The organism is Hydrogenophaga sp. GW823-FHT04C09, assembly GCF_058796355.1.
In genome coordinates this window covers 219,838-275,081 of record NZ_JBXAIO010000005.1, presented here as the reverse complement: position 1 = coordinate 275,081, position 55,244 = coordinate 219,838, and the positions used below count along the sequence as shown (strand labels likewise).

Annotated in this window: 53 protein-coding genes, 1 pseudogene and 1 riboswitch (2 of these 55 only partly in view); of the genes and pseudogenes, 29 read left to right on the top strand and 25 right to left on the bottom strand. The window is 66.1% G+C overall.

What is annotated here, in order from left to right; genetic code table 11:
- Together AC1Q9M_RS16140 and AC1Q9M_RS16135 are read left to right on the top strand one after the other, a co-directional pair.
- Positions 1-2,392: the 3' portion of an efflux RND transporter permease subunit gene (locus tag AC1Q9M_RS16140; RefSeq protein WP_492434598.1), read on the top strand. 806 nt of this gene lie to the left of the window's left edge; only the last 2,392 of its 3,198 coding nucleotides appear in the window; its start codon lies beyond the left edge, outside the window; the stop codon is at positions 2,390-2,392.
- A gap of 240 nt (positions 2,393-2,632) precedes the next feature.
- On the top strand, positions 2,633-3,313 hold the full coding sequence (locus AC1Q9M_RS16135) for a heavy metal response regulator transcription factor (protein ID WP_492434597.1): 681 nt from the start codon (positions 2,633-2,635) through the stop codon (positions 3,311-3,313).
- Between the two features lie 162 nt (positions 3,314-3,475).
- Here AC1Q9M_RS16135 and AC1Q9M_RS16130 read toward each other — a convergent pair whose 3' ends face one another.
- The gene (locus AC1Q9M_RS16130; protein ID WP_492434596.1) at positions 3,476-3,943 is read right to left on the bottom strand and encodes a helix-turn-helix domain-containing protein; all 468 of its coding nucleotides are present in this window, start codon (positions 3,941-3,943) and stop codon (positions 3,476-3,478) included.
- Positions 3,944-4,369: 426 nt separating this feature from the next.
- On the opposite strand from AC1Q9M_RS16130, the gene AC1Q9M_RS16125 reads away from it, so the two are divergent.
- Together AC1Q9M_RS16125 and AC1Q9M_RS16120 are read left to right on the top strand one after the other, a co-directional pair.
- Positions 4,370-5,197 (top strand): Hachiman antiphage defense system protein HamA, encoded by an 828-nt coding sequence (locus tag AC1Q9M_RS16125; protein WP_492434595.1) that lies wholly within the window; start codon positions 4,370-4,372, stop codon positions 5,195-5,197.
- A 46-nt stretch (positions 5,198-5,243) separates the two neighbouring features.
- Positions 5,244-8,342, top strand: a complete 3,099-nt coding sequence (locus AC1Q9M_RS16120) for a DEAD/DEAH box helicase (RefSeq protein WP_492434594.1) — start codon at positions 5,244-5,246, stop codon at positions 8,340-8,342.
- Positions 8,343-8,443: 101 nt separating this feature from the next.
- On the opposite strand, the gene AC1Q9M_RS16115 is transcribed toward AC1Q9M_RS16120, so the two are convergent.
- The 3 genes from AC1Q9M_RS16115 to AC1Q9M_RS16105 all read right to left on the bottom strand — a co-directional run bounded on the left by AC1Q9M_RS16115 (position 8,444) and on the right by AC1Q9M_RS16105 (position 9,787).
- On the bottom strand, positions 8,444-8,854 hold the full coding sequence (locus AC1Q9M_RS16115; RefSeq protein WP_492434593.1) for a DUF7673 family protein: 411 nt from the start codon (positions 8,852-8,854) through the stop codon (positions 8,444-8,446).
- A 118-nt stretch (positions 8,855-8,972) separates the two neighbouring features.
- Complete coding sequence (locus AC1Q9M_RS16110) at positions 8,973-9,239, bottom strand: BPSL0761 family protein (RefSeq protein ID WP_492434592.1); 267 nt, start codon at positions 9,237-9,239, stop codon at positions 8,973-8,975.
- 128 nt (positions 9,240-9,367) lie between these two features.
- A complete protein-coding gene (locus AC1Q9M_RS16105; protein ID WP_492434591.1) occupies positions 9,368-9,787 on the bottom strand; it encodes a hypothetical protein in 420 nt (139 codons plus the stop codon).
- An 855-nt stretch (positions 9,788-10,642) separates the two neighbouring features.
- Between AC1Q9M_RS16105 and AC1Q9M_RS16100 the strand changes: the two genes are divergently transcribed.
- From AC1Q9M_RS16100 to AC1Q9M_RS16085, 4 genes and pseudogenes are all read left to right on the top strand, one after another.
- Positions 10,643-10,861, top strand: coding sequence for a helix-turn-helix domain-containing protein (locus AC1Q9M_RS16100; RefSeq protein WP_492434590.1), 219 nt, complete (start codon positions 10,643-10,645; stop codon positions 10,859-10,861).
- Positions 10,862-11,263: 402 nt separating this feature from the next.
- Positions 11,264-12,598, top strand: a pseudogene (locus tag AC1Q9M_RS16095) (YifB family Mg chelatase-like AAA ATPase); the annotation flags it as partial.
- A gap of 63 nt (positions 12,599-12,661) precedes the next feature.
- A complete protein-coding gene (locus AC1Q9M_RS16090; protein WP_444687866.1) occupies positions 12,662-14,263 on the top strand; it encodes a hypothetical protein in 1,602 nt (533 codons plus the stop codon).
- A 14-nt stretch (positions 14,264-14,277) separates the two neighbouring features.
- Positions 14,278-14,850, top strand: coding sequence for a hypothetical protein (locus tag AC1Q9M_RS16085; protein ID WP_382327719.1), 573 nt, complete (start codon positions 14,278-14,280; stop codon positions 14,848-14,850).
- Positions 14,851-14,910: 60 nt separating this feature from the next.
- Here AC1Q9M_RS16085 and AC1Q9M_RS16080 read toward each other — a convergent pair whose 3' ends face one another.
- The 3 genes from AC1Q9M_RS16080 to AC1Q9M_RS16070 form a co-directional block, all read right to left on the bottom strand.
- Positions 14,911-15,888, bottom strand: a complete 978-nt coding sequence (locus AC1Q9M_RS16080) for a Bug family tripartite tricarboxylate transporter substrate binding protein (RefSeq protein ID WP_382163370.1) — start codon at positions 15,886-15,888, stop codon at positions 14,911-14,913.
- Positions 15,889-15,904: 16 nt separating this feature from the next.
- Positions 15,905-16,909: a dihydrodipicolinate synthase family protein gene (locus AC1Q9M_RS16075; protein ID WP_382163372.1), complete on the bottom strand. Its 1,005-nt coding sequence runs from the start codon at positions 16,907-16,909 to the stop codon at positions 15,905-15,907.
- Between the two features lie 137 nt (positions 16,910-17,046).
- Positions 17,047-17,349 (bottom strand): hypothetical protein, encoded by a 303-nt coding sequence (locus AC1Q9M_RS16070; protein WP_382163373.1) that lies wholly within the window; start codon positions 17,347-17,349, stop codon positions 17,047-17,049.
- Positions 17,350-17,484: 135 nt separating this feature from the next.
- On the opposite strand from AC1Q9M_RS16070, the gene pobA reads away from it, so the two are divergent.
- The 6 genes from pobA (at position 17,485) to AC1Q9M_RS16040 (ending at position 25,357) form a co-directional block, all read left to right on the top strand.
- A complete protein-coding gene (pobA, locus tag AC1Q9M_RS16065) occupies positions 17,485-18,663 on the top strand; it encodes a 4-hydroxybenzoate 3-monooxygenase (protein WP_382322736.1) in 1,179 nt (392 codons plus the stop codon).
- A complete protein-coding gene (ligA, locus tag AC1Q9M_RS16060; protein WP_492434589.1) occupies positions 18,663-19,076 on the top strand; it encodes a protocatechuate 4,5-dioxygenase subunit alpha in 414 nt (137 codons plus the stop codon). Before pobA ends, ligA begins: the two co-directional genes overlap by 1 nt.
- Entirely contained in the window at positions 19,069-19,932 is an 864-nt protein-coding gene (locus tag AC1Q9M_RS16055; protein WP_382322735.1) for a class III extradiol dioxygenase subunit beta, read from the top strand. The genes ligA and AC1Q9M_RS16055 overlap by 8 nt, the downstream gene beginning before the upstream one ends.
- 50 nt (positions 19,933-19,982) lie before the next feature.
- A complete protein-coding gene (locus AC1Q9M_RS16050; protein WP_382322734.1) occupies positions 19,983-20,993 on the top strand; it encodes a Bug family tripartite tricarboxylate transporter substrate binding protein in 1,011 nt (336 codons plus the stop codon).
- A gap of 6 nt (positions 20,994-20,999) precedes the next feature.
- Positions 21,000-24,215, top strand: a complete 3,216-nt coding sequence (locus AC1Q9M_RS16045) for a 4Fe-4S dicluster domain-containing protein (RefSeq protein ID WP_492434588.1) — start codon at positions 21,000-21,002, stop codon at positions 24,213-24,215.
- Positions 24,216-24,280: 65 nt separating this feature from the next.
- Positions 24,281-25,357 (top strand): porin, encoded by a 1,077-nt coding sequence (locus AC1Q9M_RS16040; RefSeq protein ID WP_492434587.1) that lies wholly within the window; start codon positions 24,281-24,283, stop codon positions 25,355-25,357.
- 15 nt (positions 25,358-25,372) lie between these two features.
- Here AC1Q9M_RS16040 and AC1Q9M_RS16035 read toward each other — a convergent pair whose 3' ends face one another.
- On the bottom strand, positions 25,373-26,284 hold the full coding sequence (locus tag AC1Q9M_RS16035; protein ID WP_382322731.1) for a LysR family transcriptional regulator: 912 nt from the start codon (positions 26,282-26,284) through the stop codon (positions 25,373-25,375).
- Positions 26,285-26,442: 158 nt separating this feature from the next.
- Between AC1Q9M_RS16035 and AC1Q9M_RS16030 the strand changes: the two genes are divergently transcribed.
- On the top strand, positions 26,443-27,882 hold the full coding sequence (locus AC1Q9M_RS16030; RefSeq protein ID WP_492434586.1) for an NAD-dependent succinate-semialdehyde dehydrogenase: 1,440 nt from the start codon (positions 26,443-26,445) through the stop codon (positions 27,880-27,882).
- A gap of 17 nt (positions 27,883-27,899) precedes the next feature.
- On the opposite strand, the gene AC1Q9M_RS16025 is transcribed toward AC1Q9M_RS16030, so the two are convergent.
- Positions 27,900-28,103, bottom strand: a complete 204-nt coding sequence (locus AC1Q9M_RS16025) for a helix-turn-helix transcriptional regulator (RefSeq protein ID WP_492434585.1) — start codon at positions 28,101-28,103, stop codon at positions 27,900-27,902.
- A gap of 195 nt (positions 28,104-28,298) precedes the next feature.
- Here AC1Q9M_RS16025 and AC1Q9M_RS16020 point away from each other — a divergent pair, with 195 nt between their 5' ends.
- Positions 28,299-28,706: a hypothetical protein gene (locus AC1Q9M_RS16020; protein ID WP_492434584.1), complete on the top strand. Its 408-nt coding sequence runs from the start codon at positions 28,299-28,301 to the stop codon at positions 28,704-28,706.
- Between the two features lie 23 nt (positions 28,707-28,729).
- Here the strand turns inward: AC1Q9M_RS16020 and AC1Q9M_RS16015 are convergent, their stop codons facing one another.
- The 3 genes from AC1Q9M_RS16015 to metH form a co-directional block, all read right to left on the bottom strand.
- Complete coding sequence (locus AC1Q9M_RS16015) at positions 28,730-29,128, bottom strand: DoxX family protein (RefSeq protein ID WP_291120091.1); 399 nt, start codon at positions 29,126-29,128, stop codon at positions 28,730-28,732.
- A gap of 116 nt (positions 29,129-29,244) precedes the next feature.
- The gene (locus tag AC1Q9M_RS16010) at positions 29,245-29,469 is read right to left on the bottom strand and encodes a hypothetical protein (protein ID WP_492434583.1); all 225 of its coding nucleotides are present in this window, start codon (positions 29,467-29,469) and stop codon (positions 29,245-29,247) included.
- A gap of 12 nt (positions 29,470-29,481) precedes the next feature.
- On the bottom strand, positions 29,482-32,229 hold the full coding sequence (gene metH, locus AC1Q9M_RS16005; RefSeq protein WP_444687857.1) for a methionine synthase: 2,748 nt from the start codon (positions 32,227-32,229) through the stop codon (positions 29,482-29,484).
- 30 nt (positions 32,230-32,259) lie between these two features.
- Positions 32,260-32,356, bottom strand: a riboswitch (S-adenosyl-L-homocysteine riboswitch).
- 67 nt (positions 32,357-32,423) lie between these two features.
- On the opposite strand from metH, the gene AC1Q9M_RS16000 reads away from it, so the two are divergent.
- The 5 genes from AC1Q9M_RS16000 (at position 32,424) to AC1Q9M_RS15980 (ending at position 38,190) form a co-directional block, all read left to right on the top strand.
- A complete protein-coding gene (locus tag AC1Q9M_RS16000) occupies positions 32,424-34,034 on the top strand; it encodes a sigma-54 interaction domain-containing protein (protein ID WP_444687856.1) in 1,611 nt (536 codons plus the stop codon).
- A gap of 201 nt (positions 34,035-34,235) precedes the next feature.
- On the top strand, positions 34,236-35,126 hold the full coding sequence (locus AC1Q9M_RS15995) for a sulfurtransferase (RefSeq protein ID WP_492434582.1): 891 nt from the start codon (positions 34,236-34,238) through the stop codon (positions 35,124-35,126).
- Positions 35,127-35,162: 36 nt separating this feature from the next.
- A complete protein-coding gene (locus AC1Q9M_RS15990) occupies positions 35,163-35,735 on the top strand; it encodes an OsmC family protein (RefSeq protein ID WP_492434581.1) in 573 nt (190 codons plus the stop codon).
- A 41-nt stretch (positions 35,736-35,776) separates the two neighbouring features.
- Positions 35,777-36,928 (top strand): acyl-CoA dehydrogenase family protein, encoded by a 1,152-nt coding sequence (locus AC1Q9M_RS15985; RefSeq protein WP_492434580.1) that lies wholly within the window; start codon positions 35,777-35,779, stop codon positions 36,926-36,928.
- A complete protein-coding gene (locus AC1Q9M_RS15980; RefSeq protein WP_492434579.1) occupies positions 36,925-38,190 on the top strand; it encodes an FAD-dependent oxidoreductase in 1,266 nt (421 codons plus the stop codon). The genes AC1Q9M_RS15985 and AC1Q9M_RS15980 overlap by 4 nt, the downstream gene beginning before the upstream one ends.
- Positions 38,191-38,210: 20 nt before the next feature.
- Here the strand turns inward: AC1Q9M_RS15980 and AC1Q9M_RS15975 are convergent, their stop codons facing one another.
- Positions 38,211-38,612: a transcriptional regulator gene (locus AC1Q9M_RS15975; protein ID WP_291115161.1), complete on the bottom strand. Its 402-nt coding sequence runs from the start codon at positions 38,610-38,612 to the stop codon at positions 38,211-38,213.
- Between the two features lie 102 nt (positions 38,613-38,714).
- On the opposite strand from AC1Q9M_RS15975, the gene AC1Q9M_RS15970 reads away from it, so the two are divergent.
- Complete coding sequence (locus tag AC1Q9M_RS15970; RefSeq protein ID WP_444687851.1) at positions 38,715-39,485, top strand: hypothetical protein; 771 nt, start codon at positions 38,715-38,717, stop codon at positions 39,483-39,485.
- A 6-nt stretch (positions 39,486-39,491) separates the two neighbouring features.
- On the opposite strand, the gene AC1Q9M_RS15965 is transcribed toward AC1Q9M_RS15970, so the two are convergent.
- Positions 39,492-40,538 carry an RNA methyltransferase gene (locus AC1Q9M_RS15965; RefSeq protein WP_492434578.1) on the bottom strand — a complete coding sequence of 349 codons (1,047 nt, stop codon included), beginning with the start codon at positions 40,536-40,538 and terminating at the stop codon, positions 39,492-39,494.
- Between the two features lie 24 nt (positions 40,539-40,562).
- Positions 40,563-41,468: a LysR family transcriptional regulator gene (locus AC1Q9M_RS15960; protein ID WP_492434577.1), complete on the bottom strand. Its 906-nt coding sequence runs from the start codon at positions 41,466-41,468 to the stop codon at positions 40,563-40,565.
- 87 nt (positions 41,469-41,555) lie between these two features.
- Here AC1Q9M_RS15960 and AC1Q9M_RS15955 point away from each other — a divergent pair, with 87 nt between their 5' ends.
- The 4 genes from AC1Q9M_RS15955 to AC1Q9M_RS15940 all read left to right on the top strand — a co-directional run bounded on the left by AC1Q9M_RS15955 (position 41,556) and on the right by AC1Q9M_RS15940 (position 43,997).
- On the top strand, positions 41,556-42,431 hold the full coding sequence (locus AC1Q9M_RS15955) for a pirin family protein (RefSeq protein ID WP_382322722.1): 876 nt from the start codon (positions 41,556-41,558) through the stop codon (positions 42,429-42,431).
- A gap of 19 nt (positions 42,432-42,450) precedes the next feature.
- Positions 42,451-43,320 carry a pirin family protein gene (locus AC1Q9M_RS15950; RefSeq protein ID WP_382322721.1) on the top strand — a complete coding sequence of 290 codons (870 nt, stop codon included), beginning with the start codon at positions 42,451-42,453 and terminating at the stop codon, positions 43,318-43,320.
- 69 nt (positions 43,321-43,389) lie between these two features.
- Entirely contained in the window at positions 43,390-43,602 is a 213-nt protein-coding gene (locus tag AC1Q9M_RS15945; RefSeq protein ID WP_382322720.1) for an AbrB/MazE/SpoVT family DNA-binding domain-containing protein, read from the top strand.
- On the top strand, positions 43,602-43,997 hold the full coding sequence (locus AC1Q9M_RS15940; RefSeq protein ID WP_492434576.1) for a type II toxin-antitoxin system VapC family toxin: 396 nt from the start codon (positions 43,602-43,604) through the stop codon (positions 43,995-43,997). Before AC1Q9M_RS15945 ends, AC1Q9M_RS15940 begins: the two co-directional genes overlap by 1 nt.
- 10 nt (positions 43,998-44,007) lie before the next feature.
- On the opposite strand, the gene bla is transcribed toward AC1Q9M_RS15940, so the two are convergent.
- Positions 44,008-44,874 carry a class A beta-lactamase gene (gene bla, locus AC1Q9M_RS15935; RefSeq protein ID WP_492434575.1) on the bottom strand — a complete coding sequence of 289 codons (867 nt, stop codon included), beginning with the start codon at positions 44,872-44,874 and terminating at the stop codon, positions 44,008-44,010.
- A 103-nt stretch (positions 44,875-44,977) separates the two neighbouring features.
- On the opposite strand from bla, the gene AC1Q9M_RS15930 reads away from it, so the two are divergent.
- Positions 44,978-45,850 (top strand): LysR family transcriptional regulator, encoded by an 873-nt coding sequence (locus AC1Q9M_RS15930; RefSeq protein WP_492434574.1) that lies wholly within the window; start codon positions 44,978-44,980, stop codon positions 45,848-45,850.
- 9 nt (positions 45,851-45,859) lie between these two features.
- On the opposite strand, the gene AC1Q9M_RS15925 is transcribed toward AC1Q9M_RS15930, so the two are convergent.
- The 7 genes from AC1Q9M_RS15925 to AC1Q9M_RS15895 form a co-directional block, all read right to left on the bottom strand.
- Positions 45,860-46,327 carry a nuclear transport factor 2 family protein gene (locus tag AC1Q9M_RS15925; protein ID WP_492434573.1) on the bottom strand — a complete coding sequence of 156 codons (468 nt, stop codon included), beginning with the start codon at positions 46,325-46,327 and terminating at the stop codon, positions 45,860-45,862.
- The gene (cynS, locus tag AC1Q9M_RS15920) at positions 46,327-46,770 is read right to left on the bottom strand and encodes a cyanase (protein WP_492434572.1); all 444 of its coding nucleotides are present in this window, start codon (positions 46,768-46,770) and stop codon (positions 46,327-46,329) included. Before cynS ends, AC1Q9M_RS15925 begins: the two co-directional genes overlap by 1 nt.
- Positions 46,771-46,899: 129 nt before the next feature.
- Entirely contained in the window at positions 46,900-47,772 is an 873-nt protein-coding gene (locus AC1Q9M_RS15915; protein ID WP_492434571.1) for an ABC transporter ATP-binding protein, read from the bottom strand.
- A complete protein-coding gene (gene ntrB, locus AC1Q9M_RS15910; RefSeq protein WP_382163424.1) occupies positions 47,762-48,625 on the bottom strand; it encodes a nitrate ABC transporter permease in 864 nt (287 codons plus the stop codon). Before ntrB ends, AC1Q9M_RS15915 begins: the two co-directional genes overlap by 11 nt.
- 2 nt (positions 48,626-48,627) lie before the next feature.
- Positions 48,628-50,046 carry a CmpA/NrtA family ABC transporter substrate-binding protein gene (locus AC1Q9M_RS15905; protein WP_444687847.1) on the bottom strand — a complete coding sequence of 473 codons (1,419 nt, stop codon included), beginning with the start codon at positions 50,044-50,046 and terminating at the stop codon, positions 48,628-48,630.
- A gap of 145 nt (positions 50,047-50,191) precedes the next feature.
- Positions 50,192-50,875: a response regulator gene (locus tag AC1Q9M_RS15900; RefSeq protein ID WP_382163426.1), complete on the bottom strand. Its 684-nt coding sequence runs from the start codon at positions 50,873-50,875 to the stop codon at positions 50,192-50,194.
- Between the two features lie 2 nt (positions 50,876-50,877).
- Positions 50,878-52,089, bottom strand: coding sequence for a sensor histidine kinase (locus AC1Q9M_RS15895; RefSeq protein WP_492434570.1), 1,212 nt, complete (start codon positions 52,087-52,089; stop codon positions 50,878-50,880).
- Positions 52,090-52,186: 97 nt separating this feature from the next.
- Between AC1Q9M_RS15895 and AC1Q9M_RS15890 the strand changes: the two genes are divergently transcribed.
- Positions 52,187-52,783, top strand: a complete 597-nt coding sequence (locus AC1Q9M_RS15890; RefSeq protein ID WP_492434569.1) for a cyclic nucleotide-binding domain-containing protein — start codon at positions 52,187-52,189, stop codon at positions 52,781-52,783.
- Between the two features lie 4 nt (positions 52,784-52,787).
- Here AC1Q9M_RS15890 and AC1Q9M_RS15885 read toward each other — a convergent pair whose 3' ends face one another.
- Both AC1Q9M_RS15885 and AC1Q9M_RS15880 read right to left on the bottom strand, forming a co-directional pair.
- Complete coding sequence (locus tag AC1Q9M_RS15885; RefSeq protein WP_492434568.1) at positions 52,788-53,735, bottom strand: TerC family protein; 948 nt, start codon at positions 53,733-53,735, stop codon at positions 52,788-52,790.
- A gap of 216 nt (positions 53,736-53,951) precedes the next feature.
- Complete coding sequence (locus AC1Q9M_RS15880) at positions 53,952-54,998, bottom strand: homocysteine S-methyltransferase family protein (protein WP_382322711.1); 1,047 nt, start codon at positions 54,996-54,998, stop codon at positions 53,952-53,954.
- A gap of 81 nt (positions 54,999-55,079) precedes the next feature.
- On the opposite strand from AC1Q9M_RS15880, the gene AC1Q9M_RS15875 reads away from it, so the two are divergent.
- Positions 55,080-55,244, top strand: partial view of a rhodanese-like domain-containing protein gene (locus AC1Q9M_RS15875; RefSeq protein ID WP_382163436.1) — the beginning only. Its footprint extends 255 nt past the window's final position; the window shows 165 of its 420 coding nt (coding positions 1-165); it begins with the start codon at positions 55,080-55,082; its stop codon lies off the right edge, out of view.

Genomic DNA, 55,244 nt, shown 5'->3' with positions numbered 1-55,244 from the left:
TGAGGTCGAAATTGGCCAGGACTTGAGAACTGGTGCGGCCACGGACAACGGTCGCGAAGTCGTGCTGGGCACGGTGTTCATGCTATTGGGCGAGAACAGCCGAACTGTCGCCCAAGCTGTTGCGAAGAAGATGGAGGAGATTAATCAGAATCTTCCAGAGGGCGTACACGCAATTACTGTCTATGACCGAACAGTTCTTGTGGACAAGGCAATCTCTACGGTCAAGAAGAATCTGTTTGAGGGTGCCGTGCTCGTCATCGCGGTGTTGTTCCTTTTCTTGGGCAACATTCGAGCTGCGTTGCTGACTGCGCTGGTCATTCCGCTCTCGATGCTCTTCACCTTCACCGGAATGGTGAATCAGAAGGTGAGCGCCAACCTGATGAGTCTGGGGGCGCTTGACTTCGGCATCATCGTCGATGGCGCCGTGGTGATTGTGGAAAACTGCATTCGTCGCCTGGCGCATGCGCAAGAGCGCTATGGACGTCCGCTGACAAAGGCGGAGCGATTCCATGAAGTGTTTGCCGCATCTCAGGAGGCTCGCAGGCCACTGCTCTACGGCCAGCTCATCATCATGGTCGTCTATCTACCCATCTTCGCCCTTACCGGCGTGGAAGGGAAGATGTTCCATCCGATGGCTCTGACAGTCGTAATCGCGCTGCTGGGTGCCATGATTCTCTCAATCACCTTTATCCCCGCAGCTGTCGCCATGTTCATCGGCAACAACGTTGGCGAAAAGGAAAATCGTCTCATGGGTTGGGCTCGTCGCGCCTACCACCCACTGCTCAAACGTGCCATGGGCGCAAGGGCCGTTGTTCTGACCGCTGCTGCTGTGGCCGTTGTGTTGTCGGGACTTTTGGCAACTCGCTTGGGCAGTGAGTTCATACCTAGCCTCAACGAGGGTGACTTTGCTATCCAGGCGCTGAGAATTCCAGGTACAAGTTTGTCTCAGTCCGTCCAAATGCAGCAGCAACTTGAGCGCACATTGGTGGCGGAGTTTCCTGAGATTGAGCGCGTGTTCGCCCGCACAGGTACAGCCGAGATTGCGTCAGACCTCATGCCTCCGAACATCTCGGACGCCTATGTGATGCTGAAGCCTCAAGACCAATGGCCAAGCCCTATGCGGACACGCCAGGAGCTCGTTGAAGCTGTTCAAGAGAGGGTGAGCAAACTCCCGGGCAACAACTACGAGTTCTCGCAGCCGATTCAACTTCGCTTCAACGAGCTGATTTCGGGTGTGCGTGCGGACGTGGCAGTCAAGGTGTTCGGCGACGACATGGATGTGCTGAACAAAACGGCTCAGGAAATCGCAGAGGTCCTTGGTTCTATCAATGGGGCGAGCGAGGTGAACGTAGAGCAAACCACCGGTCTGCCTATGCTTTCCATCAACATTGACAGAAGCAAGGCGGCACGTTATGGCGTCAATGTGGGAGACATCCAAGACACCATTGCTACTGCCATTGGTGGTCGTAATGCTGGAACCCTCTTTGAGGGAGATCGCCGATTTGACATCGTCGTACGACTGCCTGAGAGGATGCGAGGGGACCTGGAATCGATCCGTCGTCTCCCGGTAACGCTCCCGGCAGCCACACAGGCAGACGGAAGCACTCGTGTGAGCTTTATCCCCCTTTCAGAGTTGGCGACACTTGATTTGGCGCCCGGCCCAAACCAGGTCAGCCGAGAGGACGGAAAGCGAAGAATCGTCGTGAGCACCAATGTACGTGGACGCGACCTGGGCTCGTTCGTGGAGGAGGCCGGGGCCGCCCTGAAGGAGAAGGTGGTCATTCCCACTGGATACTGGACCACGTGGGGTGGACAGTTTGAGAATCTTCAGTCCGCGACGAAGCGCTTGCAAATCGTGGTCCCAGTAGCACTTCTCCTGGTGTTCGTTTTGCTGTTCGCCATGTTCGGCAACGTGCGAGACGGGCTCATCGTGTTTACCGGAATTCCCTTTGCGCTTACGGGCGGCATCCTCGCGCTTTGGCTGCGGGATATTCCCCTCTCTATCTCAGCCGCAGTCGGGTTTATCGCGTTGTCCGGTGTGGCCGTGCTGAACGGGCTGGTGATGATTTCGTTTATCCGAAACCTCCGGGAGGGTGGCGCGAGACTGGATGACGCTATTTTCGAAGGCGCTTTGACGCGACTTCGTCCAGTGCTGATGACAGCCTTGGTGGCTTCGCTTGGCTTCGTCCCCATGGCCATTGCAACCGGCACCGGTGCAGAGGTGCAGCGCCCTCTGGCAACAGTTGTGATTGGAGGCATCTTGTCATCAACTGCACTGACGTTGCTGGTGTTGCCGGTCCTATATCGGCTGGTGTATCGGCGAGAAGAAGATGAAGCTGAAGATGAGTTGGCTTCTCCCGTTTTGCCTCCCTCTTCGCACCAACCGACATAACGTGTCGCTCATGGTCTTGGCACTTGCCAAGGCCATGAGTCGTAGCAATGGAGGCCGTACATCAACAGCAGCAGCTCGTCTGAGCGGCTGGCCTTAGTGCGAACCTCTCGCTCTCCGGACTGTGAGAGCAACTGCATCGTCGTCATTACCTGGCGTAGTGTCAGCTGAATTACATGTTCGTCATCTCTGAGATTGGCGTCCTTCAACTGCCAAACTGTCGCCCTTGGAGACAGTTGCAATATGAAGATACTCATAGTGGAAGATGAAGTCCAATCGGGCGAGTACTTAAAGCAGGGTTTGAGAGAGGCCGGCTACTACACTGAATTGGTGCGTGATGGCATCGATGGTTTGATTGAGGCTACTGAGGGTGACTACGATCTCGTGCTGTTGGATGTGAACTTGCCCGGAATCGATGGCTGGTCGGTCCTTCGCTCTTTGAGGCGAAAGAAGCCTCACCTGCCCGTGCTGTACCTGACTGCCAGGGACAGTATTGAGGACCGCGTAAAAGGCCTTGAATTGGGCGCTGATGACTACCTGGCGAAGCCGTTTTCGTTTTCGGAGCTCTTGGCACGCATCAAGACTGTTCTCCGCAGAGGTGCCCAGTCCCAGGAGTCCACCACACTTCAAGTGGCCGACTTGCAGTTGGACCTAGTACGCAGAAAGGCATCGAGGTCCGGTCGTTTGCTGGACCTGACCACTAAAGAGTTCGGGCTTCTCGAGCTGTTTATGAGACGTCGTGGGGAAGTGTTGCCTCGGTCCTTGATTGCTTCGCTCATGTGGGACATCAACTTCGACTGCGAAAGCAACGTGATAGTGGTGGCAGTGGGCCGGTTAAGGTCAAAAATCGACGATGAATTCGACGCGAAGCTGTTGAGAACAGTCCGTGGCATGGGGTACGTGCTTGATGAGCCCGAGCCTTGACGCCGGAGCCGCCTGACGAGAGACCAAACCGCTATTCTTTGCAGAGATGTGTGGGGCAGGACTAGCAGCGCGGTTGCTGTTTGCCGGCGCGTCGGCAAGCGTCGTGGGGACGGCGCTGAATCTCTTGTCGCGGGGGAAGCAGGTGGACTCGGATGCCAAGCCCTAAAGGGCGGGCCTTGCTTTCGCCAGAGCGGCTCGCTTGCCGAGCTTCATCGCAGCTTGAATTCTTGAGAGGGCGGCAGCGCGAGGTTGCGCCTTTGCCGTCTCCCACTTCCACACCGAAAGCGATGAGGCGTTGACGAGGCGCCCCATTTCCACCTGAGTAATTCCCAGACGTTCGCGAAACTCTGAGAATGCTCGATGGTTGAAGGAGCCCAGTCGACCTACAGGTGAACGCGAAGCAGGTTGTGTTGGAGGTTCAGCGACCGGCAACACCACTGCCGCCGTTTTCTTCGCCACCCGTTCTGCCACTAGAAGACGAGACTGAAGTGCTCTTACGTCGCGCTTGAGCGCGGCTATGTCAGAGCGCTGGCTTGCATTGGTCTTGCGAAGTGCGTCTAACTCTGCCTTCAGCTCCTTGCGAGCCACGCGAGCAATCTCAGCTTTGAGGGAGTTCGCAAAAGTGTTCATGCCGCATAGTACGACATGTATTGCTCTTAGTGGCCTCGCTCCAGTTGGCCAAGGCTCTCACTGAATCTGCTTCGACGCATGCAGATTGTGATGGAGACAGACTTCGGCCTCGGTGTTTTGGGGGGTCGCGCGATGTGACAGCTGTGTAGATTGAAACCGCCTTCTGAGCACTGATACGCAACTCATGCCGCTAAGGGGGTGAGGAATACCAGCGGGCCCTAAGCGGTGTTGCATGCAAGAAGTACTCCCCGAGCGAGGTCTCCTATGGAGAAATCCATCACGCTCGGAGCCAGTCTGAACGTCTCATGGCGAAAAGGTGCTTTCGGGCGAGTTAGAAAGGCATGCTGTGTGCTCGCCTAGGTTTATGGCAGTGAAGCACACGTCGCGTTTGCATTAGTTCGAAAACAATAACAGTGTCAAGGGCGTATGGCATCGACAAAACATGCTCATCTCGACTTGCTTGTAAAGAGCGACAAGGTCTACAAAACGAAAGATGGCCTCGACGTCGAGGTGTATCAGCTAAATCTCGAGGGTGCTACTGAAGAAATGGTGTCGAATTGGGCGAAGCACTTTCGCCAGCAATACTGCTTAGATGAAAAGATTGACGAGTTAATTGCCGGTACCGGGATGACTCGCAAGAAATTCTTGCAAGAAATTGTCTTCCCTTCCGGAACCACAAAGCTCGGCCCTGCAGTGCGCTCGGGAGACTTTGCCGAGATTCTGCTGGCCGATGTCCTGGAGCATGTCGAGAGCTACTGGACTCCTAGAACACGATACTCTTCGAAGGCTGTCGCAGACGAATCCACCAAGGGTTCTGATGTGTTGGGTTTGAGGCTCGTCAATTCGCCGGAGCAGTGGGAGCCAAATGACGTGCTTTTCATTGGCGAGTCAAAGGCTCAGATGAGCGGGAACAAGCCGAAAGCGCGACTACAAGATTCCGTCAACGACTCATCAAAAGACTCGCTGCGGAAAAGTCAGTCACTGCATGCAGCGAAACGCAAACTTCTCGAAGAGGGCCGAAACAACGACGCACTCCGCGTCCAAAGATTTCAAGACCCTCTTAGCAGGCCGCACGCTGAACAGTACGGCGCTGTGGCCGTTCTGAGCTCCGAGTATTTGAGCGAGGATGTGATTGCTGAAACTACCTGTGAGCTCCACGCAAACAGGGGGCAGTTAAGGCTTTTGGTGCTTCACGCAAAAGACCTTATGACGTTTGTCCATTCTCTCTACGAGAGGGCCGCACATGAGGCCTAGTGAGCAGGCACGTCACGCTGCATCGGTGACGCTTTCGAAGGGGAAGATGTATGAGTACAAGATACCGGATGAGTATCACTTGGCCATTCCGGAAGGTTTGCATCTAGAAGACCAATTCCCACTTGCTGTGGGAACTATTGGTGACGCGGCAGCCGAGGTAGTTATCGCCGCTCTTTCGAACGGAGCTGGTGGTGACGAGGTTGAGGTCGAAGATTTGACCTTTGCGGCACGTGTGCTTCAAGCGTTTGTGCACTCACGCCAGAACTTGGAGGTGACTGCAGATCTTCTGCTTCTGAGTGCCTCCGGACACTATCTTGCAAGCCGACCAGGCGATTCGGTCGTAGTTTCACGCGAGGTAAATCTTGCAGCCATCAGCGAACAGAGCATCGTGTCACAAGCTCTCTTGTGGGCGTTGCGACGTCCGTGGGAACCGGGGTCATATACACCCGTTGAATTCAGCCCTGTGGATGACCTCGTTGCCGCTTTGGGTCAGCACTTTGGAGAGGGGGAGGTTTCCAATGTGCTGCACTGTGTCGAAGCATTGCGCCGCTGGGCGTATGAACTCGGGTCTGCGACGGATTTGCTCTTCAGCGACCTCCTGGCGGCTATCGCCATCCGACGAGTGTCTCGTTCAGCGTGGACGCTCCTTCCGCACTTCAGTGGATTGAGCAAGGAGCCTTGGAAGGAGTACCTCCAGCGGGAGAACTCCATCCGCGAAATTTGGCCTTCACAGCGGATGCTCGGAGAAGCGGGCGTCTACGCTGGGGGGTCGGCCGTAGTGCAGATGCCGACGAGTGCAGGCAAATCGAAAGCAACGGAACTCGTTATCCGTGCGGCATTTCTAGCATCGCGTACAAATGTGGCGGTTGTTGTTGCACCGTTTCGAGCGCTGTGCCAGGAAATCGCCGACTCGCTAAAAGATGCTTTCTCCAAAGACAAGGTCCAGGTCAATCAGCTGACTGACGCTTTGCAGCAGGACTTTCAGTTCGACTTTTCAACTGATGTGAATGGGGCCGTTGAGCCTACTTCGAGAGTTCTCGTGGTGACGCCAGAGAAGCTGCTCTATGTGCTCAGGCAGGATGCCGAACTCATTCAAAAAATCGGTCTGATTGTCTACGACGAAGGGCATCAATTCGACACTGGAACACGAGGGGTAAGTTACGAACTGCTCCTGACTTCGCTAAAGCGTCTTCTGCCACAAAACTCCCAGGTGGTACTAATCTCAGCGGTTGTTCAGAACGCGGCCGCACTTTCTTCATGGCTGCTCAATTCGCCCGACAAGGCAGTGGCGAACTCGCAAGCGCAAACTGACCGAATGGTAGCTTTTACGAGCTGGCCAGTTCCGCACCTCAAAGCTGGTCAGCTTCAGTTCATAAAGAGAACGGCTGATGCGCAAGGCTTCTATGTTCCTAGAGTGATAACCGGCGAAGAGCTGAAGTTGTTCGGACGGGAGCGTGCGAAGCGAATATTCCCGACATCTGATACTGGCCCAATCGCGCTGTACCTAGCCTTGAAGGTTCTCGAGAATGGAGCGGCAGCGATCTACTGTGGGACAAAGCTATCGGCAGCAAAGCTCGTTAGAGACGCCGCTGAGGAGTTCTTCCCTAGGGGTGTTTCACTAGACCCTCCGGCGGTCGTTTCAGACGGAGAAGAAATTCAGCGTATGTACAAGTTGTACGCTCAAAGTTTCGGTGAGAACTCGTATCACGCAAAGGCTGCCAAGCTTGGAATATTTGCGCATCATGGCAGCACGCCCCACGGAATCCGGCTAGCAGTCGAGCACGGCATGAGACGTGGGCTGCTGAAGTTGGTTGTCTGTACTTCGACGTTGGCCCAAGGGGTCAACCTGCCCATTCGATACCTCTTTGTCACTACCACGATGCAGGGGGGTGATGAGCTACCCGCTCGCGACCTGCACAATCTGATGGGGCGCGCCGGCAGAGCAGGAATGCACGGTGAAGGAACAGTGATGTTCACCAACCCGGGGTTTTATGACGAGCGGAACGACCGCAAGACGGGTGGCAATCACCGATGGCGAGAGGTCAATGAGCTCCTAGACCCAGCCCATGCTCAGCCCACGGGTAGTTCGCTACTCGACCTGGCGAGAGGGTGGAGTGAGTTTGACGATGTCGACTTGGGACTTGGCGCAACCCCGACGCAAATCCTCAATCAACTGACATCGGGTGCCACATTCGAGGAGTTCTTCCAGTCGGGCGTTGAAGTGCGGTTGGAACCTGAGCGACGGAGAGATTTGGCCGAACAGTTTGAGCACAAGAAATCCATCATGAACGCTGTAGAGAGCTTCTTGATGGCGCATCGAGAAGGCCTAAGCGAGGAGGAATTTCTGTCCACAGCCAAAGAGCTGGCAACTTCGACGTTCGCGTACTCCATTGCAACAGCGGAAGAGCAGCAAGCGCTCGTAGCGGCCTTCGGCTTGGTCGCGAAGAGAGTCGAGAAGATGGTTCCCGACATCGGCGTCCAGGCCAGGTATGGACGCAGTCTTGTTGGCATTGAGAAAGCGCTTCGCATAGACAGTTGGCTCGCTGCAAGCGTCTTCGAACTTGAACTCGTCACAGATGAGAACGAGCTGTTTGATCTGCTGTGGCCGTTGCTTGTTGAGCTGGTCCCAGAAAAGAGACTCCACGATACGCAGCCCGCTGCGGCGATTCGACATGTCGCGAATGCTTGGCTCCAGGGAGCACCGTACCATCAGCTGCACAACGTTATGTCTGAAGCGGAGTTTCCACATGGTAAGTACATGCGGAAATTCTCAGTGGATATGGTCGTGGAGTTGTGTGAGCAGACCATTGGATATGAGTTTGCCTTTCTAGTGGCTACCATACGGGAAGCTGTGCAACACACGGCGGTGAGCGAGAAGCAGCGTGAGGACCTGAAGGTGTTCGCAGAGCGCCTTCAGAAGCGTCTGAAATATGGTCTCCCGACGCAAGGTGCGATTGCGTTTTATGAAGTTGGTTTCACAGAGCGGACGGTGGCTCAGATGCTCCAGGAACTGCTTGTCGACCATGAGGTGACTACCGCTTACATCGCACGAGCTGCACTTAAAACAAAGAGTGCGCAAGTAGCTGAGTCGTTGAAGGAACTTCCTTCGTTCTTTCAATCGGTACACCAGACCGTTCAGCTATAGAGCGAAGTCGACGAGCGATGTCGTTTTCCCCGAAGGGTGGTCACACTCTCGCCTTGTAGGCGCAAGCGCCAATAGTTTGATTGCAGCAGCCTAGCTCTCACTCAAATCTGCTCATCCGATGACGTGGGCTGTGGAGCCACGGCAGCCCCGCCTAGTATCTGACGCAGCAGCTCAGCATCATCGCTACTGAGAAGCCCGTGAGCTTTGGCGGCCTCGATGCATCGGAGGAGGCCACCAGGTACCGTGTAGACAATAAGACCATAGCAGGCTGCCTCGATGCAGAGGAGCACATCGCGCCTAACTGGACCGTTCAGGCTTTTGAGTTCCGCCAGATTGAAGGTGCCATAGCCGGGAATGGACAAAAGTAAGCTTGCCACTGTTTTGGCCTGGCGTGCATCTGATGTTTCCGCAAAAGAAATCAGTCGCTCTAGCGCTACTTTCACTTTTGGACGCATCTTTTGGAAGCGCACGTAAGTCTGCACACTATCGTCTTTGGCGTTCTCGTACCTCATGTGGCTCCTTTGTGTTGCCTTTCACTGAGAAAACGGGGTCTTACTACGCTGCAAGACCCTGGATAACGGCACATGCTAGAAACATTGAAGAGACGCGGGGTTGAAAGCAGTTCAACCATCACGTACCGTCGTTGGTGCCGTCAATGACGCTCCGCACTGTTGAAGAGCCACTTAACCGATTGAAAGGTGGAACCGGCCCAAAGATCTGTGGGAGTGCTATGTGTGCGAGTTCGATATGAGATAAAGATGGGTAGTGGCGCAGGAGCGCTGCTGCTTCTTCGCGCAGTGGGGCCGAAGCGTGTTGCGTGTCCTGGGCTTCGACTAGCCGCTGAAGGAAATCCTTTGTAAGCACAAGGGCTCGGGTCCTCTCGTACGGAATCGTCATCTGAACTCCTTGGAACTCGGCCCCGTAAGGATGTTGGCCCTGGGTTTATGGAGAGACTCGCGTGTGTTCAACCACTCAACAGTGGCGGCTCACTATGCGATTCGGAACTTGATGCTTCTTCCAATTTGTCACGATGCACCGCCTAGTTCCTCGTGGCCATCCTGGTTCCCGGGCTGCACTGGCGTGGAGTCCTCTTCGGAGTCATAAAGAATGTGTTGTCGAAGATGCAGAGCTATCCAGCTCACCTCGGGCACTGAAAGTTGCCAATGGAATCGCCTCTCATTGACCTTGGCAATTACTCCATCGAGCAGAACGGACTTGTCAGCGCAGCTTTTTGAAGCAAGCTTGTTCTTGGTGTACTTGATGAGTTGACGAAGCAGGTCGTCACAAATCTCATGTCGTTCGAGAAGCCTGTGACGAGCGTCATCCAAGTATTGCCCTGCACACTCTTCGACCAACACCTTCGCATGCGACCCTGCCACACAGGCAGCGGGAGCGGGTATGGGGAAGTCGTGCGCAACTTGATCAGCTTTGGTATCCGTGCTCAATCAAGGCTCCTTCCGAACCCGTCCAAAAGAGGCCCTTGAAGGCACTGAGTGCTCAAGCACGCGAGCTACCACTCGAAAGCGCCTTTGCTGCATGGCGTCTACAGCGGCCTGTATTGAAGAGGGTCTGCAGCGGCGCCTCACGCCCGTTCGTGTCTTGAGACGTGACTGCACTGAGCGCAGCACCTTGTATGACATGAGGCCGGAGCTATTTAGCCCTCGCGCGATGGAAAGTACTTCGAGAATCAATCGCTTCTCCTCACTGGAAGCGAGACCCGTCAGCATGCGCAACCTGCGAGTCATGCGGCTTCGCCTATGTTGTTCATACGCACACGCAGTCGCGAGCATGTGAACAAACTTCTCGCTCCTGCCTAGAGCGCAAGGTGCAAGCAGCGTTATTGGTATGCATGAACTACGCGCCTTAGTCTTGGAATGGCTATTTGTATTGCGAGTCGTCTGGCAGCGCCCAGATGTTTGGTAGCTGAGCGGACGACAGGGCGATGTCTCCTGCCCTAGGAAAGTGTTCAAGGATGACTTTGGCCTCACGGCGCAGCAGTTGCAAATTCAGTTCTTCATCCTCGGGGACTGCGACGACCGCGCAGAGGAATAGCTCTGCCCTCAATACAGCATGGGTCCTGTGCCTCGCCGGACTCCAGTCTGACGACTCTGGAGTCTCGTCAGGAAGGGTCTTCGAGATAGACGCAGCTGGCCGTTTCGCAATGGTCATGCCGATATTGTGCCCTATATGACGGTGTCGTAAAAGAGGGTGCCGTAAATAGTGGTGCCGTATGCGCTGGTGACATATATGTTTGAAGCTGGAACACTTCGCGGGTGCAAAACGGTAAAAAGAATCTTTCCATGAGGGAGTTGGTCGCCCTCAACCTCGTCCGACTACGCCGAGATCTCGGCATATCTCAAGATGACTTGGCGGCAAAAGCCGAGCTTCACAGAACACTTGTCGCAAAAGTTGAGCGGCAGCATCGAAATATCACCATCGACAACCTGGAGAAGCTTGCGCAGGGGTTGAACGTACATCCTGCTGAGTTGTTCAGAGATCCTCTGGAAGAGGTACGCTAGGTACGCTTGAACTCGCGCCGTCGGGGCACGCCATCTAGATGAGTAGCTGTGTCTCTCACCTCAGAATCTCTCTTCCTGTTCCCGGGGATTGGAAGCTCTAACGTGTCCAAGAGCTTCTCGGGTGTTGCAGCACCTTGATTCGCTGCTAGCGTTGTCCAATGCGTGCCCGCCTAGAGCATGTTGAGCGCCGATTTCAGTATCCGAGCTCCAATTTGCCGTTTCGCGCATGGGGCTCCATCTGAGACCATCCAGCTTTGCTCGATAGGAACCCCTCACTAAGAACGGTTTTCTGCTCAACTGAGCTTCGCAGGGTAAGGACTTTTTTGACCCCTTGCTCGAGCCCCAAGCACCATTGCTAGCAAACAGAGCGCCGACATCGATGGAGGAAATTAGCTAGCAGGAAAGGACTCCGGCCGCTTCGATCTGCCGATCGCCCTGGGCATCCTCGCCGCCAGCGGGCAGATCGACGCGGCGCGGCTGGCCGGCTGGGAGTTCGCGGGCGAGCTCTCGCTCGGTGGTGAGCTGCGGCCGGTGCGCGGCGCGCTGGCCATGAGCCTGGCCGTGCACCGGCAGGACACCGAGCGCCCGACCCGCCTGGTGCTGCCGCCGGGCAGCGCCGAGGAAGCGGCGCTGGTGCCGCAGGCGCAGGTCTACCGCGCGCGCCACCTGCTCGATGTGGTCGCGCGCTTCCTGCCCGAGCGCGAGTCCGACACGGCGCCACCGCCGCCACCCGACGAGGCCGGCTGGGCCCGCCTGGCGCCCACCGCGCGCGCCGCCCTGCCCCGCTACCCCGACCTGATCGACGTCAAGGGCCAGGTGGCCGCCAAGCGCGCGCTGGAGATCGCCGCGGCCGGCGGCCACAGCCTGTTGCTGGTCGGCCCGCCGGGCTCGGGCAAGTCCATGCTGGCCCAGCGTTTTGCCGGCCTGCTGCCGCCCATGGGCACGCTGGAGGCGCTGGAGTCCGCCGCCGTGGCCTCGCTGGCCGGGCGCTTCAGCCTGGAGCGCTGGGGCCAGCGCCCGACCTGCGCGCCCCACCACAGCGCCAGCGCCGTGGCCCTGGTGGGGGGCGGCTCGCCGCCGCGGCCGGGCGAGATCTCCATGGCGCACCAGGGCGTGCTGTTCCTCGACGAGCTGCCGGAATTTCCACGCTCGGCGCTGGAGGCCCTGCGCGAGCCGCTGGAGAGCGGCCACATCCGCATCTCGCGCGCGGCCATGCAGAGCGAGTTCCCGGCGCGCTTCCAGCTCATCGGCGCGATGAACCCCTGCCCCTGCGGTTTTCTGGGCCACCCCACGCGCGCCTGTCGCGACACGCCCGACCAGATCGCGCGTTACCAGGGCAAGCTCAGCGGCCCGCTGCTCGACCGCATCGACCTGCATGTGGAGGTGCCCGCGCTGCCGCCGGACGACCTGCTGCACGGCGCGGCCGGCGAGCCCAGCGCCACCGTGCGTGAGCGCGTGCACCTCGCGCGCCAGCGCGCACAGGCCCGCCAGGGCAGCACCAACCAGACCCTGGCCGGGCAGGCGCTGGACGCGCACGTGAACGCCGAACCGGCCGCGCTGAAGTTCCTGCACACCGCCGCCGCGCGCCTGGGCTGGAGCGCGCGCAGCACGCACCGCGCCCTGCGCGTGGCGCGCACCATCGCCGACCTCTCGGGCGCGGAAGCGGTGGCCACCGCGCACGTGGCGGAGGCGGTGCAGTACCGCCGGGTGTTGCGACACTCAGAACCCCAAAAATGAGGTATTTACATTGATTTTTGGTTTTGAAAAATAGGAAGAAGGAATTCAAAATCAAGGATGCATATGCAAAAGGGACTTCGTTTTTGGTTATGGGTATTGCTGTTCCTCGGGGCCACCACGCACCTTCGGGCCAACGCCGAAGCCACATGCTTCTCCCTGTACTCGTGGGGCGATGTCTCCTTCCCCGCCGAGTGGGCGCTGACGCCGCAGCAAAAACTGCAGCACGAGTTCTTTGATGGTTATCGCGCCTACCGAGGGGATCCCTCCATGGCCGAATTCCTCTATGCGAGCTTCGGCGCCATCCCACTCCGATGTGATCCTCCGGCCCGTGGGCAGTACACCCGCTGTGAGTACTGGGGCGGGTCCACTTCATCAGGGGTGCTTTACAACGTTCCCGAGCCTTATAGCTACCGGGTGGAAGTGCGGGAACTGCGGGCGCTCAACACCCTCTGCGATGCCAAGGGGGTGTGCAAACAGAGCGATGACCCCAACGCCTACGCAGCCTGCGTGACACCCACCTACATGCCCTACACCGTGACGCTGGTTGGCACCCACGACACCGTCGACAAGGAACTCACGCCCATCGATCTCACGGCCCAGGTATCGCTCGACGGCAGGCCGATCACCCAGCACCCCGTCAAGGTTCAGCTTTCCGACAACGGCCAGCATGGCGGCCTGCTGTGTGGGGCGGGATGCAACCACTGGCGAACCGACAGCAACGGCCGGCTGCTGCTGCAGTACGTGCCCAAGCAACGCTCCAACACCCCCATCACCTTCACCGCCACCTGCACCGACTGCAGCAACTCGGGCCGGTGGACGGTGAAGTCGCGAAAGGAAGTGGTGATCGGGTTCTTCAACGGGGTGGCGAATACGAGAGAGGCAGCACAGAAAAGCATTGACCGGCTCGAAGTCGAATTCGGCTCTCAGCACAATGAAGCGCCACTCAAGTACGACTGGTTCTACAACCAGACCGCTTGCGGGGAAGGTGTGATGGGCAAACCCTCGTGCCTTGAAGACGTGGCCGAGGTGTTCGAGCAGCGCAGCCGGGAACTGGGCGGCGTGTTCGCCGACCGCTGGGAAACCTTCTGGGACATTCTGACCGGGCGCCATCAGCACGACACCTCGACCACCGGGCGCCTGCTCCACCTGCTGGGCACCGGGGGAAACGCCTTGTTGCAGTGGCTGGACGCCACCGCCAGCGCCGCCCTCAACCAGCTGACAGCCAGCACGCTCAAGTTGCTCACGCTGTTCACCCAGTCCCCCACCTACGAAAACCGGGCCGCCCACCTTGAACGGCTGCTGCGCTATGCCGACGAGGGCGCCAGCCTGCTGCTGGTGGCCCACTCGCAAGGCAACCTCTTCGTCAACAACGCCCACGATGCCATCCGGGCTGCGCGTCCGAACGTCGCGGCCCAGGTGGTGCATGTCGCTCCAGCTTCGCCCACGCTGCGAGGCGACTATGTGCTCGCCAGCATCGACCTGGTCATCAACGGTTTGCGCCTCACCGGTGCCAACAGCGTGCCGCCCGCCAACATCACCATTCCCCCGCGCCTCAGGGACGCGACGGGCCATGGCTTCGAGCCTACCTACCTCGACACGGCGCGCGCGGCCTACGCCCGCACCCGGGGCTTGATCGTCCAGTCGCTGGACACGCTCATCCACTGACCCACCCACGCACCATGAACCATCATCGTTTTCTCATTTCAATGTTTTCGCTGTTGCTGGTCGCTTGGCTGCCGGCCTGCGGCGGTAACACCACGTCCAGCAACGCGCCGGGCGGCACGCCGCCCCCCGGTTCACCGGCCCCGGCATCGCCCACCCTGGCCGAACAGATCAAGGCCCTGGAAGACAGCGGCCAACTGCCCCAACTGGACCGCTCCAGCGATCTTCGAGGGCCCGATGGCGACAACAACGGCATCCGCGATGACATCGATGCCTGGATCGCGGCCCTGCCCATCACGGATGTGCAAAAGAAAGCAGCGCAACAGGCCGCCCGTGTGCGGCAAGCCGAGTTGCTGGTGGACCAGAACAACAAGGCCGAACTGGACAGGCTGGGCGATGTGTCAATGGCCAGTGTGAAATGCTTGCGACTATCTTTCATGCCTGACTACCAACAGGGCTATGACTTGAGCAGCAAGATCGAAGCCATCACCGCCAACACCAAGCTGCGCGCCAAGCAATACCTTGCCTACAACCGCGCTGTCTCGGGCAGCGCCGGTCGATTGCCCGAGGGCAACACGTGCGATCCCTGACAACGTCTGTCACCGTGGCATCCCATGGCGGACGCTCTTTCAACGACCCGTCGGAAGCCCCTAGTCGATCCGAATGCCCGCTTCCTTCACCACGCTGGCGTAGCGCTGCACGTCGTTCACCAGCGTGCGCATGAACTCATCGCGCGAACGCGGGGCGACCAGCTGCCCCAGGCCGGCCAGCTTGGCCTTGATGCCCTCCTGGGCGAGCGAGCGGTTCAGGCTGGCGTGGAGCTTGTCCAGCACGTCGGTGGGCGTGCCGGCCGGCGCAAGCAGGCCGAGGTTGCTGGAGATGTCCACGTCCTTGATGCCCGACGAGGCCAGCCCGGGCACGCCGGGCAGCATGGGGGAGGGGTTGGCGCTGAGCACCGACAGCGCGCGCAGGCGGCCACCGGCGATGTGCGGCACGGCGCCGGCATCGGCCACGGTGAAGCGCACTTCGTTGGACAGCAAGGCGGTGAGGGCCGGGCCCACGCCCTTGTAGGGCACGTGCAGGAATTTGACGCCGGCCGAACGGGCCAGCAGCTCGGCCGAGAGGTGGGGCGCCGCGCCGTTGCCGCTGGAGGCGTACGTGATCTCGCCGGGCTGGGCGCGCGCGGCCTGGATCAGCTCCTGCACCGTGTGTTCGCGCGCCGCGCTGTTGACGGCCAGGATGAAGGGTGACTCGGTGACGAAGCCCACCGCCGTGAACGACTTCACCGGGTCGTAGCTCAGCTTGTTGTACAGCGCGGCGGCCGACGCGTGGCTGATGGTGCCGGTGATGTAGAGCGTGTGGCCATCGGGCGCGGCGGCCGCGACGTTGGCCGCCCCGATGGTGGTGCCGGCGCCGGGGCGGTTGTCGACGATGACGGGTTGCCCCAGGTCCTGCGCCATGCGCTCGGCGATCGTGCGGGCCGCGACGTCGGTCGAGCCCCCCGGCGGGAAAGGCACGACCAGGCGGATGGGCCGGTTCGGGAAAGGCGCCTGCGCGTGCGCGGGCATGGCCAGCGCGGCGGCCATGCCGGCCGCGGAGATCAACACGGTGCGACGGTTGGGGTTCATGGTGAGGGCCCTCGGGTCAGATGGATTGTTCGGCTTCGCTGCGCACCACGTCCAGGCCGCAGGCGGACATCAGCCGGGCCAGCGTGCGAATCTCTTCGGGGCGGGGGCGCGGCATGGGCGCGCGCATCAGGGGCGAATCGATCAGGCCGCGCAGCCAGGTGGCGATCTTGTAGCGCACGTGCAGTCGGCCCGGCTCCGAATACACGTATTCGTGCAGCTGCGCCATGCCGCCGTTCCAGATCTCGCGCGCGGCCTTCAGATCGAGGCGCTCGAAGGCCTCGATGTGCGCCAGCATGGGCTCCATCGCGTAGTTGAAGGAGCCGCTGATGGCGCCGTCGAACTGCCAGCCGGAGGCCAGGTAGTCGTGGAAGAGGTGGGCGCTGGACGGCAGGACCGCCACGTTGGGCAGGTGCTCACGCAGCGCGCGGGCGATCACCCGGGCGCCCTGGGGCGAATAGGTCATCTTCCAGCCCATCACATTGGGCACGGCGCGGCAGATCGCCAGCGTGGCCTCCAGCGGCAGGCCCAGCCCCCACTGCGGTGTGGCGTTGGAGATCGGGTGCGCGAAGATGGGCAGGTCCACCGCCTCCTGCTGCAGGCGGATCTGGTCCAGCCACACCTCGGGGTAGCGGGCCGCGTCCCAGGCCACCGACACGTCCATGGAACCGGCGGGCGGGATGACGAAGATGCCGTCCACGCCGAATTCCTTGGCGTCCTGCGCCGCCTGCACGGCGTCCTTGGTCGTCCAGCCGAAGGTGCCGGCCAGCACCGGCAGCCGGCCGCCGGCTTCCTCCATCACGATCTCCAGCACGCGGCGCTTCTCCTCGCGGCTCAGGTACGAGACCTCGCCCGCTTCGGGGTTCGCGATCAGGCCGCCGACCTGGGCGAAGCGGTGGTCCGCGTAGTAGCGCACCAGCCGGCGCAGCCCGGGCTCGTCGATCTCGTCGTCCTTCAACGGAAGGACCATGGCGGTGTAGAGGCGGTGGGACAGTTTTTTCCGGTCGTCGTCGGACATGGGCATGTGAGGTCTCCTGAGGGCATTGAAATGGCGGTGTCCACGCACGAGATCTCTTGCCCGACCCATGCCAAGAACGGTTCCGAGCGGGAATTACAGCCCCAGCCCGTCCCTGCATCAAGCGGAAGATTTTGAACAACTCATCAGGAAGATTGAACAATCCAGGAGGGGTCGGCCGTCCGGCGGCGGGCGGCCCGTTCCAGCCGCGCCCGCAACGCGAGGTCGTCCCACGGCATGGCCTCGAGGCAGTAGCGCCACTGCGCCTCGGGCACCGGTGCACCGGACTCCATGGCATCGCACAGGCGCAACACCGCCAACCTCCGATGGCGAAAGCGGATGCTGCGCTCCAGCAGCGCCATCAGGGCCTCCTGCGCGCGCTGTGGATTCGCCCCGGCGCACGCGGCCTGTTGCTTCATGGCCCGCACGGCCGCTCTGCTTCTGCTCATGCCGGCATTGTGGTTCCGCGTGCGCGTTTCAGGTGATCGCTCGAAGCGATCGCTATAGCACCGCGCTGACTTGTTGCGGACGGGGGGTCTTCCTACGATCCGCCCCACTCAACCAGCGCCTTTTTGCACATCACCATGAAAACCCAAGTCGCCATCGTCGGGGCAGGCCCGGCGGGCATGCTGCTTTCGGAAATCCTTCACCACCACGGCATCGACAGCGTCGTCGTGGAACGCCAGAGCCGCGACTACGTCCAGGCGCGCATCCGCGCCGGCGTGCTGGAGCAGACCACCGTGGACATGCTGCGCCAGTACGGCCTCTCGGCGCGCATGGACCAGGAAGGCCATGCGCACGACGGCATGAAGATCGTGTGGGCCGGCCGCAGCGAGTTCTTCATCGACGTGCACAAGCACGTGGGCAAGCGCTTCGTCGCCTACGGCCAGACCAGCATCCAGGAAGACCTGTTCGCGGCGGCCGACCGGCGCAACGCCCGCGTGATCTTCAACGCGGGCGAGGTCGCGCTGCACGGTGTCGACACCGATGCGCCCAGCGTCAGCCTGCAGCTCGATGGCCGCCGCGTCACCATCGAGTGCGACTACATCGCCGGCTGCGATGGCTTCCATGGCGTGTCCCGCCGCGCGATCCCGGCCGACGTGCTGAAGGAGTTCGAGAAGATCTACCCGTTCGGCTGGCTGGGCATCCTCACGCCGCAACCCCCGTTGCCGGACATCGTGTACGCCAACCACCCGCGCGGTTTCGCGCTCGCGTCCATGCGCAGCCCGACGCTGAGCCGCTACTACATCCAGGTGCCGCTGGACACCAACATCGAGGACTGGCCGGACGCGCGCTTCTGGTCCGAACTCAAGGCGCGTTTTCCGGCCAGCATGGCCGCCTCGATCGTGGAGGGGCCTTCGATCGAGAAGTCCATCGCGCCGCTGCGCAGCTACGTGGCCGAGCCCATGAGTTACGGCCGGCTCTTCCTCGCCGGCGACGCGGCGCACATCGTGCCGCCCACGGGCGCCAAGGGCCTCAACCTCGCCTTCTCGGACGTGCACTACCTGAGCCGCGCGCTCGATCACCGCTACCGCACCGGCAGCCCGGACCTGCTGGCTAGCTACAGCGAGACGGCGCTGCGGCGCGTGTGGCACTCCGTGCGCACCTCCTGGTACCTGACCAACCTGCTGCACCGCTTCCCCTCCTCGACCGCCTTCGACCAGCGCGCGCAGGAGTACGAGCTGGATTTCCTGAAGTCCTCTCCCAGCGCGCAAGTGGCCCTTGCCGAACAGTACGCCGGCCTCCCTTTGGAACACACCTGATGACACCCCAGACACGCAACTACCACGACATCCCGGGCACCTACGTGTTCGACGGCACCCATCAGCGCATGGGCTACGGGCTCAACATGTTCTGCAAATCGCTGGACATCGCGGACCACCGCGACGCCTTCCGCGCCGACCCGCAGGGCTGCCTGGCCCGCTACCCGATGACAGAGGCCCAGCGCGAGGCCGTGCTCCAGCGCGACTGGCTGGCCCTGCTGCGCCTGGGCGGCAACATCTACTACACCTTCAAGCTGGCCATCTTCGACGGCCTGAGCATGCAGCACGTCGGGGCCGCCATGTCGGCCACGCCGACGACGGTCGAGGACTTCCGGCGAATGATGGTGGGCGGCGGCCGCGCGGTCGCGGGCCTTCGCAGCCGGCAACAGAACCGGGAGGCGGCCCATGGCTAAGGTGATTGGTGGCGTGGGCACCTCGCACGTGCCCGCGATCGGCGCCGCGGTCGATGGCGGCAAGACGCAGGAGCCGTACTGGAAGCCGGTGTTCGACGGCATGCAGGCGGCCAGGGACTGGATCGCGCGCGCGAAGCCGGACGTCTGCATCGTCGTCTACAACGACCACGCGTCCTGCTTTTCCCTGGCGCTCACGCCCACGTTCGCGCTGGGGGTGGCCGAGCGCTACCAGCCGCACGACGAGGGCTACGGCCCCCGTCCGGTGCCGGTGGTCCAGGGTGCGCCCGAACTGTCCTGGCACCTGGCCGAATCGCTGATCCTGGACGAGTTCGACATCACGGTGGTTTCCGAAATGACGGTGGACCACGGCCTGACGGTGCCGCTCTCCGTGCTGTTCGGCCAGCCGACGTCCTGGCCCTGCCAGGTGATCCCGCTGTGCGTGAACGTCATCCAGTACCCGCCTCCCACGGGCCGGCGCTGCCTGAAGCTGGGCCAGGCGATCCGCAAAGCCATCGAGGCCTACCCCGCCGACGTGCGCGTGGCCGTGATCGGCACCGGCGGCCTCTCGCACCAGCTGCAGGGCGAACGGGCCGGCCTGATCAACGCCGAATTCGACAACGCCTGGCTGGACGATTTTGTCGCCGCGCCCGAGCAGGTCGCTCAAAAGGACCACCTCGAACTCCTGCGCGAAGCCGGCTCGGAAGGCCTGGAGTGCGTGATGTGGCTCGTCATGCGCGGGGCCCTGCAAGCCGAGGTCGACGTGGTGCACCGCTTCTATCACGTCCCGGCGTCGAACACGGCCTACGGGCTGCTCGTGCTCGAGGACGTGGACCCCCCGCTTCACACCACCACCTGACGATCCGGCCACGCATCGGATCGCGCCCCCTCACCCCACCAGGAGACAACATGACAACGACATCCCCACGGCCACACCGCTCTCGACTCTCGACCTGGATCGGCCGCCTGGCGGTCTGCGCCGCGCTGCTCCCGGGCGCCCATGCCGCCAGCGCCAACACGCCCGCCGACTGGCCAAGCAAACCGATCCGCCTGATCGTCGGCTTTCCGCCCGGCAGTTCCCCGGATGTGATCGCGCGGGCCCTGGTGCCGGGGCTGACGGAGGCGCTGCGCCAACCCGTGGTGGTGGAGAACAAATCGGGCGTGACCGGCATGATCGCCGCCGAGGCCGTCGCGCGCGCGCCCAACGACGGCTACACCTTCCTGGTGACGTCCGGCAGCGCGATGTCGATTTCCGTGCACACCCTGCCGCGCCTGCCGATCCAGCCGGACAAGGACCTGATGCCGGTGGCCGCGGCGGCCCGGATCGAACTGTTCCTGGTGTCGGATGCGCGCCTGGGCTTCAACGACTTCCAGGGCTTCCTGGCCTACGCCAAGGCCCACCCCGGCAAGCTGTCCTACGCGACCCCGGGCAACGGCAGCGCGCCGCACGTGGCGGCCGAGATGCTCAAGGAGCAGGCCGGCATCCGGGCCGAGCACGTGCCCTACCGGGGCTCGTCGCCCGCGCTGCAGGACCTGCTGGGCGGTGTCGTGCAGTTCGCCTTCGACCCCGGCATCGCGCTCGAACACATCCGCGCGGGCCGGCTTCACCTGCTGGCGGTCGGCACCACCAAACGCTCACCGCTGTTCCCGGCCACGCCCACCATCCAGGAGCAGGGCCTGGCGGGCTTCGACGCGGGCACCACGCACGGCGTCTACGCCCCCGCCGGCACCTCCGCGGCGATCGTGGCCCGGATGAACGCCGAGATCAACAAGCTGCTGGCCTCGGCAGCGGTGGCGCAACAGATCCGCGCCCTGGGCGCGGAAGCCACGCCCATGACCCCCGCGGACTTCGGGGCGCAGATCCGGCGCGACAGCGAGCGCTACGGCGCCATCGTCAAAGCCCGCGGCATCAAAGAGTAAACCGCCATGCGCCTCTTCTCCCATGACGAACGGCCCGTGCACCTGGGCGCCTACCCCAGCGAGCGGCTGAGCCGCCGGGCCGCCGCGCCCGACCTGGACCACATTCGCGAGACCGGCGTGCTGCGCCCACCGCGCGAACCCGGGCCCCGTTCCACGCTCGCGTCCTCCATCAGCCGCTTCATGTGCGCGCTCGACCAGGTGCGCGAAGGCGACCGCAACCCGACCGAGGCGGAGATCCCCTCGAGCCCGCGCGAGCGGGCCGAACACCTCAAGTCCGCCGCCTACTTTCTGGACACCTCGATCGCGGGCGTGTGCCGTCTGGATGCCGGTGATCTGCTGGCGCAACCGGTGGAACACCCGGACTTCCGCACCGCGACCTACGAGCAGTCGGAAACCAAGCTGCGGCTGCGCTTCAACCCCAACGCCGTGCTGCGCCAGATGAAGCGTTCGATGGCCTTGTGCGAGTCGGGCATCGAGCACCACACGCACGCGCTGGTCCTGATGGTCGAGCACCCCCGCGACCCCTCGAAGGACGAGCCCGGTTCGGACTGGATCGTCGGCATGCAGGCCTGGCGCGCCGCGCTGCGCGCGGCCGAGACGGCGGCGGTCCTGGCCAACTACCTGCGCATCCTCGGCTACGAAGCACGCAGCCACACCGCCACCACCACCAACGTGAACCTCCTGCGCCTGGCGGTGTCCAGCGGGTTGGCGCGGCGGGAAGGCGACACCGTCGTCAACCCCTTCATCGGCGACCGTTTCGGCCTGGCCGTGGTCACCACCAACCTGGCGCTCGAGCCCGACCAGGCCCTGGCGCCACCCTCGCTCGCCGAACGCTTCCATGCCCAGGGCCCGAGCTGGTGGATCGGCTCGGCGAGCCCGAAGAACGCCTCCAATGCGATCGACTTCCAGGGCCGCCACTACCGGGACAGCCGCTACCCGGTCGAGACGCTCAAGCGGGTCGACGAGACCACCACCTACATCGACGAAGCCCGCATCCCGCGCGTGCCCAAGAGCAGCGAGTTCTTCCTGCGGGCCGCGTTCGGCGACCTCGGCAAGACCACGCAGGACATGTCCAAGGACGGTTATTCGGTCGCCAAGGCGCCCCTGGCCGCGGCGCTGCGCCTGGCGCTGAACGTGTACTCGGTGCTGCAGCGGGGCGAGCCGGCGGCCGAGCAGGCCCCCTACAGCGATCCGGCGCACAACGCGGACCTGGTGAAGGCGACGCTGCACTTCCTCGGCGCGGACCTGGCGGGCATTTCCCGCGCGCCGGCGTGGGTCTGGTACTCGCACCGGCAGGACGGCACCGAAATGCCGGTGGCCCACCCCTTCGCGGCCACCGTGATGATCGACCAGGGCTACGAAACCATGGAAGGCGCCTCGGGCGACGACTGGATCTCCAGCGCCCAATCGATGCGCACCTACATGCGCGCGGGCCTGGTGTGCGGGGTCCTCGGCGACCACCTGCGCAACCTCGGCTTCAGCGCCACGGCCCATTCGGCGGCCGACAGCGACGTCATCCAGACCCCGCTGGTGCTGCTGGCCGGCCTGGGCGAGGTCAGCCGGATCGGCGAGACGATCCTCAACCCGTTCCTGGGCCCGCGCAGCAAGACCGGCGTCATGACCACGGACTTTCCGGTCCAGCCCGACAAACCCATCGACTTCGGCCTGCAGAACTTCTGCGACTCCTGCAACAAGTGCGCGCGCGAGTGCCCATCGGGCGCGATCTCGGCGGGTCCGAAGGTGATGTTCAACGGCTACGAGATCTGGAAAGCCGACGTCGAGAAATGCACGCGCTACCGGATGACCAACCTGGGCGGCGCCATGTGCGGCCGCTGCATGAAGGCCTGCCCCTGGAACCTGCCCGGGCTGGTGCAGGAGAAACCCTTCCGGTGGGCGGCCATCCACATGCCGGTCGCGGCCCAATGGCTCGCGCGGCTGGACGATGCCCTCGGACGGGGTGGCATCAACGCCAGGAAAAAGTGGTGGTGGGACATCACGAACGATGGCACCGGCCGGATCGTGCAGGCCCAGGAGGTCAACACGCGCGGCCTGAACAAGCACATCCGGTTGAAGCACGAAGACCAGACGCTGGCGGCCTACCCCGCGCCGCTGGCCCCCCTGCCCCTGCCGATGCCCAGTCCCCTGGACCGCGAGGCCGGCATCGAGGCGTACCGGCAGCTGCTCAGCCCCCAGCAACACCAGCAGCGCATCAAGGACGGCGACACCGACAACCTCGTTCCGCCCCTGCGCCCGCTGGTCGAGGCGCCGCCCGTGATCGTCGCGCGCATCGGCCGCCGCTGGCAGAGCTCGGCCGACGGCAAGATCGACCTGTTCGAGATCGTGTCGAAAGACGGCCAACCGCTGCCCGCCTGGGCGGCCGGCGCCCATGTCGACGTCACCGTCACGCCGGAGTACATCCGGCAGTTCAGCCTGGCGGGCAACCCCGCCGAGCGCGGGCACTACCTGCTGGGCATCCTGCGCGAGGACCAGGGCCGGGGGGGCTCGCTCAAGATCCACCAGATGCTGCGGCAGGACACGCCGGTGGTGATCTCGCGGCCGCGCAACCACTTCCCCATCGTGCCCTCGGCCCGGCGGCACGTGCTCATGGCCGGCGGCATCGGCGTCACCCCGCTGATCGCGATGGCGCACGAGCTGCACGCGATGGGCGCCGACTTCGACCTCTACTACAAGTCCAGGACACGGGCCCAGGCCGCGTTCATTCCGGAACTCGAGGCCATGCCCTGGGCCAGCCGGGTGCACTTCCACTTCAGCGACGAACGCCGGCTCGACATCGCGGACGTCCTGCGCGATCCGGTGCCGGACAGCCACCTGTACACCTGCGGCCCCTCGGCCTTCATGGACGCGGTGTTCGACACCGCCAGCGGGTTCGGCTGGCCCGAGGAGAGCCTGCACCGGGAGTACTTCTCGGTCCCCGAGGCCCCCGCGCGCGAGCGCCACCCCTTCGTGCTGCGCCTGGCGCGCTCCGCCAGGACCATTCCCGTGGCCGCCGAGCAATCGGCGGTCCAGGCGCTCGCCGCCTGCGGGCTGCAGGTGGACGTCAAGTGCAGCGACGGCCTGTGCGGTGTGTGCGCCGTTCCCTACATCGAAGGCGAGGTGGACCACCGCGACTTCGTGCTGAGCAAGGAACAGCGGAAAACCAGGATGGTGCTGTGCTGCTCCCGCGCCGCCGAGGCGGATGCGGAGGTCGTGCTGGATCTGTAACCGGCGGCGCCGCGAGGCACTGCCATCCGCGCTCGCCCCGAGCGCTTCCCACGGAAGGAGACAACATGAAGAAGAAGAGTGTGATCGGCGCGTGCCTGCTCGCGCCGCCCCTCGCGTTCGCCCAGGCCCCGGGCGGCACATCGTCGGTCCAGCTGTATGGGCGCCTGGACGCGTCCGTCAACGCCGTGCGCATGTCCGGCACGGCCGTGACGCCCGCCCGCCGCCACACGCTGCTGTCCAGCGACACCTCGCGCTGGGGCGTGCGCGGCACGGAGGACCTGGGCGGTGGGCATCAGGCCTTCTTCAAGCTGGAGCAGGGCTTCAACGCCGACACCGGCACCTTGTCCAGCCCCACGCAGGCCTTCAACCGCGAAACCGTGGTGGGCCTGCGCCACGCCACGCTGGGCAGCCTCGCCCTGGGCAGCCAGTTCACGCCCAGCATCGCGATGTCGCTGCGCATCGACCCGTTCCAGCGCTCGAGCATGGGTGCCATGCAGACGCTGTTCCAGCGCGGGGGTGCGGCGGGCAACCTGGGCTATCCGGTTCAATACAACAACGCGATCCAGTACACCTCGCCCACCGTCGGCGGCTTCGTGGGCCGCGTGATGGTGGCGACCAACGAGGGCGCCTCACCGTTTGGCCATCCCGCCAGCTATGCCCTGGAATACGCCCAGGGCGCGCTGTACGTCGGCGCCGTCTACGACCGCCTGAACACCACCGGCGCCTCGGCGGGCCAGCCCGGGCGGACCTCGGTCTCCACCGACACGGTCAGCCTGGGCGCGAGCTACGACTTCCGGGTGGCGAAGCTGTACGGCTATCTCACCAAATCCGATGTCGATGGCTCGTTCGGCATGCGCGGCGGCTCCGTCGGCGTCAAGGTGCCGGTGGGGCCGGGCGAAATCAACGCCACCTACCAGGTGCGCAACGTCGACGACGCCGCCGGCTCGGACGCGCGCCTGTGGGCGGTGCAGTACCTGCAACCCCTGTCCCGGCGCACCTCGGTGTACGTGAGCATCGCCCACCAGCGCAACGACGGCGCGGCCGCGTTCGGCCTGTGGCCCAGCCGCGCCGACGCGGGCGGCAGCCCGGCCGCGGGCGCGGACGTCCGAGGGGTCCAGATCGGCATGCGCCACGTCTTCTGACCCGGGCGGAAAGGCTCAGGGCCTGACCCCCAGGGCCAGCGCGCGCGCGCACGAGCGGCACATGGCGACGAAGGCCTGGGCCGCTGGCGAGAGCGGGGGCTCGCGGCGGTAGACCACGCTGTTGACATAGCGCGGCACGGCCTCCCGCAGCTTGAGGGTCGCGAGCCCGTCGCCCATGAGACCGCGGTCGATCATCACGGCCGGGATGACGGCCATCCAGTCCGTGCCGCGCACCAGGGCCGCCAGCTGGGTCAGGGACTCGCACGTGGCCGCGATGAGGGGCGCCGGCAATCCGTGCTCGATGTGGTACTGCGTCACCGTGCCACCCGGGCCGCCCGGCGAGCCCAGCAGCACCCATTCGGTCTCGAGCAGCTCGCGGATGGAATCGGCGCCCGCCAGCGGGTGGTCTTCCCGGGCGATCACGGCCAGATCGCTGCGGAACAGCTCCACGCTCGTCAGGTTGGGTGACACGCCTTCGCCAGGCACCGCCGTGATCGCGAGTTCCACTTTGCCCTGTTGCAAGGCGGACTCCAGGTGCTCGTACACCCCGCTGGTCAGGTTCAGCCGCACGTCGGGAAAACGCTTGTGGAAGTCCGGCACCACGTGGTGCAACAGGGTCGCGGTCGGCGTGGGGCCCAGGCCAATGCTGAGGTGACCGCCGCTCTTGCCACGCAGGCGATCGGCGTCGCTGAGGATCTGGCGCGACTCGCGATCGACGATCTGCGCGCGCTCGTAGATCTGCCGGCCTTCCGCCGTCAAGGTGATCCCATGGGTCGATCGCACGATCAGCCTCAGCTTCAGCTCGTTTTCAAGCGCCTGGATGCTGGTGGTCAAGCCCGCCTGGGACACATCGAGCTCTCGCGCGGCTCTGCGAAAGCTGCCAAACTCGACAATGGCCAGGAAGGTTCGCAGCTGCTGAAGTGTCATGTCGTGATCGCCGCAGGAAGCGGCGTTGAAATTATCGGGGACAAGCGCAGGCGGCGGCGCTCGAGATTTCCCGCATGCCACCGCGCCCGCGCGGCCATTCGACTGCTGTTAAGGTTCCGCCTTTCCCCCCCCCGCCTTCACCGCTTCAGGAGACTTCCTTGACGTACCCCAACACCCAACTCTTCATCCAAGGCCAATGGCGCGATGCCCAAGCGGGCGAGACGCTGGCCGTGTTCAACCCGGCGACCGGCAAGGAAATCGGGCGCGTGGCGCACGCGCGCCAGGCCGATCTGGACCTGGCCCTGGCCGCCGCGCAGAAGGGCTTCGAAACCTGGCGCGACACGCCGGCCATCGAGCGCGCCAAGGTGATGCGCGCGGCCGCCGGCCTGATGCGCGAGCGCGCCGGCGCCATCGCCCGCCTGCTCACGCAGGAGCAGGGCAAGCCGCTGGCCGAGGCCAAGGGCGAGGCCATGGCCTCCGCCGACATCCTCGAATGGTTCGCCGACGAAGGCCTGCGCGTCTACGGCCGCATCGTGCCCTCGCGCGGCAACCTGGCGATGCGCCAGATGGTGCTCAAGGACCCGGTGGGCCCCGTGGCCGCCTTCACGCCCTGGAACTTCCCCATCAACCAGGTCGTGCGCAAACTCGCGGCGGCGCTGGCCACGGGCTGCTCCATGATCATCAAGGCGCCCGAAGAAACCCCGGCCGCACCGGCCGAGCTGGTGCGCGCCTTTGCCGACGCCGGCCTGCCCGCGGGCGTGCTCGGCCTGGTCTACGGCACGCCGTCCGAGATCTCCAGCTACCTGATCGCGCACCCGGTCATCCGCAAGATCACCTTCACCGGCTCCACGCCGGTGGGCAAACAACTCGCGGCCATGGCCGGCCAGCACATGAAGCGCGTCACCATGGAGCTGGGCGGGCACGCGCCGGTGATCGTGGCGGAAGACGCCGACGTGGCCCTGGCCGTGAAGACCGCCGGCGGCGCCAAGTTCCGCAACGCGGGCCAGGTCTGCATCTCGCCCACGCGTTTCCTGGTGCACGAGAGCATCGCCAAGGAGTTCTCGGCCGCGCTGGTCAAGCACGCGGCCGGTCTCGCGGTGGGCGACGGCACGGCCGACGGCACGCAGATGGGCCCGCTGGCCAACCCGCGCCGTGTCACGGCCATGGCCGAGTTCACCAAGGACGCCGTGGAACGCGGCGCCACGCTGGCCACCGGTGGCGAGCGCATCGGCGACGAAGGCAATTTCTGGCGGCCCACCATCCTCACCGACGTGCCGCTGGAGGCCCGCGTGTTCAACGACGAGCCCTTCGGCCCCATGGCCGCCGTGCGCAGCTTCAACACCCTGGACGAAGCCATCGCCGAAGCCAACCGCCTGCCCTACGGCCTGGCCGGTTACGCCTTCACGCGCTCGCTGAAAAACGCCGACCTGCTCGCGCGCCGGGTGGAAGTGGGCATGCTGTGGGTCAACATGCCCGCGATGCCCTCGGCGGAAATGCCGTTCGGCGGCATCAAGGATTCGGGCTACGGCTCCGAAGGCGGTCCGGAGGCCATGGAGGCCTACCTGAACTCGCGCGCCGTGGCGATCATGAACGTCTGATCGCTCGATGCGAAGGCCTAGGAACCCGGGTTCCTGGGCCTGGCCACCGGCGCCAGCAACTGATGCGCCCGCAGGCCGAACACGTGGGCAATGCGCTCCACGTTGTCCAGTGAAATGTTGCGCGCCTGCCGTTCCACGTGGCCGATGAACGTGCGGTGCAACCCGGCCTCATGGGCCAGGTCTTCCTGGGACCAGCCCCGCTCGGCGCGCAGCCGGATCATGTTCAGGGCCAGGGCCTCTCGGGCCGAAATGAGGGTTGGCGGAGCGCTGGCCGATGAACGAGACATCGCTCAAGTCTCTGGCTGTGACGTGTTTGAGTCAGCCTCCTTTAAGTCACATTATGATGCGCATACCGCAATGTCAGTCGCTGCACGCGAATTCCAGAAGAACTCGCGTGCAGCCGCAAGGAGATGTGTATGGGCTTTTTTTCAGGAGCGCCGGAAGTGTTCCGAAGGCGCAAGGTCGAAGCGGCCATTCAAACGCAGTTTGAACTGTGCCGCAACATGGGTGTCTCTCTGGGTCGCCCAGCGACCCTGGCCCGGCAGGTCGTTGAACTCGCATTCAACGACCTGCCGGGATTGTCCGATGGGCGCCTCCAGGGCTGGGCCCTGACGACCACTGTGCTGGTCATGGCGTTCATGCGCAAGGAATCGCCTCAGGCAATGCGCATTCTCTGCGCCGTGGCATTGACCAGGATGTTGCTGGCGGCGAGCGATGAGGGCTCGCTGTGCGCCCTCTCCCTGGAAGAGGAAGCGCTGCTGCAAACTGCCCAGGAACTGATCCTGCAGTTCAACGCACAGCAGCGGATCTCGTCAGACCTGTGATGGGGCTTGGTGCCCCGCCAACCTCACTTGTTCGGGCCGATGCGGTGCGTGAAGGCCACCACCAGCGCGGTCACGAAGAAGAAGGCCTGCAGTTCCAGGCGCCAGCCGCCGGTGTTGGTGAGATCGAACCAGTGGCCCATGTGCGCCAGGCCCACGGCGAAGGCCATGTTGATCGCGATGACCAGGGCCGCCGGCACCACCCACACGCCCGCGAGCAGGAACAGCGGCGCCACGAACTCGCCCAGGTACACGCCATAGGCGAGGAAGCCGGGCAGGCCCTTGGCGACCAGCATGCCTTCGATGCCGCCCACGCCGCCGGTGATCTTGGCCCAGCCGTGCAGCACCATCAGGAGCGCGAGCGTCCAGCGCAACAGGATGACGCCGAGCCGGGGGTGGTTGAAGAGGTTGTTGAGCAGGTTCATGGTGAAAAGGTTTTAAGAAGCCAACATCAAAAAGGGGATGTACGGAAGGCAGAGCCGCCGCCGCATGAGGAGGTTCCCGGCGCGCCGCCATGGCGCCCCGTGACAGGGTCGGTGACCTACTGCTGCTTCCAGTGTCGGTACCCGCGCCATCCCCACACCGCCACGCACCCGGCGCCCAGCACCAGCGCCAGCCAGCCCAGGCCCGCCGAGCCCGCGACGATGTCCCGCAGCGCCGGCGACTGGAGGCGGTGGGGTGCGATCAGCACGATCAGGCCGATGGCGGCGAGCAACACGCCTTTCCAAAGCAGATCGTCGTTGGGCCGTGGGTTCTTCGACGTCATCGTTCTCCGTCCTCACAGGTTCGGCGCGAGCCAGCGCTGCAGCTCGTTGCGCGCCACGGCGCTGCGCTCGGCCAGGTCGTCCACCTGGTCGTCGCCGATCTTGCCGACGTTGAAGTAGGTGCTCTGCGGGTGGGCGAGGTAGAAGCCGCTCACGCTGGCCGCCGGGGTCATGGCCAGACTCTCGGTCAGGCCCATGCCGATGTCCTCGCACTGCAGCACGTCGAACATCGCGCGCTTGACGGAGTGGTCCGGGCAGGCGGGGTAGCCCGGCGCCGGGCGGATGCCCTGGTACTTTTCCTTGATCAGCTCTTCGTTGCTCAGCGCCTCGTCGGCCGCGTAGCCCCAGAGGTCGGTGCGCACGCGGTGGTGCATGCACTCGGCCAGCGCCTCGGCCATGCGGTCGGCCAGGGCCTTGAGCATGATGGCGGAGTAGTCGTCGAGGTCGTCGAGGAACTGCTTTTCCTTCTTCTCCACCCCCAGGCCGGCGGTCACGGCGAACATGCCCACGTAGTCGTTGGCCTCGCCCTGGGGCGCGACGAAATCGGCCAGGCAGCGGCTGGGGCGCATCACGCCGTCGATCTCGTGCTTCTCGGCCTGTTGGCGCAGGCCGTGCCAGGTCAACGCGACTTCGCGGCGGCTCTCGTCGGTGTAGAGCTCAATGTCGTCGTCGTGCACGCTGTTGGCCGGGTACAGGCCCACCACCGCGCTGGCGCTGAGCCAGCGGCCTTCAATGAGGCGCTGCAGCATGCGCTTGCCGTCGCTGAACACGCGCCGCGCTTCTTCGCCCACCACCTCGTCCTTCAGGATCTCGGGGAAGGGGCCGGCCAGGTCCCAGGTCTGGAAGAACGGGGCCCAGTCGATGTACTTGGCGATCTCGTGCAGGTCGAAGTTCTTGAACACGCGCTTGCCGATGAACTTGGGCTTCTGCGGCGTGTAGGCCTTCCAGTCGATCGGCGTCTTGTTCAGGCGCGCGCGCTCCAGCGGCCACAGCGGCACCTGCTTCTTGTTGGCATGCTGGTGGCGCACGCGCTCGTAGTCGGCGGTGACCTCGGCGATGTAGGCCGCGGCCTGGTCGGACAGCAGGCCCTGCGCCACGCTCACGCTGCGCGAGGCGTCGGGCACGTAGACCACCGGGCCGTCGTAGTGCGGCGCGATCTTCACCGCGGTGTGCACGCGGCTGGTGGTGGCGCCACCGATCAGCAGCGGGATGCCCCGGCCGCGGAAGTGTTCGTCCTTCTGCATCTCACCGGCCACGTACTGCATCTCTTCCAGGCTGGGCGTGATCAGGCCCGAGAGGCCCACGATGTCGGCGCCCTCGGCCTTGGCCATGGCCAGGATCTCGTGGCAGGGCACCATCACGCCCATGTTCACGACCTCGTAGTTGTTGCACTGGAGCACGACGGTGACGATGTTCTTGCCGATGTCGTGCACGTCGCCCTTGACGGTGGCGATCACGATCTTGCCCTTGGGCTTCACGTCGCCGCCGGCCGCCTGCAGGGCCAGTTTCTCGGCCTCGATGTAGGGCAGCAGGTGCGCCACGGCCTGCTTCATCACGCGCGCGCTCTTGACCACCTGCGGCAGGAACATCTTGCCCTGGCCGAACAGGTCGCCGACCACGTTCATGCCGTCCATCAGCGGGCCTTCGATCACGTTGAGCGGGCGGCCACCGCCGGCCTCGATCTCGCGCCACATCTCTTCGGTGTCTTCGGTGATGAAGTCGTTGATGCCGCGCACCAGCGCGTGGCTCAGCCGCTCGCGGATCGGCAGCGCGCGCCATTCGTTCTTCTTGCTGTCGTCCTTGGCCGAGCCTTTGGCACTCTCGGCCACCTCCACCAGGCGCTCGCCCGCATCGGGCCGGCGGTTGAGCACCACGTCTTCCACGCGCTCGCGCAGCTCGGGCTCGAGCTCGTCGTACACGCCCACCATGCCAGCGTTGACGATGCCCATGTCCATGCCGGCCTGGATCGCGTGGTACAGGAACACGGTGTGGATGGCCTCGCGCACCGGGTCGTTGCCGCGGAAGCTGAACGACACGTTGGACACGCCGCCGCTGACCTTGGCGCCCGGCAGGTGCTGCTTGATCCAGCGCGTGGCGTTGATGAAGTCCACCGCGTAGTTGTTGTGTTCCTCGATGCCGGTGGCGATGGCGAAGATGTTAGGGTCGAAGATGATGTCTTCGGGCGGGAAGCCCACCTCATCGACCAGCACGCGGTAGGCGCGTTCGCAGATCTCGACCTTGCGTTCGTAGGTGTCGGCCTGGCCCTTTTCGTCGAAGGCCATGACCACGGCGGCCGCGCCGTAGCGCTTGACCAGGCGCGCCTGGCGCTTGAACTCGTCCAGGCCTTCCTTCATGGAGATGGAGTTGACGACGCCCTTGCCCTGCACGCAGCGCAGGCCGGCCTCGATCACCTCCCATTTGGAGGAGTCCACCATCACCGGCACGCGCGCGATGTCGGGCTCGCCGGCGATCAGGTTGAGAAAACGCACCATCGCGGCCTTGCTGTCGAGCATGGCCTCGTCCATGTTGACGTCGATGATCTGGGCGCCGTTCTCCACCTGCTGACGCGCCACGGCCAGCGCGTCTTCGAAGCGCCCCTCGAGGATCATGCGGGCGAAGGCCTTGGAACCGGTGACGTTGGTGCGCTCGCCGACGTTGACGAACAGGCTGCCCGGCTCGATGCGCAGCGGCTCCAGGCCGGAGAGCAGCATGGGCGGCACGGGGGTGGACGACGACGACGGGGAAGCGGATTCGGAGGACATGAGGCTCACCAAGGCAGTTTGCGAAAAACAGACCGGTGAGCGCCGTTTGGGCCTGTTCGCGCCCACTCAAGCCTGACGCACGGTGGGGGCCGAAAAGCCCGCCGGCGCTGCAACGCTCCTTGAGAAGCGGCGATTTTAGCTCGCCAGGGAGGGCTTCGCCCGCCATTGGTGCGATGTTTGCTTGCCCCGCGCCCATGCCCTCCAGCCCCAGCGACCCCGACAGCCCCGCAACCGACTGGCACGCCCAGGAGCTGCTGCTCATGCGCGAGGTGATGAAGCTGGTGGGCCGCAGCCTGGCGCCGGCCTTCGTGCTGCGCGAGATGCTGCACCTGATGAGCGAATTGCTGGGCCTGAACCGGGGCCGCATGGTGCTGGCCGGCGAGGCCGCGCCGGGCGAAGAGCGCACGGCCTCGGTGCGCCACGCCTACGGCCTCACGGCCGAGGAGGTGCAGCGCGGCGTTTTCCGCTGGGGCGAGGGCATCACCGGGCGGGTGCTGGCCACGGGGCTGCCGGCCATCGTGCAGGACGTGGACGCCGAGCCGCTGTTCCTGTTCCGCACGGTGCCGCGCGATCGCCTGCCGCCGCAGACCGTGGCCTTCATCGCGCTGCCGATCGAGGTCAACGGCGCCACCATCGGCGTGCTGGCCTGCCACCGCATCCGCAGCCGCCAGCGCCACCTGAACGACGACCTGGCCGTGTTGCGCATCCTGGCCACGCTGGCCGGGCAGCTGCTGCGGCTGGAACAGCTGGTGGCCGAGCAGACGCGCCAGCTGCTGGCGCGCAACGCGGCCCTGGCCCGCGCGCTGGACAGCGCCAGCGCCCGCTACGGCCTGATCGGCCGCTCGCCCGCGCTGCTGCAGGCGCTGGGCGAGCTCGAGCGCGTGTCGCAGTCGCAGGCCACGGTGCTGCTGCTGGGCGAGTCGGGCACCGGCAAGGAGCTGTTCGCGCGCGCGGTGCACCTGGCCAGCGGCCGGCACGACCAGCCCTTCATCAAGGTCAACTGCTCGGCGATTCCCGAAACGCTGTTCGAGTCCGAGCTGTTCGGTTACGAGCGCGGCGCCTTCACCGGCGCGAACACCGCGCGCGCGGGCTGGTTCGAGCAGGCCCACGGCGGCACCATCTTCCTCGACGAGATCGGCGAGCTGCCGCTGGCCATGCAGTCCAAGCTGCTGCGCACGCTGCAGGAGGGCACGCTGGTTCGCCTGGGCGGCACGCGCGAACTCAAGGTGAACGTGCGCCTGGTGGCGGCCACCAACCGCGAGCTCGCGCGCGAGGTGCAGGCCGGGCGCTTCCGGCAGGACCTGTACTACCGCCTCAACGTGATCCCGATCCGCCTGCCCAGCCTGCGCGAACGCGGCGAGGACGTGCGCGCGCTGGCCCTGCACTTCGTGAACCGCGCCAACCAGGCGCACCAGCGCAACGTGAACCTCGCGCCCGACGCGCTAGCGCGGCTGGAGGCGCACGACTGGCCGGGCAACATCCGCGAGCTGGGCAACCTGATCGAGCGCCTGGTGCTGCTGGCCGACCACACCCTGGTGACGGCCGCCACGCTGGAGCGCTTCATGCCCCAGGCCCAGGGCGCGGCGGCCCCCACCGGGGAGACCGAACCGCTGGTGCGCGACTACCAGAGCGCGCAATCGCACAGCGCCCAGGCCCTGCGCGAGGCGCTGGCCCGGCACCAGGGCAACCAGTCGCGCGCGGCGCAAAGCCTGGGCCTCACCCTGCGCCAGTTCGCCTACAGGATGAAGAAGCTCCCCCCTGCGCCGCCTTCGGCGCCTTCCCCCCGAAGGGGGGACGACACCTGAGGCGCAATGTGTCGACATTGTGTCGACACATTGAAGGCCAAAGGCACTTGGCGCCGGTGCTATCGCTGTGCTTTTGATAGCACAAAATTCAACTAAAACAATGACTTGAAAGCCATTCCAGGCAACTTCACGAGGCTGGCACGCGGGTTGCGAAAAGGCACCGCAGGCAATCCCGCCGGCCGCTTTTTTCGTGAGGTTTCCATGAGCATCGACGCCATCCTGATCGCCCCCGCCCAGTTGCAGGCCCTGCAGTCGTCCGAACCCGTGGTGGTCATCGACACCCGCGACGCCGAGACCTTCGCCGCCGGCCACATCCCCGGTGCGGTGAACCTGCGCGAGGTCTTCACCTACCTCGCCACCTCCACGCCCGAAGGCCTGCAAGCCCTCAAGGCCACCTTCGCCGCCGCGCTGGGCGCCGCCGGCCTCTCGGGCGAAGAGACCGCCGTGTTCTACGAGGACGCGATGAACAGCGGCTACGGCCAGTCCTGCCGCGGCTACTACCTGCTGACCTGGCTGGGCTACCCCAGGATCAAGGTGCTCAACGGCGGCTTCAGCGCCTGGAAGGCCTCGGGCCTGCCGGTCTCCACCGAGGCCGCCACGCCCACACCCGCCACCTTCCCCGAGCTGGCGGGCAGCGACGTGATGCTCACCCAGGCCGACGTGCAGGCCGCGCTGGGCACCGACACCGTGCTGCTCGACGTGCGCGACGTGGACGAGTGGATCGGCGACAGCTCCTCGCCCTACGGCAAGGACTTCGCGCCGCGCAAGGGCCGCCTGCCCGGCGCCAAGTGGGTCGAGTGGTACCGCTTCATGAAGCCGTCCGCCCAGGGCCCGGTGTTCAAGACGCCCGACGAGGTGAAGGCCGAGTGCGCCACCGCCGGCATCGCGCCCGACGACACCGTCTACCTCTACTGCTTCAAGGGCGCGCGCGCGTCCAACACCTTCCTCGCCCTCAAACAGGCCGGCTTCAGCGACGTGCGCATGTACTTCGGCTCGTGGAACGAGTGGTCGCGCGACGAGAGCCTGCCGATCGAGACCGGCCTGCCGTTGGCGAAGTCGAGCAAGAAGCCCAGCCTGGCGCTCGCCGCCTGATCTCAACCCTTCCCGTTTTTCAACCCTGGAGACCCCATGTCCGCCACCGACACCCTTGAACCCACCGCCCCCGCCAGCACCACCGTGAAGGCGTGGCTGCGCCCGATCGACGGCGCCGGCCTCGCCGCCTTCGCCGCCAAGGGCAAGGCCAACCCGGCCAGCCGCGGCACCAACAAGGTCCACACCGTGATGGAGGGCCAGTACCGCTCGCTCTCCACCGTGGGCCAGCACGCGCCGGTGGTGGTGGACGAGCCGCTGCACCTGTTCGGTCAGGACACCGCCCCCGCCCCGGGCGAGATCGTGCTCTCGGGTCTGGGCGGCTGCCTGGCCGTGGGCATCACGGCGGTCGCGACCTGGAAGGGCGTGAAGCTCAGCAAGCTCGAGGTCTTCCTCGAGGGCGACATCGGCAACCCCGCCGCCTGGGGCGCCGGTGGCGCGCTCGAGAAGACGCCGCCCGAGATGGGCTTCCAGGCCATCCGCGTGAAGGTGCTGGTGGAAGGCGACGCCCCGCGCGAGGTGCTCGACGAGATCGTGCGGCACGCCAACTTCTACTCGCCCGTGGCCAACACCCTGCGCAACCCGATCCCGATGACGGTCGACCTGGCCTGAGCGCCGCCGCCTGCCTGCCCCTTCAACCTCCTGGACCGCGCATGAACCCGAACGACCTGCCCCGCGAACTGACCCACGAAACAACGGCCGATGCGCTGCTGGCCGCGGTGCGCACCGTGGCGCAAGGCCCGCTGGCCGCGGTGGTGGAAGCCATCGACCGCGAAGGCCACTACCCGCGCGAGGTGCTGCAGCAGCTGGGCGCGCTCGGTGCGCTGGGGGCCCACCTGGACGCACCGGCCGGGCGCGCCGACTACGGCCTGGCGATCCGCGCCATGGCCGAGGTCTCGCGCGTCTGCGGCGCCACCGGTTTCATGGTGTGGTGCCAGCTGGTCTGCGGCCTGTACATGCAGGCCAGCGGCAACCCGGCGCTGGGCGGCGCGGCGCTGCGGGCGCTGGCCAGCGGCGAGGCCCTGGGCGGCACCGCCATGTCCAACCCCATGAAAAGTTATGCGCAGATCGAGAGCCTGCTGCTCAAGGCCACGCCGGTCGAGGGGGGCCACCTGGTCAGCGGCACCCTGCCCTGGGTCAGCAACCTCGGCGCGGGCCACGCCTGCGGCGCGCTCGCGGCGGTGGTGGACGCGCAGGGCGAGCCACTGGGCCGCGAGCTGATGTTCCTGCTGCGCTGCGACGCGCCTGGTGTGGAGCTGCGCGAATGCCCGAGCTTCTCGGCCATGGAAGGCACCGGCACCTACGCGCTGCGCCTGAAGGACGTGTTCATCGGCGCGAACGAGCGCATGGCCGAACCGGCCAAACCCTTCATCGCGCGCATCCGCGCGGCCTTCGTGCTGCTCCAGTGCGGCATGGCGGTGGGCGTGGCGCAGGGCGCGATCGACAGCATGTGGGCGGTGGAGGCGCAGCTGGGCCATGTGAACCAGTTTCTCGAAGACCGGCCCGACGCCTTGCAGGCCGAGCTGGACGCGCTGACCGCGCGCGTGATGGCACTCGCCGACACGCCGTTCAACGACAGCGTGGACTTCTTCATCGACGTGCTCGACGCGCGCGCCCACGGCGCCGAGCTGAGCCTGCGCGCCGCGCAGTCGGCCCTGCTGCACCAGGGCGCGCGCGGTTACCTCATGAGCTCGGACGTGCAGCGCCGCGTGCGCGAATCGCACTTCGTGGCCATCGTCACGCCCGCCATCAAGCACCTGCGCAAGGAAATCGCGCGCCTGTCCGCCGAGGTGATGCCGTCATGAACACCGCCCCCTCCTTGTCCCCGGTCGCGGCGGCCGTGCAGGCACTCGCGCCCTACCAGACCTACCTCTGCGACGCCTGCGGCTACCTCTACAACGAAGCCGACGGCGACCCCGACGGCGGCCTGCCGCCCGGCACGCGCTACGCCGACATCCCCGACGACTGGGCCTGCCCGCTGTGCGGCGTGACCAAGGCCGACTTCCGGCCTTACACGCCGCCCTCTCTGGAGGCCTTGCGCGCCGCCCTGCCCCGCAGCGCGCCGGTGGCCGCGCGCGGTGGCGCGGCCGGCGTGGTGATCGTGGGCGCGGGCCGCGCCGGCTGGCAGATGGCCGAGGCGCTGCGCGCGCTCGACGCGAAGCGACCGATCACCCTGGTGAGCCAGTGCGCGGGCGACCTGTACGACAAGCCGCTGCTGTCCGTCTCGCTGGCGCGCGGGCTCGCGCCCGACACCCTCGCCAAGGAAAGCGGCCCCGCGGCGGCCGCGCGCCTGAACCTGCGCCTGCTCGCCCACACCCAGGCCGTGCGCATCTGCCCCGACACGCGCACGCTGCGCACCACGCGCGGCGTGCTCCGCTACGACCACCTCGTGCTGGCGCATGGCGCCCAGGCCGCGCTGCCGCCGGCCCTGCCCGCCGCGCTGTGCTGGCGCATCAACCACCTCGACGCCTACCAGCGGCTGCGCGCCGCGCTGGGGAATTCAACGAAGGACGTGGCCATCGTCGGCGCTGGCCTGATCGGCAGCGAACTCGCCAACGACCTCGCGCTCGGCGGCCACCGCATCACCCTGCTGGACGTGCAGGCCGCACCGCTGGCGCGCTGGCCCGCCGAGCAGGCGGGCGCGCCGCTGCTCGATGCCTGGAAAGACCTGGCCATCCGTTTCGTGGGGGGCGTGCAGGTGGCGCGGCTGGAGCCGGTGGCCGGCCGCTACCGGCTCACCACCGCCTGCGGCCAGCGCTTCGCGGCCGACCAGGTGATCGCCGCCGCCGGCCTGCAGACGCCGACCCGGCTGGCGCGCAGCGCCGGGCTCGCGTGGGACCACGGCATCGCGGTGGACGCCGCCACGCTGCGCACCAGCGACGACCGCATCCACGCCCTGGGCGACTGCATCGCGGTGAACGGGCAGCCGAGCCGCTTCATCGAACCGATCGCGCGCCAGGCCCGGGCCATCGCGGCCGAGCTCTGCGGCGCGGCCCGCGCGCCATACGCACCGCGCGCGGCGGTGGTGCGGGTCAAGACCAGCTCGCACCCGCTCACGCTGCACTGAGCTGAGCGGCGCGCGGGCGCTCAGCCCTGGGTCTTCTCGTGCGCCAGCGCGAAGGCGAGGATCACCTCGCGCACCACCTTGCGCTGCCCCACCGGCAGGTTGAGGTAGGCGTCGAACATCTCGCGCTCCTCGAAGCTCAGGGCCTCGTCCCAGCGCTTGCGCTTCTCCTGCACGCGGCGGCGCACATCCGGGCCGTAGCGCAACACCTCGGGCTCCACCTTCAGGATCTCGGCCAGCAGCTGCAGCTTGTCCTGCGCGGGAATGGCCTGGCCCTTGAGCCAGCACGACACCGCCTGAAAGGACACCGAGGTCCCCCAATAGCGGGCATTGAACAGGTTGTGCAGCACGCCGGGCCGGGGCTGCAGACCCACCGCCAGCATGGCTTCGCGCAGCCGTTGAGCGAATTCGAGCTTCTGATTCATGCACCGAACGCTAGTTTTCGGCCGCGCGCGAGATTAATATCCATTTGAGTTTTGAACTCACATCTTGATTGATTTGTTCACATTGTCTCAAGGAGGACAAAGATGACCCAGGCTGTGGCACCCCGCCTCACCCCCACCACCACGGCCCTGCTGCGCTGGTGGTTTGGCCAGGAAGCGATCTGCCTGCGCGGCGGGCAGGGCTTTCATGACCGGCAGCGCCGGGCGATCCAGGACACCCTCATGGCGCACGAAGCGATGGACCCGCACTCGCTGCGGCTGGAGCGGCCCGTGCACCGCCTGGCATTGACCCAGGGAGAGCAGCAGATCGAGGTGCTGCTGGCGCTGCTGGTCTGGCAGCTGCTGAACCGCAACGACGCGCTGGCGGCAGGCACCGACGACGCGCGTTTCACGCACCACTTCATCGCCGTGGCCGCGCACGACCCCGCCCGCGAACGGCTGCGCCAGGTGTTCTTCGGCCGGCCCCGGCCGGGCGGCCGCGGCCAGCGCGACTTCGGCACGAGCGATCTGGTGCGGCTGAGCCCGCTGCTCATCCCCACCGCCCGCCACGAGGAGGTCCACGCCTTCGTGCGCGCCAGCGCGTGCCACGGCGCCCCGCTCTTCCACCAGATCGATGGCGGTGGGGTGATCGCCCTCACCGACGGTCGTCTGGAAGCGCTGGAATGCCTGGCGCGCCTGCCCCATGCCATGCTGTTCGACGACGACACCCGCCCGCCCTACCTGGAGCACTGCGAAGAGGACCGGCACGGCCTGGCCTGGCGCCACCACGTGCGCCGCTTCGCCACCGCGCGGCGCGGTTTTGGCGTGCAGGTGGTGTTCACGCCGCCGCCGGGTCAGGGCCCCGGACAGCCCTGACCGCCCTCAGGCGCTGGGGGTGCCTTGCGCGCGCAGCGGGATCGTGCGGCGCGCGGGGTTTTCCGCCCGCGCGCGCAGCTGGCCGCAGCCGCCTTCCACATCCTGCCCGGCCGACTGCCGCAGCTTGGTGAGGATGCCGCGCCGGTGCAGGCGGCGCGCGATCTCGGCCGCCTGGGCCCAGCTCGGGCGCCGGTACGGCAGGTCGTCCACCGTGTTGTACGGGATCATGTTCAGGATGGCGTACTTGCCGTGCAACAGCCGCACGATGCCCTCGATCTCGTCGTCGCCGTCGTTGATGCCTTCGAGCAGCGTCCACTGGTATTGAATGGGGTAGCCGGTGGCGCGCGCGTAGCGCTCGCCCGCGTCCACCAGTGCCTCGGGCGTGAGGCGGGGCGCGCGCGGCAGCAGCTGCTCGCGCAGACCGGCCTTGGTGGTGTGCAGCGAGAGCGCCAGCGCGGGCTTCACCCGGCCCTGCGGCAAGGCCTCGAACACGCGCGGGTCGCCCACGGTGGAGAACACCAGGTTCTTGTGGCCGATGTTGCCCACGGTGCCCAGCAGGTCGATGGCTTCGAGCACGTTGTCCAGGTTGTGAGCGGGCTCGCCCATGCCCATGAACACCACCTTCTTCACCACGCGGCGCGTGCGCGCCAGCGCCACCTGCGCCACGATCTCGGCGCTGCCGACCTGGCGCACCAGGCCGCCCTGGCCCGTCATGCAGAACACGCAGCCCACCGCGCAACCCACCTGGGTGGACACGCACAGGCCGTCGCGCGGCAGCAGCACGCTCTCCACGGTCTGGCCATCGGCCAGCGCCACCAGCAGGCGCGCCGAACCGTCCTCGCCCGGGTGTTCGGAGCGCAGCACCGCCAGGCCCGCGAGCTCCTCGGCCAGCGCCGGCAAGGCCGCCACCAGCGTCGCGGGCAGGAAATGCTCGACCTGGCGCCGCCCCGCGTCCTGCGGCAGGGACTGCGACCACAGGCGCAGCACGCGCTGCTCGTGGCGGGGGTTGGCGCCGAGCGCGCGCAGGCGTTGGCGGAGGTGTTCGATGCGCATGGGACGAGAAGCTTAGCGCCGGGCTCAGCGGTCGAACAGCGCGGCCAGGGCCGGCCCGACTTCGTCGATGAAGTGGCGCAGCTTGGCCGGCACGAAGCGCTGGCCCGGGTAGACGAGGTGGATGGGGTCGGTGCGCGCGTGCCAGCCCGGCAGCAGCGGCACCAGCTGGCCGTGGTCGACCTCGCGCCGGCACACGTAGTCCGGCAACAGGGCCACGCCCTGGGCGTCGAGCGCGAGGCGGCGGATCAGCCGCATGTCGTTGGCGGCGAAGGCGCTGCGCAGCGGCACCTGCACCCGGGCCTTGCCGCGCGAAAGCGTCCAGCTGTCGCGCCCGAGCGGGCTGAAGCACAGGGCGGCGTGCTGCGCGAGGTCTTTGGGTTGGCGCAAGGCGGGCGCGCGCGCCAGGTAATCGGGGTGGGCGAAGGGCGCCCAGCGCGCCTGGCCGATCTGGCGCGCCACCAGGCTGGAGTCGGCCAGCTCGCCCGCGCGCAGCGCCAGGTCCAGCCCCTGCTCCACCAGGTCGAGCCGGGCGTCGGAAAACACCAGCTCCACCGCCACGCCGGGGTGGCGCGCGCGGTAGCCGCTCAGGATGCCCAGCAGCTGCTCGTCGCCCATGTCGATCGGCAGCGTGATGCGCAGCAGGCCCTGGGCCTCGTGTTTGCCGGCGTCGAGCTGGGCCTCGGCCTGCAGGATCTCGTCCAGCCCGCGCGCGGCCTGGCGCAGGTAGGCCTGGCCGGCCTCGGTCAGGCGCAGTCGGCGCGTGGTGCGCTGCAGCAGCGTGACGCCCAGGCGCTGTTCCAGCCGCGACACGCGCACGCTCAGCGTGGACGTGGGCATGCCCATGAGCCGCGCGGCGGCGCTGAAACCACCGGCCTGGGCCACGCGCACGAACACGAGGGTGTCGTTCAGGTCGGGGTGTTGATTGTTCATCTCATTGAAAAATGATTTGCGATCTTACCGGCTTATCAAGGGAACGCCAGCCCGGTACAGTGCTCTTTCATACAGGAGAACACCCCCATGAAAACCGTTTCTTTCATCCAACGAAGCGCCGGCGGCCACTGGGTCGGCGACGGCTTTCCGGTGCGCAGCATCTTTTCGTACAACGGCGCGGCGGAGCGCTTCTCGCCCTTCCTGCTGCTGGACTACGGCGGCCCGACGAAATTCGAGCCCACCACGAAGCGCCGGGGCGTGGGCCAGCACCCGCACCGCGGCTTCGAGACCGTGACCATCGTCTATGACGGTGAGGTCTCGCACAGCGATTCCAGCGGCGGCGGCGGCACCATCGGCCCCGGCGAGGTGCAGTGGATGACGGCCGCCTCGGGCATCGTGCACGAGGAGTACCACGGCGAGCACTTCGCGAAACAGGGCGGCCCGTTCGAGATGGTGCAGCTCTGGGTGAACCTGCCCGCGCGCGACAAGATGGCCGCGCCGGGTTACCAGGGCATCACGCGCGATCAGATTCCGCAGATCGACCTGCCCGATGGGGCCGGCACGGCGCGCGTGATCGCGGGCGAACTGCTGGGCACGCAAGGCCCGGCCCGCACCTTCACGCCCATGCAGGTCTGGGACCTGCGGCTGAAGGCCGGCCACACCGTGACGCTGCCGGCGGCCGAAGGCCACACCACCGCGCCCTTCGTGCTGCGCGGCCGGCTGCGCCTGGCCGACGGCAAGGAAGTGAGCGCCGCGCAGATGGCCGTGCATTCGCGCGACGGGCAGGACGTGAGCTTCGAGGTGCTGGAAGACGCCACCGTGCTCTGGCTGGCGGGCGAACCGATCGACGAGCCCATCGTGGGGTATGGTCCGTTCGTGATGAACAGCGAGGCCGAGATCCACCAGGCCTTTGCCGACTTCCAGAGCGGCAAGATGGGCCGCATCGCCGGCGCCACGGCCTGAACCCACGAAAGGAAAAGAGATGCTTGAAATGGTGATCACCGCCCGCGAGGCCGATCTGGGCCACGGCCTGAAGGTGCGGCGCGTGCTGCCCTACGCGAAGCGCCGCATGGTCGGCCCGTGGATCTTCGTGGACCACGCCGGGCCGGTGACGCTGGCGGCCGAGGACACGCGCGCCGCCGACGTGCGGCCGCACCCGCACATCGGCCTGTCCACCGTGAGCTACCTGCTCAGCGGCCAGGTCTCGCACCAGGACAGCCTGGGCGTGCACCAGCTCATCAACCCGGGCGACGTGAACTGGATGACGGCCGGGCGCGGCATCTCGCATTCCGAGCGCTTCAAGCACCCGGACTCGTTCGCAGGAGGCGGGCTCGAACTCATGCAGCTGTGGGTGGCGCTGCCCGAGGCCGATGAAGAGACCGAACCGGCCTTCACCCACTACCCTGCCGCCGACCTGCCGGTGCGCGACGAGGGGGGTGTGTGGATGCGCCTGATCGCGGGCGAGGCCTACGGCATGAAAAGCCCGGTGCGCACGCACTCGCCGCTGTTCTACCTGCACACCGAGTGGCAGCCCGGCGCGCGCCTGGCCCTGCCGGGCGGCCACCGCGAACAGGCGGCCTACGTGGCGCGCGGTGAAGTCGAGTACGGCGGTCAGACCTACGTGCCCGGCCAGCTGCTGGTGTTCGGCGACGACAGCGACGCCGTGATCACCGCGCACACCAAGAGCACGCTGATGATCTTCGGCGGCGAACCGCTGGGCGAGCGCCACATCTTCTGGAACTTCGTGTCCTCGCGCAAGGAACGCATCGAGCAGGCCAAGGCCGACTGGGCCGCCGGCCGCATCCCGCTGCCGCCGGAGGACAACCAGGAGTGGATTCCGCTGCCGGGCTAGCCGGGTCCACGGCAGAAGGGCATCTGGTGTATTCTTACCAAATTAAGATCGATGCACCAGGAGCCAGACATGTCTGCCACCGCCACGCTTTCCAGCAAGTTCCAGATTTCCATTCCCAAGGCCGTTCGAGACGAGTTGCATTGGGAAGCCGGTCAGGAGTTCGTGTTCATCCCCAAGAACAAGGGTGTGCTGGTCATGCCCGTGCCTGAGCTTCAGGAACTCGCGGGCATCGCCAAGGGCGCTCGCAAAGATGGCTACCGCGACCGCAAGGACCGCTACTGATGGCCGCGCCCTTGCGGGTGATCGACACCTCCGCCTGGATCGAGTGGTTGGTTGCCTCGCCGATCGGCAAGAAGCTGGGGAAGGAAATCCCGGTCAAAGATTTGTGTATCGTGCCCACCATCGTGCAACTGGAGTTGTCCAAATGGTTGTGGCGCGAACTCGGCGAGTCGCAGGCCGATCAGGTGGTGGCCTACACCATGAAATGCCAGGTGATGCCGTTGGACACCGCCACCGCCCTGCTGGCCGCCGATCTGCATCGGCAGCACAAGCTGGCCACAGCCGACGCCATCGTGTATGCCACCGCCGTGCAACAACGGGCTGAGTTGCTCACCTGCGATGCCCACTTTGAAGGTCTCCCCGGCGTGGTGCTGTTTCCAAAGTCACAGCCCCACTGAACCTGCGTCGTCACAGCCGAGCCAACAGCCGCCCCACACCCGCCAGCGCCGCCTCCCGCGTCGCGCCGTCGGTGGCGCTCTCGGCGAGGTAGGCGGTCACGATCACCGGCGCGCGCTGCGGCGGGAAGGCGATGCCGATGTCGTTGGCATCGTCGCCGGCGGTGCCGGTTTTTTCGCCCACTTGCCAGCCCGCCGGCAGCCCGGCCCGCAGGCGCTTGCCGCCGGTGGTGTTGGCCAGCAGCCATTGCAGCAGCCGCGCGCGCGAGGCCGGTGACAGCGCGTCGCCCACCAGCAGCGCGCGCAGTGTGTGCGCCATGGCGCGCGGCGTGGTGGTGTCCAGTGGCTCTCCACTCGCGGCTCGGCGGTTCAGCTCGGGCTCGGTGCGGTCCAGCCGGGTCACGCGGTCGCCGAGCCGGCGCGCGTAGGCGGTGAGCGCGGCCGGGCCGCCGTAGCTGGCCAGGATGAGGTTGGCGGCGGTGTTGTCGCTGGTGGTGATGGTGGCTTCGCACAGCTGCGCCAGGCTCAGGCCCTCGCCGCCCACGTGGCGCTCGGTCACGGGCGACCAGGACACGAGGTCCTGCCGGCGGTAACGGATGCGCCGCTCCAGCGACTCTTCGCCCCGGTCCGCCCGGTCCAGCACCAGCGCGCTGGCCAGCAGCTTGAACGAACTGAGCATCAGAAAGCGCTCGTCCGCGCGCCAGCCGTGTTCGCGCCCGGTGGCGGTGTCGATGAGGTGCACGCCCAGGCGGCCCCGGGCGGTGGCCTCGATGTCGCGCAGGGCATCCTGCAGCGCGCCGGTGTCGGCCCAAGTATTTCCGTGGATCAGGCCCAGCAGGGTGGCGCCGGAGGCCAGGCAGAAGGTGCGTCGGTCGGTCATGGTGGTTCCTCGTGAATCAGGCCTGCATCGTAGGCAGGACGGCCATCCCGTTCAAACGGGAATAATCGAGGCCACACCACGGAAAAACTTGGGGATTAAAGCGATGGACCTGCCACTCAACGCCCTGCGCGCCTTCGAGGTGTCGGCGCGCCACCTGAGTTTCACGCGCGCCGCGCAGGAACTCAACCTCACGCAGACCGCCGTGAGCCAGCATGTGAAGAACCTGGAGCAGCGCCTGGGCAAGCCGCTGTTCCGGCGCGTGCCACGCGGCCTGGCGCTGACCGACGAGGGCATGGCCCTGTTGCCCACGCTGGTGGACGCGTTCGCGCGCGTCTCGGCCACGCTGGAGAGCTTCAAGGGCGCGCACAAGCGCGAGGTGCTGTCGGTGGGTGCGGTGGGCACCTTCGCGGTGGGCTGGCTGCTGCCGCGCCTGCGCGACTTCCAGGCGCGCCACCCCTTCGTGGAGCTGCGGCTGTTCACGCACAACAACCGCATCGACCTCGCGGCCGAGGGCCTGGACTGCGCGATCCGCTTCGGCGACGGCCAGTGGCCCGGCCTGCAGACGCGGCACCTGCTGGCCGCGCCGCTGGCGCCGGTGGGCGCGCCGGCCCTGGCGCACCGCATCCGCGCGGTGGCCGACCTGGGGCGCGAGACGCTGCTGCGCTCCTACCGCTCGGACGAGTGGGCGCAGTGGTTCGAGGCGGTGGGCGGGCGCGCGCCCCTGCTCACCGGGCCGATGTTCGATTCCTCGCTGGTGCTGGCCGATGCCGCCGCCCAGGGCGCGGGCGTGGCCCTGCTGCCGGTGTCGCTGTTCACCCGCGACCTGCAGAGCGGGCGGCTGGTGCGCCTGTTCGAGGCCGAGGTGGACGTGGGCGGCTACTGGCTCACGCGCCTGAAGACGCGGCGCAAGAGCGCGGCCATGAAGGCCTTCCAGGACTGGCTGGAGCTGCAAGCCCCCGGAACACCCGCGACCTGAGGGCCGCGCTCACAGCCCGAGCGCGCTCAGCCCCGGGTGGTCGTCGGGCCGCCGGCCGAGCGGCCAGTGGAACAGCCGCTCGCTCTCGTGGATCGGCCGGTCGTTGATGCTGGCGTGGCGCTGTTCCATGTAGCCCAGGTCGTTGAACTGCCAGTTCTCGTTGCCGTGCGAGCGGAACCAGTGGCCCGAGTCGTCGCGCCACTCGTAGGCGAAGCGCACCGCGATGCGGTTCGCCTCGAAGGCCCACAGCTCCTTGATGAGCCGGTAGTCCAGCTCCTTCGCCCACTTGCGCACCAGGAAGGCGTGCACCGCGTCGCGGCCCACCGGGAACTCCGCGCGGTTGCGCCAGCGCGTGTCCTCGGTGTAGACCTTGACGATGCGGTCGGGGTCGCGCGAATTCCACGCGTCCTCGGCCAGACGCACCTTCTCGGTGGCCGACCCGCGCGTGAACGGCGGCAGCGGCGGGCGCGGTTCCATCAGTACTGCTTGTATGGGAGGAACTTGCCCGAGAGCACCACGTTCACGCGGTCGCCTTTCGGATCGGCCTGGCGCTCGATGTCCATGCTGAAGTCGATCGCGCTCATGATGCCGTCGCCGAACTCCTCGTGGATCAGCTCCTTGATGGTGGTGCCGTAGACGCTGACGATCTCGTACCAGCGGTAGATCAGCGGATCGGTCGGCACGGGCGTGGACAGCGAGCCCTTGTAGGGCACGACCTGCAGCCACTTCTGCTCTTCCACGGAGAGCCCGAAGATCTTGCCCACCACCTTGGCCTGGGCGGGCGAGGCGGTCATCTGGCCCAGGCACAGCGCCGTGGTCCATTCCTTGGACTGGCCCACCTTCTTGGCCACCTCGGCCCAGCTGATGCCTTTGGACACCTTGGTGGAAATGATCTTTTCGGTGACGTCGAGTCGGTTCATGTGTTGCCTCTTGTTGATGAAACGGTTGAGTGAAAGGGGTCGATCCAGGGACACCGCGGGTCCGGCTCCGCCGGCCCCAGGTGTCGCCCCCCTCTCTGAGGGGGAGGCGCCGAAGGCGACGCAGGGGGTTCAATGGGCTCGCGCACGCGAGACCAAGAAATCCACGATGTGGTTGCGCAGGTCGTAATAACCATCCAGGTGGTGCAGCTGCGCGCGCGTGCGGCTGCGCGGCAGCGGGTTGACCACCACCTCGGCCATGCCGCCGGGCACGTAGCCGTTGGCGCCTTCGCTGCCGTTGCTCATGAGCAGGATGCGGTCGGCCAGCAGGATGGCCTCGTCCACGTCGTGCGTGATCATGAAGACGGTCTGCCGCGTCTCGCGCACGATGCCCATGAGCTCGTCCTGGATGGTGCCGCGCGTGAGCGCGTCCAGCGCGCCGAAAGGCTCGTCGAGCAGCAGCATCTTGGGCTGGATGGCGAAAGCGCGCGCGATGCCCACGCGCTGCTTCATGCCGCCCGAGAGCTGGCTGGGCTTCTTGTCGATGGCCGGGCTCAGGCCCACGAGCGCGACGAACTTTTCGACGTGGGCGTTGAGGTCGGCGCGCGGCATGTCGGGCCAGCGCGACTTCACCGCGAACGCGATGTTCTGCCGCACCGTGAGCCAGGGCATGAGCGCGTGGCTCTGGAACACCACGCCGCGCTCCAGGCTGGGGCCGGCGATCTCGCGGCCGTCCATGAAGCAGTGGCCCGAGCTCGCGGTGTCCAGGCCCGCGAGCACGTTGAGGATGGTGGTCTTGCCGCAGCCGCTGTGGCCGATGATGCAGACGAACTCGCCCTTGTCGATGGCGAAGGAGACATCGGCGAACACCGGCTTGTCGGCCTGGTAGGCCTTGGCGAGTTTTTCAACCTGGAGGAAACCGGTCATCTTGGGGGCTTTCGTTGGGGCCGGTGCGGCGGGCTGGGTGGCCACCGCGCCTTCGCGCACGCTGGACTCACTCCACATAGGTCACCGCCTTCTGGAGCTGGGCGAACATCAGGTCGAGCAGCATGCCGACCACGCCGATGAGCAGCACGGCGAAGATCACGTTGGTGAGCGAGAGGTTGTTCCACTCGTTCCACACGAAGTAGCCCACGCCGGTGCCGCCGACCAGCATCTCGGCGGCCACGATGACCAGCCAGGCGATGCCCATGCTGATGCGCATGCCGGTGAGGATGGTGGGCGCGGCCGCCGGCAGGATCACCTGGAAGGCCTTGCGGATCGGGTTGACCTCCAGCGTGCTGGCCACGTTGAGCCACTCGCGCTTGACCGAGGCCACGCCGAAGGCGGTGTTGATCAGCATGGGCCAGACCGAGCAGATGAAGATGACGAAGATGCCGCTGACGTCCGAGTCCTTGAGCGTGTAGAGCGCCAGCGGCATCCAGGCCAGCGGGCTGATGGGTTTGAGCACCTGCACGAAGGGGTCGAAGGCCTTGCGCATCAGCGGCGACATGCCGATGAGAAAGCCCAGCGGGATGGCCACGGCCATGGCCAGCACGAAGCCCAGGCCCACGCGCGCCAGCGAGTGCGCGAGCTGGATGCCGATGCCCTTGTCGTTCGGGCCCTTGTCGTAGAACGGGTCGGCCAGCTGCGCCCAGCTCGCCTTCGCCACCTCGATCGGCGGCGGGAAGCCGGTGCTCTTGGCCGCGCCGGGATCCTTGCCCATCATCTTGGCGTACTCGATCTCCTCGGCCGTCATGCCGGCCGAAGAACCGCCGATGCTGGGCCCGCTGGTGGAGAGCTGCCAGGCGCCGATGAAGACGGCGAACAGCAGCAGGGAGACCAGCGCGGCGCGCAGGTTGAGGCTCGCGACTTTCATGCTCAGGCCGCCTTCTGGATCGCGAAGCTCTTGAGGTACTCGGCGGGTTTGGCCGGGTCGAACACCTTGCCCATGATGGTGTGCTTGGCATAACCCGGGCCGGCCGCGAAGGGCTGGCCGAGTTCCTTCATGTGCTTGCGCGCGTCGGTGATGAGGAAAACCTTCTCGGCGATCTGCTGGTAGTTCACCTCGCCCTTGATGTAGCCCCAGCGCTGCATCTGCGTGAGCATCCACACCGCCATGCTCTGCCAGGGCATGGGGTCGAAGTCGGCGCGGTCGGGCACGGTCTGGATCTTGCCCAGGCCGTCGGCGAAGCGGCCGGTGAGCACTTGCGTGAGCACGGCCTCGGGCTGGTTGAGGTACTGGCTGGGCGCGATCACCTTGGCGATGAGCTCGCGGTTCTTCGGGTCGCGCGCCATGGCGGCCGAGGTGAGCACCGCGCGGTAGAGCGCGGCGAAGGTGTTGGGGTTCTTCTGGATGAACTCGGTGCTGGTGCCGAAGGCGCAGCAGGGGTGGCCGTTCCAGAGGTCCTTGGTGAGCACGTGGATGAAACCGACCTCGTCGAACACCGCGCGCTGGTTGAAGGGGTCGGGGCCGAGGAAGCCGTCGATGTTGCCCGCGCGCAGGTTGGCCACCATCTCGGCCGGCGGGATCACGCGCAGCTGCACGTCGGTGTCGGGGTTCAGGCCGGCTTCGGCCAGGTAGTAGCGCAGCAGGAAGTTGTGGATCGAGTAGTCGAACGGAATGCCGAACTTGAAGCCCTTCCAGTTCTTCGGGTCGCGGTTGTCCTTGTGCTTCAGGCTCAGCGTGATGGCCTGGCCGTTGATGTTCTGGATGGTGGCCACGTTCATCGGCGTGGCGTTGCTGCCCAGGCCGAGCGAGATGGCCAGCGGCATGGGCGAGAGGAAGTGCGAGGCGTCGTACTCCTTGTTGATCATCTTGTCGCGCACCAGGGCCCAGCCCGCCGTCTTGGTGACTTCGACGTTGAGGCCCTGCTTGCTGTAGAAGCCCAGCGGGTGGGCCATGATCAGCGGCGTGGCGCAGGTGATGGGGATGAAGCCGACCTTGAGGTTGGTCTTCTCCAGCGTGCCTTTCTTGGTGCCGGCCTCCTGCGCCAGGGCTTGCAGGCTGGTCACCGGCAGCACGCTGGCGATGGCGGCCATGGCCGTGCCCTTGCCCACCGCGCGCAGGAAGCGGCGGCGCATCTCGTCCTGCGGGAACAGCGCCTTGACCAGGGTGGCCTCGATGAACTCGTTGCTGTAGGCCTCGAACTCGGCGGTCTCGCTGCGCCGGCGCAGTTCGATGGCGGCGCTGTCGGCGGCCACCTCGGCGTGGTGGTCGGCCACGGTGTGCTCGCGCCCGCAGCTGCACTTCATCATGAGCGGACGATCGGCGTTGTAGGGATCGAAGAAGTCGGACATGGCGCACCTCGTGTGTTGAAGACGAGGGGCTCTTTGCAAGCACCGGGCCAGAAGCCGGGTGCCGCGCGCTGCGTGGCGCAAGTCGTGCCGCGCCGACCGACGCGGTGTAGGGCCAGCCCTACAAAACGCGGCCTTTCAGGCGATCTCAGGCGCTTTTGGGCGCGCGCGCGTGGCGTTCGGCGTAGAGCGCGAGTTCCACGTCGTTCTTCGCGCCGGTCTTTTCGAGCACGCGCGCACGGTAAGTGCTCACGGTGTTGGGTGCCAGGCCGAGCTGTGCACCAATTTCGCTCACGGTGCGGCCCTGGGTGAGCAGACGGTAAACCTGGTACTCGCGGTGCGAGAGCGCCTCGGGCCCGCCCTGCGCGCCCGCGCTGCCCACGGCGGCGGCCAGCGCCTCGGCCGTGGCCTGGCTCACGAACACCGCGCCGCCGGCGGCCTTGCGCACGGCGGCGAGCATGTCGTCGGGGTCGGCGCTCTTGTTCAGGTAGCCGCAGGCACCCAGGCGGATGCAGCGCACCGCGTACTGCTTCTCGGGGTAGGTGCTGAGCATGAGCACCGGCAGGCGCGGGTGCTCGCGCTTGATGGCCTGCAGCACGTCCAGGCCGTCGAGCCCGGGCATGGCGATGTCGAGCAGCACCAGGTCCAGCCCCAGGCTGCCGCCGAGCTCGCGCACCTGCGCCAGCACGTCCGGCCCGGTCTGGGCCTCGGCCACCACCTGCACATCGGGCGCGTCGGCCAGGATCTGCTTGAGCCCTTCGCGCACGATGCGGTGGTCGTCGCCGATCAGCACGCGGATGGTCTCGGCCAACAGGTCGAAAGAGGTGTTCATGTCTATGCCTGTGTCTCCGGGAGCAGCGTCACCGTCAGGCACATGCGCGTGCCCTGGCCTGGTGCGCTCTCTATTTGAATGTCGCCACCGAAATGGCGCGCCCGCTCGCGCATGCCCATCACGCCATAGGCATTCGCGGCCTCGAAGGCCTGCGGCGGCGCGCCCACGCCATTGTCCTGCACGGTCAGTTGCAGGGCAGTCCCCCGCACGACGATGTGGACACCCAGGCGGTCGGCGTGCGCGTGGCGCCCGACGTTGCTGAGCATCTCCTGGAAGATGCGGAACACCGCCATGGCCAGGGGCTCGGGCGGCTCGGGGGCGTCGGCCACGGCCAGGTGCCAGTCCAGCGCCAGCTCGGCCGACTGCACGAATTCCTGCGCCTGCCACTCCAGCGCGGCCCACAGGCCCTGGTGGTCCAGGATGCTGGGGCGCAGGTCGGTGATGATGCGGCCGACGTTGTCCACCGCGGTCTCGATCAGCCGGCTCATGTTCTGGCACTTGCAGCGCATGCGCTCGCGCATGTCGTGCGCGGCGTCGGCGCTGCGCTGCTCCTGCTCGGACAGGCGCTTGTCCATCCAGTTCACGTCCATCTTGAGCGCCACCAGCAGGCTGCCGAGCTCGTCGTGCACCTCGCGCGCGATGCGGGTGCGCTCGTCCTCGCGCACGGTTTCCGAGCGGGCGGCCAGTTCGCGCACCTGCTTCAATGCGGTGGCCAGCGCGAGCGTGCGCTCACCCACACGTTCCTCCAGCTGATCCTTGGCGCGCCGCAGGGCGTCGGCGGCGCGCTTGCGCTCGGTGATGTCGACGAAGGTGACCACCGCGCCGCGCACCTCGCCGCCGTCCACGATGGGGTGGCTGGAGTACTCCACCGGGAAGCTGCTGCCGTCGCGGCGCCAGAACACCTCGCTGTCGATGCGGCAGGGCAGGCCCTGGCGGAAGGCGTTGAAGATCGGGCAGTCCTCCACCGGGTAGTGCGCACCATCGGCGTGCGAGTGGTGGGTGAGGTCGTGCATGTTGGAGCCCAGCAGCTCGGCCGGCTCGAAGCCGATCATGCGGGCCCCGGCGTGGTTGATGAACACGCACAGGCCGTCGAGGTCCACGCCGAACACCCCCTCCCCGGTGGAGGCCAGCAGCAGCGCGAGCGGGTCGCGCCAGGCGCCGGTGGTGGCGGGCGCTTCGGGCCGGCTGACGAGGTGGTTGGCGTCCAGGTGCATGGGCCTTACCCAAGCAATCGATGTGCCAAAGCGGTGCATGGCGCCAGAAGGCACGACAATCGCTTGGTTTGCCCACCCCGCCCACCCGTCACCCGCCATGGCCTTGTTCAACACCCTGTTCGGCGCGCGCCCCGCCAACGAGCGCCGCGCCCGCGCGAGCGCTTCGGGCACGGCCCGGCGCGCGGCGGAACTGCTGCGCTCGGCGAACGCGCTGATCCAGCTCAGCGAAGGCGAGGCGCTCACCGTGGTGGGCTACATGGAGATGCGCCACTGCGCCGAAGGCGAGGCCATCATCCGCCAGGGCGACAGCGGGGGCAGCGGTGACGACGGCTTCATGGCGCTGGTGGTGGAAGGCGAGGTCACGGTCGAGGCGCTCAACGTGAGCCGCGTTGACGCCCAGACCGTCAACGTGCTCGGCCCCGGCCACCTGATGGGCGAGATGTCGCTGATGGACGGCGCGGCGCGCTCGGCCACCTGCACCGCCAGCACCGAAGTGCGCTGCGCGGTGCTCACGCGCGATGCGCTGGAAGCGCTGATCGCCGAAGAGCCCGCCACCGCCGCCAAGCTGCTCAGCGCCGTGGCGCTGCGCCTGAGCCGGCGCCTGCGCGAGGCCGACAGCAAGCTGCAGCTCTACAGCCAGCTGGTGTTCTCCATGCAGCAGGAGATCGACCGGCTGGTGCCCGACCTGGACTGAAGCGTCAGGCCTTCGCCGTGCGCGCGCTCCAGAGCATGGTGATGGCCAGAATGGACAGCACCACGCCCAACGCCACCGCGACCGGGATCTTGTAGATGTCGATCAGCAGCATCTTGGTGCCGATGAAAACCAGGATCAGCGCCAGCCCGTAGTTGAGCAGGTGAAAGCGGCTCGCCGCGGCCTGCAGCAGGAAGAACATGGCGCGCAGGCCCAGGATGGCGAACACGTTGCTGGTCAGCACGATGAACGGGTCGCGCGTGACCGCGAAGATGGCCGGGATGGAGTCGACCGCGAAGATCACGTCGGTGAAACCGACCAGGCAGATCACCATGAGCAGCGGCGTGGCGATGCGCTTGCCGTTCTCCACGGTGAAGAACTTCTCGCCGTCAAAACCCTTGCTCACGGGCAGCACGCGGCGCAGCAGCTTCAGCGCGGGGTTCTCGTCCAGGCTGGGCTCCTGGCCGGCGGCCCACCACATCTTCACGCCGGTGAGCACCAGGAAGGCGCCGAACACGTAGAGGATCCAGTGGAACTGCGCCAGCAGCCAGCCGCCCACCAGGATCATCACGGTGCGCAACACGATCGCGCCCAGGATGCCGATCATGAGCACGCGCTTCTGGAACGCCGCCGGCACGGCGAAGTAGCTGAAGATCAGCAGGAAGACGAAGATGTTGTCGACCGCCAGGCTCTTCTCGATCAGGTAGCCGGTGAGGAATTCGAGCGACTTCTCGGTCGCGATCGCGCTCGAACCGGTGGCGTCCTTCACGGCCCACCAGAACAGGCCGTTGAACAGCAGGCTGAGCGCCACCCAGGCGAACGACCAGTTCAGCGCCTCCTTCACGCCCACGGCGTGCGAGCCCTGCTTCTTGAGCACGACGAAATCCACGAACAGAGCCGCCACGACGAACACGACGAAGACGACCCACAGCCACAGCGGGGCAATGCTTTCCATTGAAAAACCTCAGGTTGGTGTTGAACAAACACCCCAAGGTCTTGTCACCACCGCGCGTGGCGCGGCTCTGGATTCCCGGTGGCCCGCAGGCCACGTAATGACGGAAACCCCGCCCACCGAGGCCCGGCTGGACGCCGGGTGGTGGACTGACTACTCCCCTTGAAGGGAACGGCGATTATGCACGAGGTCCTTCAAACCCCGCGCCGCCGTGGGACTTCAGGCCGCTTCCTTGTAGAAGAAGTCGCGCCGCACGCTGCGCGGCGCCATGGGCTCCACGCTCAGGCGGATCGCCTCGATGTGCTGCGGCGTGGTGCCGCAGCAGCCGCCCACGATGTTGACCAGACCTTCGGCCGCGAACTCGCGCAGCAGGCGGCTGGTGTCGGCCGGCGTCTCGTCGAAGCCGGTGTCGCTCATGGGGTTGGGCAGGCCGGCGTTGGGGTAGCAGCTGATGAAGGTGTCGCCCGCGGCCTTGGCCAGTTCCTGGATGTAGGGGCGCATCAGCGCCGCGCCCAGCGCGCAGTTCAGGCCCACGGCCAGCGGCTGCAGGTGGCGCACGCTGGCCCAGAAGGCGGTCACGGTCTGGCCGCTGAGGATGCGGCCGGAGGCGTCGGTCACGGTGCCGCTGATGATCAGCGGCAGGCGCTGGCCCGACTGCTCGAAGAACTCGTCCACCGCGAACAGCGCGGCCTTGGCGTTGAGCGTGTCGAAGATGGTCTCGACCAGCAGCACGTCGGCCCCGCCTTCGACCAGGGCCTCGATCTGCTCCAGGTAGGCCGCGCGCAGCTGCTCGAAGGTGACGTTGCGCGCGCCGGCGTCGTTCACGTCGGGGCTGATGCTCGCGGTCTTGGGCGTGGGGCCCAGGGCGCCGGCCACGAAGCGCGGCTTGTCGGGCGTGCTGAACTTGTCGCAGGCCTCGCGGGCGAGGCGGGCCGAGGCCAGGTTCATCTCGCGCGCGAGGTGGCCCATCTCGTAGTCGTCCTGCGCGATGGTGGTGGCGCCGAAGGTGTTGGTCTCGATCAGGTCGGCGCCGGCGGCGAGGTAACCCTCGTGGATGTCGCGGATCACGTCCGGGCGCGTGAGGCTGAGCAGCTCGTTGTTGCCCTTGACGTCCTTGTGGAAGTCCTTGAAACGCTCGCCCCGGTACTCGACCTCACCCAGCTTGAAGCGCTGGATCATGGTGCCCATGGCGCCATCGAGGATGGCGATGCGGTGCTTCAGGATCTCGGGCAGCGCCTGGGCGCGGGTGTAGGCAGGGGCGTTCATGCCCTGGATTGTAGGTAGCCTCCCAGGCCCAGGGCCCACGGTCATCCGGGCGGCCCTGCGAATTCCCCGACAATACCCGCCATGAAACACCTCACGCCCCAGCAGGCCTGGGCCTGGCTGCAGGCCGAACGCGAGCAGCGCGCGGCCCGTGGCGAAGAGCCCCCGCTGTTTGTCGACGTGCGCATGGAGATCGAGTCGCTCTACGTGGGCCGCCCGCCCGGCGTGGAGAACATTCCCTGGTACGAA

Coding starts and splice junctions, on each gene's coding strand:
- AC1Q9M_RS16135 (WP_492434597.1), top strand. CDS start 2,633: ATGAAGATACTCATAGTGGAAGATGAAGTCCAATCGGGCGAGTACTTA.
- AC1Q9M_RS16130 (WP_492434596.1), bottom strand. CDS start 3,943: ATGAACACTTTTGCGAACTCCCTCAAAGCTGAGATTGCTCGCGTGGCT.
- AC1Q9M_RS16125 (WP_492434595.1), top strand. CDS start 4,370: ATGGCATCGACAAAACATGCTCATCTCGACTTGCTTGTAAAGAGCGAC.
- AC1Q9M_RS16120 (WP_492434594.1), top strand. CDS start 5,244: ATGTATGAGTACAAGATACCGGATGAGTATCACTTGGCCATTCCGGAA.
- AC1Q9M_RS16115 (WP_492434593.1), bottom strand. CDS start 8,854: ATGAGGTACGAGAACGCCAAAGACGATAGTGTGCAGACTTACGTGCGC.
- AC1Q9M_RS16110 (WP_492434592.1), bottom strand. CDS start 9,239: ATGACGATTCCGTACGAGAGGACCCGAGCCCTTGTGCTTACAAAGGAT.
- AC1Q9M_RS16100 (WP_492434590.1), top strand. CDS start 10,643: ATGAGGGAGTTGGTCGCCCTCAACCTCGTCCGACTACGCCGAGATCTC.
- AC1Q9M_RS16090 (WP_444687866.1), top strand. CDS start 12,662: ATGCAAAAGGGACTTCGTTTTTGGTTATGGGTATTGCTGTTCCTCGGG.
- AC1Q9M_RS16085 (WP_382327719.1), top strand. CDS start 14,278: ATGAACCATCATCGTTTTCTCATTTCAATGTTTTCGCTGTTGCTGGTC.
- AC1Q9M_RS16080 (WP_382163370.1), bottom strand. CDS start 15,888: ATGAACCCCAACCGTCGCACCGTGTTGATCTCCGCGGCCGGCATGGCC.
- AC1Q9M_RS16075 (WP_382163372.1), bottom strand. CDS start 16,909: ATGCCCATGTCCGACGACGACCGGAAAAAACTGTCCCACCGCCTCTAC.
- AC1Q9M_RS16070 (WP_382163373.1), bottom strand. CDS start 17,349: ATGAGCAGAAGCAGAGCGGCCGTGCGGGCCATGAAGCAACAGGCCGCG.
- pobA (WP_382322736.1), top strand. CDS start 17,485: ATGAAAACCCAAGTCGCCATCGTCGGGGCAGGCCCGGCGGGCATGCTG.
- ligA (WP_492434589.1), top strand. CDS start 18,663: ATGACACCCCAGACACGCAACTACCACGACATCCCGGGCACCTACGTG.
- AC1Q9M_RS16055 (WP_382322735.1), top strand. CDS start 19,069: ATGGCTAAGGTGATTGGTGGCGTGGGCACCTCGCACGTGCCCGCGATC.
- AC1Q9M_RS16050 (WP_382322734.1), top strand. CDS start 19,983: ATGACAACGACATCCCCACGGCCACACCGCTCTCGACTCTCGACCTGG.
- AC1Q9M_RS16045 (WP_492434588.1), top strand. CDS start 21,000: ATGCGCCTCTTCTCCCATGACGAACGGCCCGTGCACCTGGGCGCCTAC.
- AC1Q9M_RS16040 (WP_492434587.1), top strand. CDS start 24,281: ATGAAGAAGAAGAGTGTGATCGGCGCGTGCCTGCTCGCGCCGCCCCTC.
- AC1Q9M_RS16035 (WP_382322731.1), bottom strand. CDS start 26,284: ATGACACTTCAGCAGCTGCGAACCTTCCTGGCCATTGTCGAGTTTGGC.
- AC1Q9M_RS16025 (WP_492434585.1), bottom strand. CDS start 28,103: ATGATCCGGCTGCGCGCCGAGCGGGGCTGGTCCCAGGAAGACCTGGCC.
- AC1Q9M_RS16020 (WP_492434584.1), top strand. CDS start 28,299: ATGGGCTTTTTTTCAGGAGCGCCGGAAGTGTTCCGAAGGCGCAAGGTC.
- AC1Q9M_RS16015 (WP_291120091.1), bottom strand. CDS start 29,128: ATGAACCTGCTCAACAACCTCTTCAACCACCCCCGGCTCGGCGTCATC.
- AC1Q9M_RS16010 (WP_492434583.1), bottom strand. CDS start 29,469: ATGACGTCGAAGAACCCACGGCCCAACGACGATCTGCTTTGGAAAGGC.
- metH (WP_444687857.1), bottom strand. CDS start 32,229: ATGTCCTCCGAATCCGCTTCCCCGTCGTCGTCGTCCACCCCCGTGCCG.
- AC1Q9M_RS16000 (WP_444687856.1), top strand. CDS start 32,424: ATGCCCTCCAGCCCCAGCGACCCCGACAGCCCCGCAACCGACTGGCAC.
- AC1Q9M_RS15995 (WP_492434582.1), top strand. CDS start 34,236: ATGAGCATCGACGCCATCCTGATCGCCCCCGCCCAGTTGCAGGCCCTG.
- AC1Q9M_RS15990 (WP_492434581.1), top strand. CDS start 35,163: ATGTCCGCCACCGACACCCTTGAACCCACCGCCCCCGCCAGCACCACC.
- AC1Q9M_RS15985 (WP_492434580.1), top strand. CDS start 35,777: ATGAACCCGAACGACCTGCCCCGCGAACTGACCCACGAAACAACGGCC.
- AC1Q9M_RS15980 (WP_492434579.1), top strand. CDS start 36,925: ATGAACACCGCCCCCTCCTTGTCCCCGGTCGCGGCGGCCGTGCAGGCA.
- AC1Q9M_RS15975 (WP_291115161.1), bottom strand. CDS start 38,612: ATGAATCAGAAGCTCGAATTCGCTCAACGGCTGCGCGAAGCCATGCTG.
- AC1Q9M_RS15970 (WP_444687851.1), top strand. CDS start 38,715: ATGACCCAGGCTGTGGCACCCCGCCTCACCCCCACCACCACGGCCCTG.
- AC1Q9M_RS15965 (WP_492434578.1), bottom strand. CDS start 40,538: ATGCGCATCGAACACCTCCGCCAACGCCTGCGCGCGCTCGGCGCCAAC.
- AC1Q9M_RS15960 (WP_492434577.1), bottom strand. CDS start 41,468: ATGAACAATCAACACCCCGACCTGAACGACACCCTCGTGTTCGTGCGC.
- AC1Q9M_RS15955 (WP_382322722.1), top strand. CDS start 41,556: ATGAAAACCGTTTCTTTCATCCAACGAAGCGCCGGCGGCCACTGGGTC.
- AC1Q9M_RS15950 (WP_382322721.1), top strand. CDS start 42,451: ATGCTTGAAATGGTGATCACCGCCCGCGAGGCCGATCTGGGCCACGGC.
- AC1Q9M_RS15945 (WP_382322720.1), top strand. CDS start 43,390: ATGTCTGCCACCGCCACGCTTTCCAGCAAGTTCCAGATTTCCATTCCC.
- AC1Q9M_RS15940 (WP_492434576.1), top strand. CDS start 43,602: ATGGCCGCGCCCTTGCGGGTGATCGACACCTCCGCCTGGATCGAGTGG.
- bla (WP_492434575.1), bottom strand. CDS start 44,874: ATGACCGACCGACGCACCTTCTGCCTGGCCTCCGGCGCCACCCTGCTG.
- AC1Q9M_RS15930 (WP_492434574.1), top strand. CDS start 44,978: ATGGACCTGCCACTCAACGCCCTGCGCGCCTTCGAGGTGTCGGCGCGC.
- AC1Q9M_RS15925 (WP_492434573.1), bottom strand. CDS start 46,327: ATGGAACCGCGCCCGCCGCTGCCGCCGTTCACGCGCGGGTCGGCCACC.
- cynS (WP_492434572.1), bottom strand. CDS start 46,770: ATGAACCGACTCGACGTCACCGAAAAGATCATTTCCACCAAGGTGTCC.
- AC1Q9M_RS15915 (WP_492434571.1), bottom strand. CDS start 47,772: ATGTGGAGTGAGTCCAGCGTGCGCGAAGGCGCGGTGGCCACCCAGCCC.
- ntrB (WP_382163424.1), bottom strand. CDS start 48,625: ATGAAAGTCGCGAGCCTCAACCTGCGCGCCGCGCTGGTCTCCCTGCTG.
- AC1Q9M_RS15905 (WP_444687847.1), bottom strand. CDS start 50,046: ATGTCCGACTTCTTCGATCCCTACAACGCCGATCGTCCGCTCATGATG.
- AC1Q9M_RS15900 (WP_382163426.1), bottom strand. CDS start 50,875: ATGAACACCTCTTTCGACCTGTTGGCCGAGACCATCCGCGTGCTGATC.
- AC1Q9M_RS15895 (WP_492434570.1), bottom strand. CDS start 52,089: ATGCACCTGGACGCCAACCACCTCGTCAGCCGGCCCGAAGCGCCCGCC.
- AC1Q9M_RS15890 (WP_492434569.1), top strand. CDS start 52,187: ATGGCCTTGTTCAACACCCTGTTCGGCGCGCGCCCCGCCAACGAGCGC.
- AC1Q9M_RS15885 (WP_492434568.1), bottom strand. CDS start 53,735: ATGGAAAGCATTGCCCCGCTGTGGCTGTGGGTCGTCTTCGTCGTGTTC.
- AC1Q9M_RS15880 (WP_382322711.1), bottom strand. CDS start 54,998: ATGAACGCCCCTGCCTACACCCGCGCCCAGGCGCTGCCCGAGATCCTG.